The organism is Delftia sp. RIT313 (assembly GCF_000632165.1).
GTDB classification, from domain to species: Bacteria; Pseudomonadota; Gammaproteobacteria; order Burkholderiales; family Burkholderiaceae_C; genus Comamonas; species Comamonas acidovorans.
This window is the reverse complement of the sequence record NZ_JFYT01000054.1, coordinates 1-54,632: the sequence shown is the minus strand read 5'-3', so window position 1 is coordinate 54,632 and position 54,632 is coordinate 1. Positions and strand designations below refer to the sequence as shown.

Here is a 54,632-nt window from a genome sequence, read left to right as displayed (position 1 = left end):
GATCCAGATCAGGTTCACGTACAGCATGGGGTTGCCGCCCAGCTCGTTCGTGAAGAAGTTCGTGCCGACGTAGCGGTCCAGCGACATCAGCACCAGGGCTGCGGTCAGGATGGGGAACGAGGCCACGATCAGCGCGTTGGTGCACAGGGCGGTCCAGGTGAAGACGGGCATCTTCATCAGGTTCATGCCGGGTGCGCGCATCTTGATGATGGTCACGATCAGGTTGATGCCTGACAGCGTGGTGCCGACCCCGGCCACCTGCAATCCCCAGATGTAGTAGTCAAGCCCGACCCCGGGGTTCTGCGCCCCCAGGTTGGACAGTGCCAGCCAGCCGGAGGTGGAGAACTCGCCCAGGAACAGCGAGATCATCACCAGCACGGCGCCGCCCGTGGTCATCCAGAAGCTGAAGTTGTTCAGGAACGGGAAGGACACGTCGCGGGCGCCGATCTGCAGCGGCACCAGATAGTTCATCAGGCCGGTCACGAAGGGCATGGCCACGAAGAAGATCATGATCACGCCGTGTGCCGTGAAGATCTGGTCGTAGTGGTGCGGAGGCAGGTAGCCCAGGTTGTCGCCGAAGGCCATGGCCTGCTGCAGGCGCATCATCAGCGCGTCGGCAAAGCCGCGCAGCAGCATGACCAGACCGAGGATCATGTACATGATGCCGATCTTCTTGTGGTCGATGCTGCACAGCCAGTCGCGCCACAGCGGGCCCCACAGGCGGAACTTGGTGAGCAGGCCCAGCACGGCAAGGCCGCCGAGCACCACGGCGATGAAGGTCGCCAGCACGATGGGCTCATGCGCCATCGGGATGGAGTCCCAAGTGATGCGTCCCAGCAGCCAGTGGGCCTGTGCCGGGGAGGTATGTTCAGACATATCGAGTCTCTTAGGTCGTGATGGGAGCGGGCGGCGGTCTGGCCGTCGTCCGCGTCCGCTAACTGCTTATTGCTGCGCAGCGGCTGCGGAGCCGTCGCGCTGGTCCAGGAAGGCCACGACGCGGTCGGCGTTTTGCACCGTGCACACATCCTGGGGCAGGTTCATGCCCACGGCCTTGAGATAGGCTTCGCCGCCGGCAGCGTCGATGGCCATCATGTGATGCATGCACATCTTGCCTTCTTCGACACAGCGGTTGAGCACCTTGTCGTACAGGCCTTCGTCCACCGTGGCGAAGCGCTCGACCGGGTTACGCTCGCTGGGCTTGACCAGGTTCAGGTAGGTATCGCGCGTCAGGGCCTTGCCTTCGGACTTGGCCTTGGCAACCCACTGATCGAACTCTTCGTTGCTCAGGCCATGGAACTTGAACGTCATGCCCGAGAAGCCGGCGCCGCTGTAGTGCGATGCCAGGCCGTGGAACACGCCGGGCTTGTTGATCACGGCGTTCAGCTCGGTCTGCATGCCGGGCATGGCATAGATCATGCCGGCCAGGTCAGGCACGTAGAAGGAGTTCATCGTCGAGGTGGCGGTCAGCTTGAAGTGGATGGGACGATCCACGGGAGCGGCCAGCTCGTTGACGGTGGCGATGCCTTTTTCAGGGATGAAGAACAGCCACTTCCAGTCCATGGCCACGACCTGCACCTCCAGCGGCTTGACATCGGTGCTCAGCGGCTTGGTGGCCGAGACGCGGTCCAGCGGACGGTAGGGGTCCAGCTTGTGGGTGCTGATCCAAGTGATGGCGCCCAGCGCGATGATGATCATCAGCGGCACGGACCAGATCACCAGCTCCAGCGTGGTGGAGTGGTGCCATTCGGGGTCGTAGTGGGCCTCGGTGTTCGACTGGCGGTATTTCCAGGCGAAAAGCAGCGTGAGGATGATCACCGGGATGATGATGATCAGCATCAGCAAGGTGGCCGTGACCACCAGGTTGCCTTGCTGCGCGGCGATGTCGCCGGCGGGGTTGAGCACGACGGCTTTGCTGCAGCCAGTGAGACTGGCTGTCAAAGCGGCCGCGGTGAGCCACGCAGGCCCACGGAGTTCCTTGATTTTTAGCATGCTAGGGGCGCAACAAGAGCGCGTTTACATAGAAACGCGGATTACAAGATCCGGGCAAATGTATTACGAAGTATAAATTTGTCCATTGGACATTTTGTCCAACGTCAAGGAGAACCCGGGAACTTTCTGCTACCTGGGCGGGTGCACGGCAGGTGCCTGGCGGTCCGGAGGCCGCATTTTCGCGTCGCGCGCAGCAGGACAAACACCGAGGCCGGTCGAGGTGGAAACCGCCTTGCGCCAGATCAAGCGAGGGCGTAGAACAGAGCTGTCAGTGAGACGAGACAAGGAGCATCCATCTATGAGCGGCCTCGACACAACTGCAAGCTTCCCCGGCGGAAGCTATGAGAGCAAAGAATCTCTGTCCCGCGCCGACACCCACGAAGATGTCACGCCCAACGAAATCGCCGTCGGCGTGATCATCGGGCGATCCTCGGAGTACTTCGACTTCTTCGTGTTCGGCATCGCCTGCGTGCTGGTCTTCCCGGCACTGCTGTTTCCCTACCTTTCCAAGCTCGACGGCACGCTGATGTCGTTCGCCATCTTCTCGCTGGCTTTCGTAGCCCGGCCGCTGGGCACGGCGCTGTCCATGGCCGTGCAGCGGCGCTGGGGGCGGGCGACCAAGCTGACACTGGCGCTGTTTCTGCTGGGCGTGTGCACCGTGGGCATGGCCTTCCTGCCCAGCTACCAGCAGGCGGGGGTGAACGCCATCATCGTGCTGGCGCTGCTGCGCATAGGCCAGGGCATTGCGCTGGGCGGCTCGTGGGACGGCCTGCCGTCGCTGCTGGCCATGTCGGCGCCCAAGAACCGGCGGGGCTGGTATTCGATGATGGGCCAGTTGGGCGCGCCGCTGGGCTTCGTGCTCGCGGCAGGGCTGTTTGCCTTCATCTACGCCCATGTGGGAGCCGACGAGTTCCTCAGCTGGGGCTGGCGCTATCCCTTCTGCGTGGCCTTTGCCATCAACGTCGTGGCACTGTTTGCCCGGCTGCGCCTGGTCGTGGGCCAGTCCTACACCGAACTGCTGCAGCAGCGTGAGCTGGAGCCCATGGGTGTGCTGCCGCTGATGCGCGACGAGGGTCGCAACGTGGTGATCGGCGCGTTTGCCGCCCTGGCCAGCTTTGCGCTGTTCCACCTGGTGACCATCTTCCCGCTGTCCTGGATCTCGCTGTACTCGGACCAGTCGGTGACCCATGTGCTCGGGGTGCAGATCGTGGGCGCCTTCTGTGCGGCTGCCGCCATCATGGTCTCGGGCTGGCTGGCCGACCGTGTGGGCCGGCGCAACACGCTGGGCACCATGGCCTGCCTGATCGGCATCTTCAGCTTCCTGGCGCCCTGGCTGCTGGGCAGCGGAACGATGGGCAACAACGTGTTCATCATCGTCGGCTTCATCCTGCTGGGCCTGTCCTATGGCCAGGCGGCAGGCACGGTGACGTCCAACTTCCCCTCACGCTATCGCTACACGGGTGCTGCGCTGTCCTCGGACATGGCTTGGCTGGTGGGCGCGGCATTCGCTCCGCTGGTGGCCCTGGGCGTGTCCTCGCGCTTCGGACTGGTGGCGCTGGGGATCTATCTGCTGTCGGGTGCGCTGTGCACGCTGGCGGCGCTGGGCATCAACCGCGCCATCGAGACGCGCGACTGAACGGGCCCTTGTAAGCCAAAGGCCGGCTCTGCCGGCCTTTTTCGTTGTGACTTCGCCTCAGGGGTTTTCACCGTAGCGCTGCTTGAAGTCGAATTCGAGCCTGTCGCAGTCCTGCACCGATTCAAACTGCTGCGTCTTGCGCTCGGCCTCTGGCCGCGCGGTTTCCTTGCGGCAGATCTTGATGGTTTCGCGCTCCACCCAGCGCGCCTCGCCTTCGGGCGTGGACAGCAACTGGCCAGCCAGCATGAGCACAGCGAAGAAGGCCACGGGCAGGCCGATGAGCCAGGGCACGATGCGGCTTTTTGGCGGCTTGGGCGATTTCGGCGGTGTTGGCGGTTTGGCCGGATCGGATCCGTTGGCGCTGGCAGCGGTGGCCGGTTCGCTGGAATGGGGCTCGGGTGTCTGTGGTTGCGCCATGGTGTGCTTGCTGTGGTTCCGGCTGGCGATTATCCAGGGCGCCCATCGCGCGCAGTCTGAGCGGGATCAGGGAACGGCGAGATCGCCTGTGCTAGCCATCTCCCTCATCTCCTGCACCAGCCATTTATCCAGCGCAAGAATGTCGGCCCTGCGCCCCGGATGGTGCGCCATCCACAGCTGCAGGCGCCGCGGACCGGCCAGTCGCGCGCCGCTGTTGCGCGCGCATGTCAGCGATCCGGTCAGTGACGGGTTGGAGATCGTGCTCAAGGGCGGGCAGATGGGAGGAGAGGCCTTCTTTGGCCACGTGCGTGATAGAGGCCAGGCAGGGCTCGCTGCCGCAACCATGGGGCAAACCTATAATGCGCGTTGGTCCCGACGGGACACCCTCCCGCCAGGGACAGCGCCCCGCGTGCGCGCTCCGAACTCCTAGACACCATGAGCACACCCACTTTCACCGTTGCCGACATTCGCAAGAGCTTTCTGGACTTTTTCGCATCCAAGGGCCACACCATAGTGGAGTCGAGCCCCCTGGTGCCCGGCAACGATCCGACGCTGATGTTCACCAACTCGGGCATGGTCCAGTTCAAGGACGTGTTCCTGGGCACCGACAAGCGCCCCTACAAGCGCGCCACCTCGGTGCAGACCTGCCTGCGCGCAGGCGGCAAGCACAACGATCTGGAAAACGTGGGCTACACGGCCCGCCACCACACCTTCTTCGAGATGCTGGGCAACTGGTCCTTCGGCGACTACTTCAAGCGCGAGTCGCTCAAGTGGGCCTGGGAGCTGCTGACCGAGGTCTACAAGCTGCCCAAGGAACGCCTGCTGGCCACGGTCTACGCCGAGGACGACGAGGCCTATGACATCTGGACCAAGGAAATCGGCCTGCCGCCCGAGCGCGTGATCCGCATCGGCGACAACAAGGGCGGCCGCTACAAGAGCGACAACTTCTGGATGATGGCCGACACCGGCCCCTGCGGCCCCTGCTCGGAAATCTTCTACGACCACGGCGCGCACGTGGCCGGCGGCCCTCCGGGCAGCCCTGACGAAGACGGCGACCGCTTCATCGAGATCTGGAACAACGTGTTCATGCAGTTCGACATGGACGAGCAGGGCAACGTCAAGCCGCTGCCCGCGCCCTGCGTGGACACCGGCATGGGCCTGGAGCGCCTGGCCGCCATCCTGCAGCATGTGCACAGCAACTATGAGATCGACCTGTTCCAGGCCCTGATCAAGGCCGCTGCGCGCGAGACGCACATCGCCGACATCGAGACCCCCTCGCTCAAGGTGATCGCCGACCACATCCGCGCCACCGCCTTCCTGGTGGCCGACGGCGTGATCCCCTCCAACGAAGGCCGCGGCTACGTGCAGCGCCGCATCGTGCGCCGCGCCATCCGCCACGGCTACAAGCTGGGCCAGAAGACCCCGTTCTTCCACAAGCTGGTCAAGGACCTGGTGGCCGTGATGGGCGATGCCTATCCCAAGATCCGCGAGCAGGAAGCGCGCATCACCGAAGTGCTGCGGGTCGAGGAAGAGCGCTTCTTCGAGACCCTGGCCAACGGCATGGAAATCCTGGACGCGGCGCTGGCCGGTGGCGCCAAGGTGCTGCCCGGCGACGTGGCCTTCAAGCTGCACGACACCTACGGCTTCCCCCTGGACCTGACCAACGACGTCTGCCGCGAGCGCGGCCTGAGCGTGGACGAGGCGGGCTTCCAGACTGCCATGGAAGAGCAGAAGAACAAGGCCCGCGCAGCAGGCAAGTTCAAGATGGACCGCGCCCTGGAATACACGGGCGATGCCAATGCCTTCACGGGCTACCAGAAGCTGGCCGAGGCCGCCAAGGTGGTGGCACTGTATGCCGAAGGCAGCGCCGTGCAGGAACTCAAGGCCGGCCAGAGCGGCGTGGTCGTGCTCGACACCACGCCTTTCTACGCCGAGTCCGGCGGCCAGGTGGGCGACCAGGGTGTGATCAGCACCACGGGCGCACGCTTTGCGGTCGAGGACACGCTCAAGATCAAGGCCGATGTGTTCGGCCACCACGGCGTGCTGGAGTCCGGCAGCCTCAAGGTGGGCGATGCCGTGCAGGCCGAGGTGGATACGCAGCTGCGTGCCGCCACCATGCGCAACCACTCGGTCACGCACATCATGCACAAGGCCCTGCGCGAAGTGCTGGGCGATCACGTGCAGCAAAAGGGCTCGCTGGTCAACGCCGAGCGCACGCGCTTCGACTTTGCCCACAACCAGCCCGTGACCGCTGAAGAGATCCGCGAGATCGAACGCCGCGTGAACGCCGAGATCCTGGCCAACACGCCCACCGATGCGCGCGTGATGGACATCGAATCGGCCAAGGCCACGGGCGCCATGATGCTGTTTGGCGAGAAGTACGGCGACTCCGTGCGCGTGCTGGACATCGGCAGCAGCCGCGAACTGTGCGGCGGCACCCACGTGCAGCGCACGGGCGACATCGGCCTGTTCAAGGTGGTGGGCGAAGGCGGCGTGGCCGCTGGCGTGCGCCGCATCGAGGCGGTGACCGGCGAGAACGCGCTGGCCTACCTGCAATCGCTGGAATCCACGGTGGACCAGGCCGCCGCCGCGCTGAAGGCGCCGACTGCCGAGCTGAACACCCGCATCGGCGGTGCGCTGGAGCAGATCCGCGCGCTGGAGAAGGAAGTGGCTGCGCTCAAGGGCAAGCTCGCTTCCAGCCAGGGCGACGAGCTGGCCGGCCAGGCCGTGGACATCAAGGGCATCAAGGTGCTGGCCGCCAGGCTGGAAGGCGCCGACGCCAAGACCCTGCGCGACACCATGGACAAGCTCAAGGACAAGCTGGGCGCCGCAGCCATCGTGCTGGCCGCCGTCGATGGCGACAAGGTGCAACTGGCCGCAGGCGTGACCAAGGCCGAGACCTCGCGCATCAAGGCTGGCGATCTGGTGAACTTCGTGGCCAGCCAGGTTGGCGGCAAGGGCGGCGGCAAGCCCGACATGGCCATGGCCGGCGGCACGGACGCTTCGGGCCTGCCCGCGGCGCTGGCCGGTGTGCAGGCCTGGGTGGCAGAGCGCGTCTGACCCAGCTGCGCGGCAGATGATTCCTGCTGCCCCTTCTTCGGGACGCCCCGGTGGACTCCACCGGGGCGTCTTGCCGTGGGCGCTGCGTATGACCTACATGGCCTGGGTGATGGGCGTGCTGGCGCAATCGGCCGCTGCCGCCGCGCAAAGCGTGGTTTTCATCAACCCCGGCCGCTCCGACGAGCGCTACTGGACCACGGTCAGCGAGGCCATGCAGGACGCGGCCAATAGCCTGGGCATGCAGCTGCAGGTGCGCTATGCCCAGCGCGACCACCTGCGCCCCATCGAGATTGCGCGCCAGATTGCCGCCTTGCCCAAGGGGCAGCGGCCCCGCTACGTGATGTTTACCAACGACTACAGCGTGGCGCCTGAAATCCTGCGCACGCTGGAGGCCGCAGGCATCGACAGCTTCATGGCCTTCAGCGGCGTGCCCGAGACGTTGCGCGGCCAGACCGGCGTGGCGCGAGAGCGCTATCGCCACTGGCTGGGCAGTCTGGAGCCGGGCGCCGAAGAGGCCGGCTACCTGACCGCCAAGTCACTGTTCGCCGCTGCGCGGGCATCGGGCCAGGCGCGTGCGGCCGATGGCCGGCTGCACATGGTGGCCATTGCCGGGGACCGCTCCACGCCCTCCTCGGTGGAACGCAATGCCGGCATGCGCCGCGCGGCGGCCGAGGCCAGCGACGTGGTGCTGCAGCAGGAAGTCTTTGGCGAATGGCGCCGCGAACGCGCCGAGCAGCAGGCGGCCGTGCTGTTCCAGCGGTATCCCGAGGTTCGCCTAGTCTGGGCGGGCAACGACGAGATGGCCTTTGGCGCCATGCAGGCCTGGCGCGCGCGGGGCGGCTCGCCGGGGCGTGACGCCTTCTTCAGCGCTATCAATTCATCGGCCGCCGCCATGACGGCGCTGCGCACGGGCGAGCTGTCGGCACTGGCGGGCGGCCATTTCCTGACCGGCGCCTGGGCCCTGGTCATGCTCTACGACCATGCGCACGGCACCGATTTCGCCTCCGAAGGGCTGGAGCAGGTGCGGCCCATGTTCACGCTGCTGGACAAGTCCCAGATCGACCGCTACGAGCACAGGATCAGCGCGCCGCTGGCCCCTCTGGACTTTCGCAGCTACAGCAAGCACCTCAATCCCCGGCTGCGGCGCTACGGATTCGAGCTCAAGCACCTGCTGCGCTGAGCGCCTTCCATGCCCCGCTTCCGCTCGATTGCCTCTTTGCTGATCCTGCGCATCATGCTGCTGGCCGTGGCCTGCATGCTGGTGTTTGGCGGCGCCCACGCCTGGTGGGAGTACCGCAAGGGGCAGCAGGAGTTTCGCCGCTCCATGGAGACGCTGGTGGCCAACAGCATGATCTCGCTGTCCGCCGCGCTGTGGGACATCGAGCCGGCCCTGGTGCGCGAGCAGGTGCAGTGGCTGGGCAAGCTGCCCCTGGTGGGACATGTGCAGCTGCGCGTCACCTCCACGGGCGAGATGTACGAGGCGGGCGAGCCCAGGGATGGCCGCGCGCCCGCCGTGTCCATGCTCATTCCGGCACCGCGTCACAGCCAGTCCAGCCTGCCGCTGGGCGAACTGCAGGTCTGGGAGAACCGGGGCCACTACCTGGAGGTGCTGCGCGACTCCACGCTGCGCGTGCTGCTGGGCTATGCGCTGTTCACGGCCCTGGTCTGCCTGATGGTGGCCTGGGTGATGCGCAGGGAGCTGCGCCAGCCGCTGCAGCAGATTGCGGGCTTTGCGGCCAACCTCAAGCCCAATGAGTTGTCGAGGCCCTTGGTGCTGGAGCGGGCGCGGCGCGGGCAGCGCGACGAGATCGACATGGTGGTGCAGGGCTTTGGCCAGTTGCAGCATGACCTGCGCGGCCACATCGAGCATTTGGACCTGCTGGTGGCCCAGCGCACGGCCCAGCTGGAGGAGCTGGTGGAAGAGGTCAAGCGCATGTCGCTGACCGATGCGCTGACCGGATGCCTCAACCGCCGCGCCATGGACGAGCGCCTGGCCTCCGAGGTCGCCCAGGGCCAGCGCCTGGGTGCGGCCCTGAGCGTGATGTTCGTGGACGTGGACCGCTTCAAGCAGGTCAATGACAGGCACGGCCATGCCGCAGGCGATGCCGTGCTGCGCGAGGTGGCGCTGCGTTGCCGGCAGGCACTGGAGCGGGAGCCTTCGGCACAATGGATGGCGCGCTATGGCGGGGAGGAGTTCCTGATCGTGATGCCGGGTGTGGCTGCGGCCCAGGCCTGGGCGCTGGCCGGGCAGCTGCGCGAGGCCATACGCTCCACGCCCATACAGGTCCATGGCCTGGAACTGGCGGCGACGGCCAGCTTTGGCGTGGCGCAACTGCAGGGCGCCGAGAGCGCGCAGGAACTGCTGCAGCGCGCCGATGCCATGCTCTACGAGGCCAAGCACGCCGGGCGCGACTGCGTGCGCGTGGCCGGCCTCGCCTGACGGCACGGCGCCGGGCCGGCTCAGAACAGTTCGATGTCGTTGCTGTTCACCTGGGGTGCCAGCAGCCCCTGGGTGATCAGATCACCGTAGTACCAGGTCTGGTTGCGGCCGTGCTCCTTGGCGTGGTAGAGGGCCTGGTCGGCATGGCCCAGCACCTCCACGGGTGCGCCCGTGCCCATGGCGGCAAAGCCCGTGCTCACGGTGATGCGGCCGACCTGGGGGAACTCGTAGCTCTCCACGTCGTGGCGCAGGCGCTCCAGCGCCTTGCGGGCATTGACCAGGCTGACCGAGCGCAGCAGCACCACGAATTCCTCGCCGCCGAAGCGGAACACACGGTCCTTGGCGTCGAAGCAGCTGCGCAGGATGTTGGCCACCAGGATCAGCACCTCATCGCCATACAGGTGGCCAAAGCGGTCGTTGATGCGCTTGAAATGGTCGATGTCGATGGCGGCCAGCCACTGGCCGGGAACGTCTTCCGTGGCCACGCCGGGCATGGCCATCGGCGCCTCCTGCAGCGACAGGCGCAGGAACTGCTCGTCGAAGGTCTTGCGGTTGAGCAGGCCGGTCAGCGCATCGCGTTCGCTGTAGTCCAGCAGGCTCTGGTAGTTGTGATAGACGCCGAAGATGCCCTGGATCACATCGAGCCGGCTGGGCGAGAAGGCCGTGGACTGCGTGATCTCCAGGCAGTGGTAGGCCGTCTCCTGGCGCCACAGCGGCAGCCACAGCACGTGCTGGCCATCGGGCTGCACGGCCGAGGCGATGAGGGCGCGCTGCTGCAGCGCCTGCTGCAGCGCGGGCATGGAGGCCAGCTCCACGCTTTGCGGGTCATACAAGGCCTCGGCATCGGTGGACATGACCTGATCGCCCTGGCTCCAGGTGCGCGCACGCACGCAGTGCCTGCCGTCGGGCATGGCGAACAGCTCCAGCGCCCGCACCTGCACCACGCCATTGAGCTTGAACAGGGTGGACAGCACCGAGATTTCCAATCGCAGATGGTCCCTGTGGGCCGTCATCTCGACCAGATTCTGTAGCAATGGCTGCATGCGAGGCCTTGTATTGGAAGAGGGCGCGACCGGCTCAGCGGCGCTCAAACACCAGATCCCACACACCGTGGCCCAGGCGGATGCCACGGTTCTCGAACTTGGTCAGCGGCCGGTAGTCGGGCTTGGCGGCATAGCCCTCGGCCGTGTTGGCCAGCAGGGGTTCCGCGCCCAGCACCTCCAGCATCTGCACCGCATAGGGCTCCCAGTCGGTGGCGCAGTGGATGTAGCCACCGGGACGCAGCCGGCGTGCCAGCTTGGCCACCAGAGGCTCCTGGATCAAGCGGCGCTTGTTGTGCTTTTTCTTGTGCCAGGGATCGGGGAAGAAGATGTGGATGCCGTCCAGGCTGGCCTCGGGCAGCATGTTGTCGATGACTTCGACGGCGTCGTGCTGCAGGATTCGGATGTTGGAGATGTCCTGCTCGCCAATGCGCTTGAGCAGGGCGCCCACGCCGGGCTCGTGCACCTCGCAGCACAGGAAGTTGTCATCGGGGCGCACGCGCGCGATGTGGGCCGTGGCCTCGCCCATGCCGAAGCCGATCTCCAGGATCAGGGGGGCCTGGCGGCCATAGGTGGCCGAGGCGTCCAGCGGCGCGGCCTGGTAGTTCAGCACGAAGCGCGGACCCAGCTCCTCGAAGGCCTTGGCCTGGCCTGTCGTGGTGCGGCCGGCGCGGCGCACATAGCTCTTGATGGTCTTGGGATGGGCCACGCCCTCGGGCGGCTGGCCGGTACGGGCGGCCGCAGGTGTGGAGGGCGAAGAGGAATCGTGCGGCGCACCGGGGGCAGCGGACATGGTGTTCGGGGTATCGCCGTCCATGGACTGCTCGGCTTGGGGGGAAGAAATTGGGTTCACGGGCTCAATTGTATGTATGGCGCCAGCCCCTGACCCAGAACTGCAGCGCTTCGCCCAATGCGGCCTGGGGTGATGGCTGGGGCAGTCCCAGGTGGGCGGCTGCGGTACGCAGCGCGGCCACGGGGGCGCTCAGGTCCAGTGCGGGGGCGCCGTGCTGCTTGGAAAGCTTTTCGCCGTCGGGCATGAGTACCAGCGGCGTGTGCAGGTACTGCGGGTGACCTATGCCCAGGGCGCGCTGCAGCAGCATCTGGCGGGGCGTATTGTCGGCGAGGTCGGCGCCGCGCACCACATGGGTGATGCCCTGCAGGCCGTCATCGACGACCACGGCGAGCTGGTAGGCCCACAGGCCGTCGGCCCGGCGCAGGACAAAGTCGCCCACGCCGTGGATCACATCCTGCTGCTGGGCGCCCAAGCGGCGGTCCTGCCAGTGCAGCACGGGGTCGTGGCGGGTGAAGCTGTCCAGCGCAAAGCGCCAGGCCCGGGCGCTTTTGCCGTGCAGGCCGTCGCGGCAGGTGCCGGGGTAGGGCCGTTCCACATGGCGCTCATGGGCCCAGCCCAGGTTTTCCCAGGCTGCCTCGATGTCCTTGCGCGTGCAGCCGCAGGGATAGGCCAGGCCGCCGGCCTTGAGCCGCTCCAGTGCGCTTTCGTAGAAGGTGTGGCGGCGGGACTGCCAGACAGGCTCTTCATCCGGCAGCAGGCCGCAGGTGGCAAGCTGGTTCAGGATGGCGGTGTCGGCACCGGGCTGGCAGCGCGGAGGGTCTATGTCCTCGATGCGCACGAGCCAGCGGCCGCCATGGGCGCGTGCATCCAGCCAGCTGGCCAGCGCCGCCACCAGGGAGCCTGCATGCAGCAGGCCCGTGGGTGAGGGCGCAAAGCGGCCGACATACGGGGATGGGGCGGGTGCGGAGCCGGTTTCGGCGGATTCAGGGGCGGCGGGAATCATCGGGGCCGGATGTTAAGGCCTTGCGCCGCCCCCTGCCAGGACCTGGTGGCCTGGTTCAGTCCGCAACCAACGCCAGGGCCATTTCCAGTCCCGAGACAAAGGCATCCTCCACGCGGCGGCCAATGCACCAGTCGCCGCACAGGCCAAGGCCCGCATCCTTGTTGCGCAAATGGCTGCGGCCCAGCGGCGACAGGGTCTGCGCATGGGGCCAGAGGTAGACGCTGGCATGGCGGGGAGGGATGCGGATGCGCGTGATCTCGCCAAAGGCCTTCTGCATCTTGGCCAGCACGCGCGGGGCGTCGTCGGCGCGGTGCTCCTGCGACCATTGGGGGCTGGCCAGCACGGTCCAGCGTTCGCTTTGGGAGCGGCCCGGCTTGGAGGATTCTCGTGCCACCCAGACCGCGCGCTCATGCGTGGTGCGGGCCGCATTCCACTGCGGCCCCAGGGTGGACAGGCCGGCCTCGGTGGCCATGGGGTAGGACAGCGTCAGCGCCCAGCAGGGCGCCATTTCCACGGCCGCCATGCCCTGCACCAGCGACAGGGCCAGGGGCGTGGTCTGCAGCAGCTGGCGCGCCTGTGGAGCGGGCAGGGCGAGTATTACTTCATCGAAGCCTGCGCGGATCTGCGTGGTCGGCTCGGTCGTCTCCACATGCAGGCTCCAGCCGCGCGAGCCGGGCTGGCGTTCGAGCTTGGTCACGCGCTGGCCCAGGTGCAGGCGGTCGGCATCCCACAGCGGCGCGGCCCAGGCCAGCGGCAGGGCCTGCATGTCGGGCGTGGCCACCCAATGGGCTTCGGTGGGTGCGGGGGCAGCGCTGGACTGGCGGCCCTGCGCATCCAGCACGCGCAGCGTGCTCACGCTCCAGGGGCGGCACAGGCCGGGCACGGTCTGCAGGGCCAGCTCGAAGCGCTTGTCGCGCACGGTGAAATACTGCGCGCCGATGTCGAAGGCGCCATGCGCGGCGTTGACAGAGCGCATGCGCCCGCCCACCTGGGGCAGCCGCTCGTAGACATGGACATCGTGGCCGGCCTGCATCAGCGTGCGTGCGCAGGCCAGGCCCGCCATGCCGGCGCCAATCACGGCAATGCGGCGTGCGCCGGCCTTGGGGCGCGCCTTGGAGGCTTCGGGGGGCTTGGTGGCCTTTTTCTTGACCGTGGACTTGGAGGCAGCGCGGGAAGCGTTCATGGAGCAGACCTTTGCGGGCAGTGGCAGATTCCGGGAAGCATGTCCTTTCCGGCCTGCTCCACCGCAGCGGCGTGGCAGGCCGGGACCTGTAACCACTCTACACCCGCGAAGACCGCCCGGCGGCGTGCGCCAGCTCAATGTCGGTGATGATTTTCCATGAGAGCGCGGCGCGTGGCGGGGCTCTCCAACTGCTGCAGCCACCACTGCAGCGCGCGCGGCGGAACCTGCTGCGGCGCGCCGGACCATGCGTAGTGCACGCGCACATTGCGCGAGGGCCGGGCGACCTGGCGCGTCACCAGCAGGCCGGCCTGCACATACACATCGGCCATGAAATGGGGCAGGAAGCCGCAGCCTATCCCGCGCACCTGGGCCTCGATCTTGGCCTGCATGGAGTCCACGGTGAAGATGTCCTGGCCGCTGAGCAGGCCCATGCTGGCGCTGTCGCGCAGGCCTGAATCGGCCACGGCGATGATGCGGTGCTGCAGCAAGGTGGCGTCGGTGATGGGCTCGGGCGCCGTGGCCAGCGGATGGTGGGGCGCCACGGCAAAGACAAAGTCCAGCTCGCCCAGCTCGCAGGCCTGCAGGCCTGCCACGTTGCTGGAGTTGACCGCCACCCCGATGGCCAGGTCGGCGCGGCCCGAGGTCAGCGTCTCCAGCGTGCCGGTGAGGATGCCGTCGCGCAGCTTCAGCCGCGTGGGTGGCTGCATGGCGTAGAAGGCCTCGACCAGCTCCAGCATCGGCGTGCGCGCCACGGCACCATCGACCACGATGGTCAGGTGCGGCTCCCAGCCCGTGGCCACGCGGCGTACGCGATGCGCCACGGTGTCGATCTCATGCAGCAGGCGCACCCCCTCGCGCAGCAGTTCCCGGCCGGCCTCAGTGGGCTGGGCGTGGCGCGAGCGGCGGTCGAACAGCAGCACGTCCAGCGCATCTTCGATCTGGCGCACACGGTAGGTCAGGGCACTGGGCACCAGGCCCAGCTGGCGTGCAGCGGCGGCAAAGCTGCCGGCCTCGGCAATGGCCTGGAGCATGGCCAGGCTGTCGGGGGTGAGCACGTCACGGGGGCTGGGCATGGGGCGTTATGGCTTCAAAAGCTTTGAATGATGCCATCAATCCTGCTGCGCCTTGCCTGCGGCAGCGGCTTCTACAGTGGAGCCATCGACGCAAGAGTTTCGAAGATCTGACACGTTGGAAAGGGACAAAAACATGATCGCCCTGCGCAAATCCCGGGAACGCGGCCATGCCGACCATGGCTGGCTGCGCTCGCACCACAGCTTCTCGTTTGCGGGCTACCACGATCCGCGCCACATGGGCTTTGGCAACCTGCGCGTGATCAACGAGGACCACATCGCCCCGGGCACGGGCTTCGGCTCCCATGGCCACAAGGACATGGAGATCATCAGCTACGTGCTCGAAGGCCGGCTCTCGCACAAGGACAGCATGGGCAACGAGCAGACCATCTCGCCCGGCGAGGTGCAACGCATGAGCGCCGGCTCGGGCGTGGTGCACAGCGAGCACAACCACGCACCGGGCCAGACCACGCATTTCCTGCAGATCTGGCTGCTGCCCAGCGAGACGGGCATTGCGCCCGGCTATGCGCAAAAAGCCTTTGCCGACGAGGAAAAGCGCGGCCGGCTGCGCCTGGTGGCCTCGCCCGATGGCGCGAATGGCTCGGTCAGCGTCCATGCCGATGCCCGCCTCTATGCAGGCCTGTTCGACGGCGATGAGCAGGCCGAACTGGAACTGCCCGCCGGCCGCAAGACCTATGTGCACCTGGTGCGCGGCACGCTGAGCGTCAATGGGCAACGGCTGACAACGGGCGATGCGGCCCTTGTGGAGAATGAACCGCGACTGCGCCTGCACGACGGGGAACAGTCCGAGGTCCTGGTCTTCGATCTGCAAGCCTGAGAGCGTGCGCAGCACGCTCTGAAGATTCACGAGGAGTACCCATCATGTTGAACCGTCTGAGCAACCCGCTGGCGCTGGCCGGCCGCATCCTGATCGCGCTGATGTTCGTGCCTGCGGGCTTTCAGAAAATCGGAGGCTTCGCCGGGACCGTGGGCTATGCCGCATCGGTAGGCATGCCCATGCCGCAGATCGGCGTGGCGATTGCCCTGGTGGTGGAGATCGTCGGCGGCCTGGCCTTGCTGCTGGGCTGGTGCACGCGCTGGGCGGCCCTGGTGCTGGCGTTCTTCACGCTGGTGGCCAGCTTCTTCTTTCACACCTACTGGAGCGTGCCGGCCGACGCCGCCATGATGCAGCAGCTGCTGTTCTGGAAGAACATCGCCGTGACTGGCGGCCTGCTGGGCTTTGCCGCCCACGGTGCCGGCGGCTGGAGCGTGGATGCGCGCCGCCATTGAGTGGGTGGGGCAGCGTTGGCCATGCCCTGATTTTTGTTAGGCTACTGTCTTGAGTGGGCCCCGCAGCAGCGCTGCGGGGCCCTTTGGCGTGGATGGATTGATGAATGCGGCGCTGGCTGGCCTGTGGCTGCGCAGGGCGTTCGAGGATTGGATTTCTTGTATGGCAGATATCGTGGTGGTCTACCACTCGGGTTACGGACACACCCAGCGCATGGCCCAGGCCGTGGCCGACGGCGCAGGCGCGCGCATGCTGTCGATCGACAGCGACGGCCAGCTGCCTGCGGGTGGCTGGGAGTTGCTGGCGGCGGCAGACGCCATCATCTTTGGTTCGCCCACCTACATGGGCGGGCCGAGCTGGCAGTTCAAGCGCTTTGCCGATGCCTCTTCCAAGCCGTGGTTCGTGCAGGCCTGGAAGGACAAGCTGTTCGCCGGCTTCACCAACAGTGCCAGCGTCAACGGCAACAAGCAGACCACGCTGGACTACCTGTTCCAGCTGGCCATGCAGCATGGCGGCCTGTGGGTGGGCAGCGGCATGCTGCCGTCCAACGCGCGCGCCGCGCAGCGCAATGACCTCAACTGGATAGGCGCCTTCAGCGGTGCCATGGCGCAATCGGCCTCGGATGCCTCGGCCGCCGAGATGCTGCCGGGCGACCTGGAGACGGCGCGCGTGTTCGGCGAGCGCGTGGCGCAGCAGGCGCTGCGGCTGAAGGCCTAAGCCTTGCCTGGCGGGCTTGTCGGCTGTATCGGCTCCAGCGGCTCTGCCGGAGCCAAGGGCGTGATGGCCAGGTCTGCACCCACGGCCCGGCGCTCGTCAAAGACGAAGCAGCCGCCGTCATAGAAGGCGCCGTCGGTTTCCTCGAAGTACTTGAGGATGCCGCCTTCCAGCTGGTAGACATGCTCCAGGCCCTCGTCCCGCATCAGGATGGCGGCCTTCTCGCAGCGTATGCCGCCCGTGCAGTAGCTGACCACGGTCTTGTCGGTCAGATCGGCCTTGTGGGCGCGCAGCGCGGGCGGGAACTCGGTGAACTTGGTGATGCGCCAGTCGATGGTGTCCTTGAAGGCGCCGGCATCGACCTCGAAGTCGTTGCGCGTGTCCAGCGTCACCACCTCGCGGCCCTCGTCATCGTGGCCCTGTTCCAGCCAGCGGCGCAGCGTGGCGGGGCTGACCGATGGCGCGCGGCCCTCTGCCGGGCGGATGGTGGGGTGGTCCATGCGGATGATCTCGCGCTTGACCTTGACCAGCATCTTGCGAAACGGCACGGTGTCGGACCAGCTTTCCTTGGGCGCCAGGTCGGCAAAGCGCTCATCGGCGCGCAACTGGTCAACGAAGCTGTGCACCGCCTGTGCGGGGCCGGCCAGGAAGAAGTTGATGCCTTCCTCGGCCAGGAGGATGGTGCCCTTGAGCGCCAGGACCTGGGCGCGTTCGGCCAGGGTGTCGCGCAGCGCCGCTGCATCGGGCAGCGGCGTGAACTTGTAGCAGGAAATATTGAGGATGTCGGACACGGGCAGGCAGGCGGGTGCGGCACAGGCCGCGGGTTGTATCGGGGCGCCGGCGAGAGGCGGCCCGATCAGCCGCCCGACACCAGCAGGGCCTTGATTTTATTGGCCAGCTGGGCCACTGCCAGCGAAGCCGGTGCGCCGGGCATGGACTGCAGCAGCAACTGGCGGCGCATCACTGCCTCGCGCACGGCCGGGTCGGACGGAATATCGCCCAGGTGCGTGAGCCGCAATGGCTCGCCGGAGGCCGTGTTGACAAAGCGGTTGAGCACCTGCTGCAGCTGGCCCGTGATGGCGCGGCCATCTCCAGGGCGTGCTGCCTGGTTGATGGCCAGGCGGATCTGCTGGCGCTTTTGCTGGATGGCCAGCACCTTGATGGCCGCATAGGCATCGGTCAGCGAGGTGGGCTCGGGCGTGGCGATGACCAGCACCTCGGTGGCCATGGACACGGAGAACAGCACCACGTCCGAGATGCCTGCGCCGGTGTCCAGCAGCACGATGTCGTAGCGCGGGGCCAGTGTCTCGATGGTGTGCGTGAACTGCTGGCGGATCTCGGGCGTGAGCCGCGAGTACTCGATCATCCCGGAGCCGGCCAGCAGCACCGAGTAGCCACCGGGCGCGGGCAGGATGGCTTCCTCCAGCGAGGAACGGCCGGTGAATACGTCGTGCAGCGTGACCTTGGGGTAGAGGTTGAGCACCACATCCAGGTTGGCCAGACCCAGGTCGGCGTCAAGCACCAGGACCTTGAGGCCATGGCGTGTCAGCGCTGCGGCCAGATTGGCCGAAACGAAGGTCTTGCCCACGCCGCCCTTGCCGCTGGTCACGGCGATGATGTGTCCGCGCGGCTTGGCGCGCACGGCATCGCTCATCGGAACGGCAGCGGGCAGGGAGGGGTGGGGAATGGCGTTGTCGCTTACCACCTGGCTATCAGCGGAGTCCATCTTCGGGGTCCACATCGGTTGCAATATCTGGATTCAGCCCATTGTCAAACGGGGACGGGGCATACAAAGGTCCGAAAAGCAGGCTTTTTTCCTCCGCGCTTACCGTACTGTCAGGTTGTTCTTCAATGTGCACGCGGTTGCGGCCGGCGGATTTGGCCAGGTACAACTGTTTGTCGGCACGCTCGGTCCACAAGGTTGTGGTGCTGCGTATCCACTGCAGCGCATAGGCGCCGCCGATGCTGATGGTGATCTGCAGTGTCAGCGTGGGTGAGATAACGACCGGCATGCGCTCGATGGCGCTGCGTATGCGTTCGGCCACGGAGACACCGAAGGTCGCAGGGCAGGCGGGCAGCACGATGGCGAATTCCTCTCCTCCGTAGCGGGCCAGCGTGTCCATGGGGCGCACGCAATTGGTCAGGGTACGGGCCACCGACTGCAGAACCCGGTCGCCCACGATATGGCCGTGCTGGTCGTTGATCTGCTTGAAATGGTCGATGTCCAGCATCAGCATCAGGGCCGCTTCGCCAGACCGCGCCACGCGGTCGATCTCGCGCTCGGCAATGGTGCGGAAATGGCGGCGGTTGGCCAGCCCCGTGAGCGGGTCGCGCAGCGACAGCGAGCACAGTTCATCGATCAGCGCCTGCAGATATCGCGTCGGCGAATCCGTGGGCAGATGGACCGCCCCACCAGCGTGGGTAACCAGCGCGTGGGCTGTGGCCAGGCGCAGGTCGCGCAGGTATACGGATTGGTGGGATGCGGGGGCAGTCACGGAGGGCTGAATGAAAAGCCAGTGAAGTGTATCAGTGTGTAGGCTCAATTGTCGCCGCGCCGGCATCGACTTTTGCACCATCGGTGGTAACAGATGTTGATCCTGGTGCAGGCACGAACGGCGGCAGGGCAAGGGCGGCGAGGAATTCCGCATCGGTGCGGTACAGCCGCAGGTGCGGTCCGCGGTGCAGGGCGCCTGCCCGCAGCAGCACCTGTTCGGCCGGCAGCTTCAGGCCCACCACATGCAGCACGCCGCTGCGCTTGGCCGCCAGCAGTTGCAGGCGCACGAAAGTCTCCACGCCCGTCACGTCGATGCGGTTGATGGGCTGGGCCAGCAGGCACAGATGGTGTGTCTCCGGGCGCAGCGCCCATTCGTCACCGATACGACGCTCCAGGGCCGAGGCCGAGCCGAAGTCCAGCTCGGCATCCATGCGCAGGGCCAGCAGGCCCGGCGCCAGCGGCGGCAGTTGCCAGAGGTTGCGGTCGCGCAGGCTGCCGTCGGGATGCTGGCCCACCTCGATGATGCGCGGATGCAGGCGCTGGTAGAGGAAGTAGCCCAGGCTCAGCACAATGCCCGCGAACACGCCCCAGTACATGCGCGGCGCCGTGACGATGGTCAGCAGCAGCGTGGCCAGCGCAATGCTGCCCTCCACGCGCGACACCTTGAGCAGCTGCAGCAGCACGCGCGGCTTGACCAGGTTGACCACGGCCGTGATCACGATGGCCGCCAGCGCCGCCTTGGGCACGTGGTACAGCGCCGGGATGAACCACAGCACCACGATGACCACCAGCAGGATGGAGAACACGTTGGACCAGCCCGTCTTGGCCCCGGCCAGCAGGTTCACGGCCGAGCGCGAGAACGAGGCGCTGGTGGCAAAGCTGCCGAACAGGCCCGCACTGATCTTGGACAGCCCCTGGGCGACCAGGTCCTGGTTCTCGTTCCAGCGCGTGCCGGCCTGCTGGTGCTCCACCTGGGCGCTGGAGGCCGTCTCCAGAAAGCTCACCAGCGAGATCACCAGCACGGGCATCACCAGGGCGCCGAACTCGTCCCAGCTCAGCAATCCCGGCAATTGGAAGCTGGGCAGGCCTGCCGGCAGATGGCCGACCACGGCGCCCCCGTCATCGGCAAAGTCCGTGGCCCAGCTGATCACGCCGGTCAGCGCAATGATGAAGATGGCCGAGGGAAAGGCCGCGCGCCAGCGCTTGGCCAGCACCAGCAGCGCAATGCTGGCAATGCCGTAGAGGATGGACTGCCAGTCGAAAAGCTGCAGCGAAGGCGTGTTCCAGACCGCGCTCCAGGTCGAACGCAGTCCCAGCAGGGTGGGCAACTGCGAGGCCAGGATCAGCAGCGCTGCCGCCTGCGTGAAACCCGTGAGCACGGGCGAGGTCACCAGGTTGAGCAGCCAGCCGGCGCGCATCAGGCCCAGCGACCACTGCACCAGCCCCGAAAGAATCGCCATCCAGGCGGCCAGGGCCACCCAGTGCGCGGAGCCGGGTTCGGCCAGGCCCGTGAGGGAGGCGCCGATCAGCAGTGCACTCAAGGCCGTGGGCCCCACACCCAGGCGCGGCGAGCCGCTGAACATCACGGCCACCAGGGCAGGGACGATGGAGGCGTAAATGCCGGTGATCAGCGGCATGCCGGCAAGCGCTGCATAGGCCACGCCCTGGGGCAGAAGCATCAGACCAACGGTGAGACCTGCCCAGAACTCCCCGCGCAGCACGGCTGCCGAGGGTTTGGGCCATGCCAGGAAGGGAAACCAGCGCGCCAGGGAATGCATGGCCGCTATTGTCATGCTAACTGGATGGTGCCGGGATGTTCGGGCTTGTCCTACAGGCGCTTGCGTCGGCGTCGTATGGGTTTGTCCCAGGGCCATAAATAAAGTCGAGGCCTGTGTTGACCGCCTCACAACTATTCAAGGAGTAACCGCATGACTTTCATCACCCAACGCTGCTGCCACATCCTCGCCGTGTCCGCCCTGGCCTTCGGCCTCGCCGCATGCGGCAAGACCGAAGACACTGCCGGCCAGAAGCTCGACTCCGCCGTCCAGCAGTCCCAGCAGGCCGCGCAAAGCGCAGGCCAGAAGATCGACAACGCCATGAGCAGCGCCGGCACCAAGATCGAGGAAGGCGCGATGAAGGCCGAAACGGCCACCAACAACGCCATGAGCCAGGCAGGCGCCGCGCTCGACGATGCAGGCATCACCGCCCAGATCAAGGCCGACCTGATCAAGGAACCCGATATCTCCGCCCTCAAGATCGACGTGGACACCAAGGCCGGCGCCGTCACGCTGACCGGCTCGGTGCCCAGCGATGCGCTCAAGATGCGCGCCGGCGACATTGCCAAGGCCGTCAAGGGCGTGAACAACGTCAGCAACATGCTGGAGATCAAGGCCAGCTGATCGCAGCCACCGGCTTTGCTCCCCCAATGAAAACCAGGCGCTATGTCCGCCTGGTTTTTTTATGCCTGAACGCCGTGGCCCAGCGCATAAGATGCGCTGCATGAGCACACCCGACCTGCAGATCAGCACCCATCTCATCCACCATCCCTACCAGCCGCCCGAAGGCTTTGTCGCACCGCAGCCGCCGGTGCACAAGGCCTCGACGGTGATCTTCGAGAACGTGGCGGCCATGCGCCGCCGCCAGTGGCTGGACAAGAGCAGCTACACCTACGGCCTGCACGGCACGCCCACCACGTTCTTGCTGGAAGAGCGCCTGAGCGCGCTGGAAGGCGGCCTGCAATGCCTGCTGGTGCCCAGCGGCCTGGCGGCCATCGCCACCACCTCTCTGGCCCTGCTGCGCACCGGCGACGAGATGCTGCTGCCCGACAACGCCTACGGTCCCAACAAGACCCTGAGCGAGGGCGAGCTGGCCCATTTCGGCGTGCGCCACCAGTGCTACGACGCCATGGATGTTGCCGACCTCGAAGCCAAAATCACGCCCAAGACGCGTTTGGTCTGGCTGGAGGCGCCGGGCTCGGTGACCATGGAGTTCCCTGACCTCATCGCCATGGTGCGCCTGTGCCGCGCACGCGGCATCACCACCGTGCTGGACAACACCTGGGGTGCGGGCCTGGCCTTCAATCCCTTCGACCTGCTGGGCGACGGCTCGCACAGCCTGGGCGTGGACGCCACCGTCCATGCGCTCACCAAGTACCCCAGCGGCGGTGGCGATGTGCTCATGGGCAGCATCATCACGCGCGACCAGGCGCTGCACATGCGCATCAAGCTGGCCCATATGCGCCTGGGCCTGGGCGTGGGCGGCAACGACACCGAGGCCGTGCTGCGCTCCCTGCCCAGCATCGCGCTGCGCTACCACGCCCAGGACCGCGCCGCGCGCGAGCTGGCGCGCTGGCTGCAGCAGCAGCCGACCGTGGTCCAGGTGCTGCATCCCGCGCTGGAAGGCGCTCCAGGCCACGAGAACTGGAAGGCCCTGTGCGGCGCAGTCGCAGGCGGCGAGGGCGTGGCGGCCGGCCTGTTCAGCGTGGTCATCGACCCGCGCCACGGCCAGCAGGCCGTGGACCGCTTCTGCGACAGCCTGCGCCTGTTCAAGATCGGCTACAGCTGGGGCGGCCCCATCAGCCTGGTCGTGCCCTATGAGCTGCCGTCCATGCGCAGCTGCCCCACGCCCCAGCTGCGCAGCGGCACCGTGGTGCGCTTTGCCATCGGCCTGGAGGCTGTGCAGGACCTGCGTGCCGACCTGGAGCAGGCCCTGGCCGCCGCGTTCGCATAGTTGAGCGCCAGGCGCCGGTGACATGCGCCTGTCACCGGCAACACCGATGCTCGTTGGCTTCATACCATCCCACGGGGGCCTCCAGGCCCTGGTCCAGCATGAAGCACAAAGAGAGCATCACCAATATCCTGCAGCACGCGAAGACCGCGCCCAATGGGCCCGGCATCGTGGCCAGCCGCCGCCATTTCGTGCGCGGCATGGGCGCATCGGCCCTGGCGCTGCCACTGGCCGGCTGCGGCGGCTCCGATGGCGACAGCAGCATTCCCGTCGAGTTCCGCCACGGCGTGGCCAGCGGCGACCCGTTGAGTGACCGCGTCATCCTCTGGACCCGCGTGACGCCACCCCAGGGCCATTCCAGCGACATCGAGGTGGAGTGGGAGCTGGCCTCGGACGCCGACTTCAAGACCATCGTGGTGTCGGGCAAGGCCATGGCGCGCGCCACCCAGGACTTCACCTTCAAGGCCGACGCCACGGGCCTCAAGCCGGCCACGCGCTACCACTACCGCTTTCGCTGCCAGGGCATGACCAGCGCCACGGGCCGCACGCGCACCCTGCCCGTGGGCGCCGTGCAGCAGGTCAAGCTGGCCGTGTTCTCCTGCGCCAACTACCCGGCGGGCTACTTCAATGTCTACGCGCATGCCGCGCGCCAGGGCGACCTGGATGCCACCGTGCACCTGGGCGACTACATCTATGAATACGCACGCGGAGGCTATGCCAATGGCAAGGCCGAAGCCATGCAGCGCCAGAGCCTGCCGTCCAACGAAATCGTCAGCCTGGCCGACTACCGCCAGCGCCATGCCCAGTACAAGAGCGATGCCGACCTGCAGGCCCTGCATGCGGCGGCGCCCATGATCGCCGTCTGGGACGATCACGAAGTCTCCAACGACACCTGGATGCACGGCGCCGAAAACCACCAGCCGGCCACCGAGGGCGATTTCGAATTGCGCAAGGTGGCCGCGCTCAAGGCCTATCACGAGTGGATGCCCACGCGCAACGCGCAGCCCGAGATCATCTACCGCAGCTTCGCCTTCGGCGACCTGCTGGCGCTGCACATGCTGGACACGCGCGTCATCGGCCGCGACAAACAACTGGACTACGCCGACTACTTCACCGCCCAGGGCCTGGACGCGGCACGCTTCACCTCCGACATGGCCAATCCTGCGCGCCAGCTCATGGGCGCCACCCAGACCCAGTGGCTGGGCCAGCAGCTGGCAGCCTCTCAGGCTACCTGGCAGGTGCTGGGCCAGCAGGTCCTGATGGGGCGCATGGAGCTGCCGGCGCCCTTGCTGATGGACATCCTCAGCCCCGGCAGCGGTGTCTCGCTGCCGGCCTACGCGGCGCTGCTGGCCAAGGCGCAGGCGAACCCGGCCAGCCTGACGGCGGCGGAAAAGGCCATCCTGGCCCAGCCCAGCATTCCCTACAACCTCGATGCCTGGGACGGCTATGCCGTGGCACGCGAGACCGTGCTGGCCACGGCGCGCAGCCTGGGCAAGAACCTGGTCGTGCTGGCGGGCGACACCCACAATGCCTGGGCCAGCGAACTGCGTGACCGCAGCGGGCAGGGCGTGGGCGTGGAGTTCGCGACCTCGTCCGTCAGCTCGCCGGGTTTCGAGGAATACCTGTCTGGCCAGGACCCGGCCCAGCTGCGTGGCGCGCTGCTGCAATTCATCTCCACGCTCAAGTACTGCGATACCTCGCGCCGTGGCTACATGATCGTCACGGCCACGCCGCAGGCCTGCCAGGCCGAGTGGATCTACGTGGACACCGTGTTCAGCCGCCAATACCAGGCTGTGCGCGATGCGGCCTGGAAGGTGCTGCCCGGCCAGCCGGGCAAGCTGGTCCGGGCCTGAGTGCTGACTTGGGCACAGACCTGGGGGTCTGGGTGGGCCTCGGTAGTTTCCGCCATGGCAGCAGTGCCATGGCTGCGATAACTTTGGACTCGCTGATCCAGGAGGTCCAGGCATGCAGGCATCCCCCGCTCCCGAGAAAGCTTCCGACAACCCGGCCGGCATGCTGCAGGTGCAACTGCTGCGCATGGCCGATCCCTGGCGCTGGCTGGCCCTGGGCTGGCGCGATCTGCGGCGTGTGCCCGGCGTGGCGCTGTTCTACGGCCTGTGCTTCTGGGCCATGGCCCTGCTGATCGGCTGGGTGTTCCGCGCCAGCCCGGAATACAGCATGGCCATGGCCAGCGGCTGCCTGCTCATCGGCCCCTTCCTGGCCATGGGCCTGTACGACACCAGCCGCCGGCTGGAGCGGGGCTTGCCGCCCCAACTGAGCAGCTCGCTGACCTGCTGGGACACGCAGATGGGCAGCATGGGCATGCTGGTCATGGTGCTGCTGGTTCTGGAGATGCTCTGGGCGCGCGCCTCCATGGTGGTCTTTGCCGTGTTCTTCGATACCGGCATGCCGACCACGGCCGGCATGCTGCAGGCCGTGGCGCGGCCCGAGAACTGGGAATTCCTGGCCATTTACCTGCTGGTCGGCGGCGCCTTCGCGGCCCTGGTATTCGCCAGCATGGTGGTGGCGCTGCCGGCCATGCTGGACCGGGGCAGCGATGCGCTCACGGCCTGCATCACCAGCATGCGCGTGGTCGGCCTGAACCTGGCCGTCATGCTGCAGTGGGCCGCGATCATCACCGTGCTGGTGGCGGTTGCCCTGTGGTGGTATGGCGCGGGCCTGCTGCTGGTGGGGCCTTTGCTGGGCTGTGCCAGTTGGCATGCATACCGTTGCAGCGTGGGCGATTCCGCCGTGCCTGCGTCCACCATATCCTGAGGTTTTCCTGGCAGGCCCCGTCTTGCGGCTACAGTGGGGCTTGCAACAACAGAGGAGTCCACCTGTGGCGACACCCAATTACGCCTATGAAAAACGCCAGCGCGAACTGGCCAAGAAGCAGAAGAAGCTAGAGAAGGAGAAGGCCAAGGCTGAAAAAAGACCCGACGACCATGAGGGCGGCGGCTCAGAAGGTAATGCGCAGGCATCTCCTGCAGCAGCCCGTCCCGGCGAGGAAGGCCGCGGCAGCTGACACCCTGCCTGCCCTGAGCTCAGGGCAGCAGCTTGCTGAGCTGGGGCCAGACGTTGTCCAGCATGCGCGGCTGGGCCTTGGCCGTGGGGTGGATGCGGTCGGCCTGGAACCACTGGGCCGAATCGGCCGCATCACCGATGCCGGCCAGCAGGAAGGGCACCAGCGGCACCTTCTGCTCCTGCGCCACCTTGGCAAACAACTGCTCGAACTGGCGCGTATAGCCGCTGCCATAGTTGGGCGGCACCTGCATGCCCACCAGCAGCACCTTGGCTCCGGCATCCCGGGCCGCGCGCACCATGGCGTCCAGATTGCCCTGCGTGCTTTGCAGCGGCAGACCCCGCAGCGCATCGTTGCCACCCAATTCGATCACCACCACCGATGGCTTGTGCTGCTTGAGCAAGGCAGGCAGGCGAGAGCGGCCGCCCGAGGTGGTCTCTCCACTCACGCTGGCGTTGACCAGCGGCACATTCTTTGGGCTCTCCTGCAGGCGCTTTTGCAGCAGTGCCACCCAGCCCGTGCCACGGGCCAGTCCGTATTCGGCACTCAGCGAGTCGCCCAGCACCAGCAGCGGGCCCGGCTCGGCTGCCCACGTGGACGTGGCCGTCCAAGTACCCAGCAGGCCGAAGGCCAAGCCGGCCGATATAAAGTGGCGGCGTCGGCGCATTGCGCGCAGCTTGTCTTGCATCGTCTTCCCATCCTCCATGTCACAAAGCACTGCCCAGCCCCTGATCGAAGTCGAGCATGTCTTCAAGTCGGTCAGCGATTCGACCGGAACACTGGATATTCTGCGGGATATCGATCTGCGTTTTGCCGCAAGGGAAACCGTGGCCATCGTCGGTGCCTCGGGCTCGGGCAAAAGCACGCTGCTGTCCATTCTTGCCGGCCTGGATACGCCTACGCGCGGCACGGTGCGGCTGCAGGGCCAGGACATGTTCGCGCTGGATGAGGATGCACGCGCCGCCGTGCGCGCGCAAAAGCTGGGCTTTGTGTTCCAGAGCTTCCAGCTGCTGGGCAATCTGACGGCGCTGGAGAACGTGATGCTGCCGCTGGAGCTGGCGGGCAGCCGCGAGGCCCGCCGCCGCGCCACCGAGATGCTGGAGCGCGTCGGCCTGGGGCAGCGCCTGGGCCACTATCCCAAGCTGCTGTCGGGTGGCGAGCAGCAGCGCGTGGCGCTGGCCCGCGCCTTCGTGGTCGAGCCCGCCGTGCTGCTGGCCGACGAGCCCACGGGCAGCCTGGACTTTGCGACCGGCGAAACCATCATGGAGTTGATGTTCGCGCTCAACCGCGAGCGCGGCACGACGCTGGTCATGGTCACGCACGACCGAGCCATCGCCGCGCGCTGCGAGCGCCGCGTGACCATCGAGGCCGGCCGCGTCGCCAGCATCGAAGAGGGGCAGGCGCTGGCGGCCTGATCGGACGCCAGCAAGGGGTGGCGCTCAGGCCGCCACGGCCTCACGGCGCCCGGCTGCCTCGCAGGCAGCTGCCGTGAAGATCACGTCGGTCGAGGAGTTCAGCGCGGTTTCGGCCGAGTCCTGGATCACGCCGATCACAAAGCCCACGCCCACCACCTGCATGGCCAGATCGTTGGAGATGCCGAACAGGCTGCAGGCCAGCGGAATCAGCAGCAACGAGCCGCCGGCCACGCCCGAGGCGCCGCAGGCGCACACTGCGGACACCACGCACAGCAAGATGGCGGTCAGCAGGTCCACCTCGATGCCCAGCGTATGGGCCGCAGCCAGCGAGAGCACGCTGATGGTGACGGCGGCGCCGGCCATGTTGATGGTCGCGCCCAGGGGGATGGAGACGCTGTAGGTGTCCTCATCCAGGCCCAGGCGCTTGGCCAGCGCCAGGTTCACCGGAATGTTGGCGGCCGAGCTGCGCGTGAAGAAGGCCGTCACCGCGCTCTCGCGCAGGCAGGTCAGCACCAGCGGATAGGGGTTGCGGCGCGTCTGTGTCCAGACGATGAGCGGGTTCACCACCAGGGCCACGAAGAGCATACAGCCCAGCAGCACGGCCAGCAGGTGCGCGTAGTCCAGCAGCTTTTCCAGGCCCGACTGGGCAAAGGTGCCTGCCACCAGGCCAAAGATGCCCAGCGGCGCCAGCCGGATCACGCCCTGGATCACGCGGGTGATGGCCTGGCCCAGGTCCTGCATCACGGTGCGCGTGGACTCCGAGGCATGGCGCAGGGCCATGCCCATGGCCAGTGCCCAGGCGAGGATGCCGATGTAGTTGGCATTCATCAGCGCACGCACGGGGTTGTCGAAGGCGCTTTGCACCAGGGCCATCAGCACTTCGCCGATGCGCCCGGGCGCGCCCTGGGCCGGGGCGGCATCCTTGAACTGGATGGTGGAAGGGAAGGCCATGCTGGCCGCCACGGCGACCACGGCCGCCGCAAAGGTGCCCAGCACATACAGCCACAGGATGGGGCGGATCTGCGTGGCCTGGCCAGGCCGGTGGTTGCTGGTGGCCGAGACCACCAGCAGCAGCACCAGCACGGGCGCCACGGCCTTGAGGGCGGAGATGAACAGCGTGCCCAGCAGGGACACGGACTGGGCGGCCTCGGGCCAGAGCCAGGCCAGCAGGCCGCCAGCGACCAGGCTGATGGCGATCTGGCCGACCAGGCTGGTGCGGGCAAGCCGGGCGAAGAGGGCTTTGAGCATGATGGTTGGCAAAGAAAAGGAAAAAACTCAAGCGATGGAAAAATGCAAAGCGGCATGCCCGTGGCTACGGTGCATGCCGCAATGTGCAGGGCTGCTGGAAGGCGGCCAAGCCGCGCAGTGTAGCGGCTACGTAAAAACCACAGGAGCCGTTGCGCGCAGACGGGCTTCGCAAGGCGGGGCCCGGGGCACCGCTCAATTGGCGGGATAATTGCGTCCCATGTCGTCCCCCAAAGTTCTCTTCGGCTTCCACGCCGTCGGCGTGCGCATGAAGACCGCGCCCCAATCCATCATCGAGGTCTACTACGAGGCCACGCGCCGCGATGCGCGCATGCGCCAGTTCCTCGACCGCGCCAAGTCGGCCGGCGTCCGGCTGATCGAGGCCGACGGCGAACGCCTTGCCAAGCTGGCTGGCAGCCATGGCCACCAGGGCGTGGCCGCGCGCGTGGAGGCGGTAGCCCAGGTGCATTCGCTGGACGAATTGCTGGAGCAGCTGGAGGCAGACGGCATCAGCAAGCCGCTGCTGCTGGTGCTGGACGGCGTGACCGATCCGCACAACCTGGGGGCCTGCCTGCGCGTGGCCGATGGCGCCGGCGCCCATGCGGTGATTGCGCCCAAGGACCATGCGGTGGGCGTGAACGCCACCGTGGCCAAGGTGGCCAGCGGCGCGGCCGAGACCGTGCCCTATTTCATGGTCACCAACCTGGCGCGCACGCTCAATGAGCTCAAGGAGCGCGACATCTGGATCATCGGCACCAGCGACGATGCGCCCAAGACCCTGTACGAGGTGGACCTCACGGGCCCCACGGCCCTGGTGCTGGGCGCCGAAGGCGACGGCATGCGCCAGCTCACGCGCAAGACCTGCGACGAGCTGATCGGCATCCCCATGATGGGCGCCGTCTCCAGTCTCAACGTGTCCGTGGCCAGCGGCGTGTGCCTGTACGAAGCGCTGCGCCAGCGCGGCCAGGGCAACACGCCTGCCGTGTCTGCCGCCCCGGCTGACCAGATCTAGGCCGGCGCGCGGCTGGCGCCCGCACTTGCACCCTCGCCCGTGCCCAGTTCCACCACGCTCTCGAAGCCGCCCCAGAACATGCGCTTGGCGTCGAAGGGCATGGTGGCCGGGTCCATGGAGGCGATGCGCGGGTCCTTCATGACGGCGGCATTGATGCGATCACGCTCCGCGCGCGACGCATAGATGATCCATGAGAAGAACACGATCTCGCCTTCCTTGAGCTGCACGGCCTGGGGAAACGAGGTCAGCGTGCCCATGGGCACGTCATCGCCCGCGCATTCCCAGTACTGCAGCGCGCCGTATTCCATCCAGACCTTGCCTGCGGCCTCGGCCACCTCGCGGTAGGCCTGCAGGTTGGCCCGGGGAACGGGCAGCACGAATCCGTCGATGTAGTGCATGGCTCTCTCCTGGTGAAATCCGGCTTCAGAGCCGGGCTGCGAGTTCGGCCAGCTGGTCAGTGCACTGGCCCCAGCCGGTGTGAAAACCCATGGCTTCGTGCTGGGCGCGGTCGGCAGCACTCCAGTGCCGCACCCGGGCGGTATAGCGGGTCTGGCTGCCTTCGGGGTCAAAGCTGACGATGCCCGTCATGAAGGGCTTGTCGGCTGGCACCCAGCCTTGGGTGAATGCGTCGGTGAAGACCAGGCGGCGGTTGGGAATGACTTCCAGGTAGACGCCGCGCCCGGGCATCTCCTGCCCCTCGGGGCTGCGCATGACGATGAGGCTGTGGCCGCCGGGCCGCACATCGTTGTCCACGCGGGACACGCTCCAGGGGCTGGGCGCAAACCATTGCTGGATCAGCGCGGGTTCGGTCCAGCAGCGGTAGAGCCTGTCGGCGGGAATGTCCAGCAGGCGCGTGAGCACCAGGTCGTTGGCGTGTTCGGGAAGGTCTTGTGCTGTCATGGCGCTTCTCATTGCATGGAATGCAGGCCGATTCGGTTGCCCTCGGTGTCCACCACGACGGCGCAGTGCCCGTGGGGGCCTATGGAGAATTTGGCCTGCTCGATGCGCCCGCCTGCGGCCTCGACGCGGCCCTGTTCGATGGCGCAGTCCTCGCAGCCGAAATAGACCAGGGTGCCGCCGCCGCCGGAAGGTGCGCCGTCCATCCGCACCAGCATTCCGCCCGCGCCGGGGCCTGTCATGTCCATCGGAAAGGACAGCATCTCCTGGCTGTCGGAGCCATCTGGCGCCGGCAGATGCTCCAGCTTGCCGTGGAAGACGGTTTCATAGAACCGGCGCGCACGCGCCATGTCCTGCACATGGATCTCGAACCAGACGACTGGGTTGGCGTTCATGAAGACTCCTTCTTGGGTGACAGAGGCAATGTGTCGGCCGGCCTTGTTCAGGCCTCGCTCTTGACGTTGACCATCCAGGGTGTGTTGAAGCGGTCCGTCACCATGCCAAAGCCCGGCGACCAGAACGTGGCCTGGAAGGGCATGGTCACCTTGCCGCCTTCGGCCAGCGCGTTGAAGATGCGGCCGCCTTCGGTGGCGTCGTCCACGCCGATCGAGATCCACATGCCCTGGGCCTGCTGGTAGCCGCCGCCACCGCAGTTGTCGGTGGCGTCCGAGGCCATCAGCGCCTGGTCCTTGATCTGCAGGTGGGCATGCATGATGAGCCCCTTGGCGGAATCGGGCATCTGCTCCATGCCCGGTGTCTCGCCAAAGGTGCTCTGGTGCACGATGGTGCCGCCGAACAGCCTGGCGTAGAAGGCAAAGGCCTCGGCGCAGTTGCCGTTGAAGTTCAGATAGGGGATGAATTGCATGGAATGCTCCTGAAGTGGATGGTGGCGAGGGGAGGGGGAGAGGAGTGGGAGGATGGGCGCCGGAGGCCTCAGCGGCCGTCATGCGCGCGCTCAAGGGCGGCGATGTCCAGCTTTTGCATGCCCAGCAGGGCCTGCATCACGCGCTGGGCGGCGGCCATGTCGGGGCCCCCCATCCAGCCCGCCATCTGGGCCGGAACGATTTGCCAAGACAGGCCATGGCGGTCCTTGAGCCAGCCGCATTGACGCGCCGCCGGGTCGCCGCCCTCGGACAGGGCGCCCCAGTAGTGGTCTATCTCGTCCTGCGTATCGCAACTGACCATCAGCGAGACGGCCTCGTTGAAGCGGAACATCGGGCCGCCGTTGAGCGCCAGAAAGGGCTGGCCGTCCAGCTCGAATTGCACCGTCATCACGCTGCCCGCCGGCCTGCCGTGGATGTCGTGGCCGGCTTCGCCATAGCGGGCAATGGCCGTGATGCGGGAATCGGGAAAGACTTCCGTATAGAAGCGCGCCGCCTGCTCGCCCTGGTTGTCAAACCAGAGGCAGGGCTGGATGCGGCCGGTGTGCAAAGCCATGCTTGTCTCCTTGGTGACGGTGAAAACCGTTTTTGCCGTTCGATGTCGGCTTTTTATCGATTTCTGCCCGGCGTGTGTACGCCGTTCACATATGCTAGGGACTAAAATGGACGCTGTCCACATCAGGCGCTGTCAGCTTCGGTGTCAAGCTGTAAATCGGCGGGGCAGGGCTGTCGTCCCTTGCGTGTGACGTGGTCATGCAGAAAAAAAAGGAATCAAAACAGTGACGCAGCGACGTGTCAGGCGTGAGTCATACCACCATGGCGACCTGCGCCAGGCCCTGGTCGAGGCTGGCCTGGCACTGGCGCGCGAAGGCGGTCCCCAGGCCATCGTGCTGCGCGAGGCCACGCGGCGGGCGGGCGTGGCGCCGAATGCGGCCTATCGTCACTTTGCCAACCGCCAGGCACTGTTTGATGCCGTGCGCGCTGCGGCCCTGGGCGCACTGGCCGCGGCCATCGAGGCCGAAATGGTCCAGGCCCGTGCCCTGCCCGATGCGCTGCAGCGCTCACGCGCCTTGCTGGCTGCCGTGGGCCGGGGCTACCTGGGCTTTGCCCAGACGGAGACCGGCTGGTTCCGCACGGCCTTTGCCTCTGTCGAGTACGACGTGGACCTGCCGCCCGACACCACGCGTGCGGCGGCCATGGGCCTGAACCCGTTCGAGCTGCTGGGCTACGCGTTGGACAGCATGGCCGAGGCCGGCGTGCTGCCGCCCGAGCGCCGTCCCCAGGCCGAGTTCCTGGCCTGGTCGGCCGTGCACGGCATGGCCTTGCTGGTGATCGACGGCCCGCTGCGCCGTGCCACACCCGAGCAGCGTCGGGCGCTGGCGCTGCGCCTGTTGGAGATGGTGGAAAAAGGCATTTGATGCGCCCTGGGGCGGCGCTGCCGCACAATGGCCTGCTTTTTTTCCTTCGCCCTCCGATGCCCGACGAACCTTCCCCCACTTCGCTGCCTGCGGCTGCCGCCGAACTGCCCGGCCAGGGTGAGCTGCACGAGCTGCGCGAGCGCATCGCGCATGCAGCGCACATCGCCGTGCTCACGGGCGCAGGCGTCAGTGCCGAGTCCGGCGTGCCCACGTTCCGCGATGACAAGAACAGCTACTGGGCACAGTTCAACCCACAGGACATGGCCAGCGAGGCGGGCTTTCGCGCCCATCCGCAGCGCGTGTGGCAGTGGTATGCGCACCGGCGCGAGGCCGTGGCGGCAGTGCAGCCCAATGCAGGCCACCATGCGCTGGCGCAGTGGGCCTTGCAGCACCCGGGCCGCATGACCCTGGTCACGCAGAACGTGGATGGCCTGCACCAGCGTGCGGGCAGCCCCGGCGTGCTGTGCCTGCATGGCGAGTTGATGCGCGACCGTTGGCTCGAGCGGCCCCGCGCCTGCTGCGACCTGGCCGGGCTGAACCCTGGCGAGCCTCCGCAGTGCCCTGTTTGCGGCAACCTGGTGCGCCCGGGCGTGGTCTGGTTCGGCGAGTCCCTGCCCATGGGCGTATGGCAGGCCGCCGAGGCTGCCGTGCAGCGCTGCGAGGTGCTGCTGGTGGTTGGCACCTCGGGCGCCGTGTATCCGGCAGCGGGGCTGGCCCGAATCGCGCGCCGGGCAGGCGCGCACGTGGCCGTCATCAATCCGGCGCCTTCCGAGCTGGATGACGCAGCGCACCAGTGCCTGCGCGGCCCATCGGCCCAGATCCTGCCCGCGCTGCTGGCGGGCTGAGAGGCCCCGGCCAGGGCGGGCAGGCTGCCCTGGCCTGCGCAGGTCAGTCCCTTGCGCCTTCTTCCTGACTGGCCTGGTTGAGCTCGGCCACGTCCTGAGCCGACAGCTGCAGGCGCGTGGCCTGCACCAGTTGCTGCAACTGGGCCAGCGAGGTCGCGCTTGCGATGGGCGAGGTCACAAACGGGCGCTGCATCTGCCAGGCCAGGGCCACGCACGCGGGCTGGCTGTTCAGGCGCGCAGCCACGGCGTCCAGGGCCTGCACAATGCGCAGGCCGCGCGGGTTCAGGTATGTGGCCACGGTCTTGCCGCCGCGCGCACTCTTGGCTGCGTCTTCGCTGCTGCGGTACTTGCCCGTCAGAAAACCTGCTGCCAGCGCATAGAAGTTGATGATGCCCACCTGCTCGGCCGCGCACAGCGGAGCCAGATCGCGCTCCAGCACGGCGCGGTCGTACAGGTTGTACAGCGGCTGCAGGCTCTCGTAGCGCGGCAGGCCCAGCTCGGCGCTGGTGCGCAAGGCCTCGGCCAGGCGCGGTGCGCTGTGGTTGGAGGCGCCAATGGCCCGCACCTTGCCTGCGGCGATCAGTTCGGCAAAGGCGCCCAGGGTATCGGCCAGCGGCACGCTGGCGTCGTCGTCATGCGACTGGTACAGGTCGATGTAGTCCGTCTGCAGGCGCTGCAGCGAGGCATCCACGGCCTGGCGGATGTACTCGGGGCGCAGGCCCACCCGGCCTTCGCCCATGTCCTTGCCGACCTTGGTGGCCAGCACGATGTCGGCGCGCCGTCCGCTGCGCCTGAGCCATTTGCCGATCACGGTCTCCGACTCGCCACCCGCATGGCCCGGCGCCCAGCGCGAGTACACGTCGGCCGTGTCGATGAAGTTCATGCCGGCATCCAGCCAGGCGTCGAGCAGCGAGAACGACGTGGCCTCGTCCACGGTCCAGCCGAAGACATTGCCGCCAAAGCACAGCGGCGAGACCTGCAGGCCGCTGCGGCCCAGGGAACGGAGAGAAGGGGCTTGCGCCATGTACGGCTCCTTTTGACGAAAAAACCAGGGTAGTCCTCAGGACCTCTCAGATCCAGCCCAGCGCACCCAGCAGCGCGCCCGCGCCCAGCAGCCACAGCAGGTGGATGCGCGTGCGCCACACCAGCAGGGCGCAGGCCAGGGTCAGCAGCCACAGGCGCCAGTCCTGGGCCGGGCGGCCGCCGGCGCTGCCCAGCAGCCAGCCCGTGGCCAGCAGCAGCCCGATGACCAGCGGCCCCATGCCCTGCTTGAAGGCACGCACGCCGCGCCGGTTCCTGTTGCGCTGGCCCCAGCGCGAGGCCTGCCAGGCCAGCAGGGAGCTGGGCAGCAGGATGCCGACCATGCAGATGGTCACGCCCAGCGCACCAAAGGTCCATGCCAGCGGCCCGGTGCCCCCGCCCGCGTTCAGGCCCAGGTTCCAGCCCAGCAGGGCGATGAACAGCACATTGGGCCCGGGCGCCGCCTGGGCGATGGCGATGGAGCTGCTGAACTGCGCCTCGCTGAGCCAGCCGTGGCCATCGACCAGAAAGCGGTGCATGTCGGGCGCCGTGGCAATGGCGCCGCCCACGGCCATCAGCGACAGCGTCAGGAAATACAGCAGCAACTGAAGCCAGTCGGCGGGCTGCAGGTTCAGGGCGATCTGGTGGGCGGCGTTCATGGGGCGAGCTTTCTCCAGGTCAGCACGCAGCCGGCACCGCCGACCACCAGCAGCACCCAGGCCAGCGGCACGCGCAGCACGGCCATGGCAATGAACGAGGCCAGCGCCAGGGCCGCGCTGCACCAGCGCCCCAGCGGGTGGCGGCTCAGCGTGCTGGTCAGCTTCAGCCCCATGCCCGCCACCAGGCCGGCCGCGACGGCGCCCATGCCGCGCAGCGCCCCGGCCATGGCGGGGTGGTCGGCCAGCTGCGAATAGATCACGGTCAGCGTCAGCACCAGCAGCATGGGAAAGCACAGCATCCCGCACACGGCCACCACGGCACCACGCCAGCCGAAGTAGCGCTCGCCAATGGTGATGGACAGGTTGACCACATTGGGCCCGGGCATGATCTGGGCCACGGCCCAGTCCTCCACGAACTCGTCGTTGGTCAGCCAGCGCTTTTTCTCGACCAGCTCGCGCTGCACCACGGCCAGCACGCCGCCAAAGCCCTGCAGGGCCAGCCAGGTGAAGGACCAGAACAGGTCGCGCAGGTTGGCGGGGGCGGGGCGCTGGGCAGGCGCATCGGCGGTGTCGTGTGGCGGGGAAGCCTGGGGCGGCGATGCGGGCATGTTCTGGCTTGTGTCTGGGCCGCCCGGGCAGGGCCCGGGGACGGCATCGCTGTTGTCATGGGGTGGAACCGTGCGGGCCGATCCTGTCTCCGTGCCTGCCTCGGGGTGGCATGCACGGAATATTAATCCTGCGCAGCGGCCTCGTCGGCAGCGGCCCCATCGGCAACGGCGATGGGGGCATTGCAAGCGCAGATGGCTTGCTGCCGGCATGCACCCAGGCCTGCCCGCCGGCCTGCCTGAACAGGAGTAGATTCTCTCCACCCACACAACCCGAGGATCTCCGGCATGGACATGGATTGGAGCAAGGCGCTGCAGGAAAGCCTGGTCTGGCTGGCGGCGGCCTCAGTGATCACCGTCGTGGCTTTCGCGGCCGTGGCGCTGCTGCTGGTTCGATTCACCCGCTGGGGCCGGCAGTTCTGGCAGCTGGCCGGCCCGTTCCTGCACCCCAGAAACAGCTGGTGGCCGCTGCTGGTGTTCATGCTGCTGCTGGTGCTGGCCCTGGTCTCGGTGCGCATGAACGTGCTGTTCTCCTTTTGGTACAACGGCTTCTACAGCGCGCTGCAGGAACTGGACCAGAAGGGCTTCTGGCGATTCCTGGGCATCTTCGCGGTGCTGGCCACCATCCATGTGATGCGCGAGCTGTTCAACTACTACGTGAACCAGGCGTTCCGCATCCGCTGGCGGGTCTGGCTCAACGAGCGCGTGACCACCGACTGGATGCGCGGCGATGCCTACTATCGCAGCCACTTTCTGGACGAGCCGGTGGACAACCCCGACCAGCGCATCGAGCTGGACGTGAACACCTTTGTCTCGAACTCGCTGACCCTGGCGTTGGGCGCCGTCAGCGCCGTGGTCTCGCTGGTGGCGTTCACGGGCATTCTCTGGGGGCTGTCCGCGCCCATTGCCGTGGCGGGCGTGGAGGTTCCGCGGGCCATGGTCTTTGCGGTCTACGTCTACGTGATCATCGCCACGCTGATCGCCTTTCGCCTGGGCCAGCCGCTGATCCGGCTGAACTTCCTGAACGAGAGGCTCACCGCCAACTTCCGCTACGCCCTGGTGCGCGTGCGCGAATACGCGGAGAACATCGCCTTCTACCAGGGCGCCGCCATCGAACGCAACACGCTTTTGACGCGCTTCTCGGCATTGATCGCCAATGTCTGGGCCCTGGTCTACCGCAGCCTGAAGTTCGACGGCTTCAACCTCACCGTCAACCAGGTGGCCGTGGTCTTTCCCTTTCTGCTGCAGGCGCCGCGCTTTTTCAGCGGTGCCATCAAGCTCGGTGATGTGATGCAGACCTCGCAGGCCTTTGGGCAGGTGCAGGATGCGCTGTCCTTCTTCCGAACCTCCTACGACACCTTCGCCCAGTACCGCGCTGCGCTGGACCGCCTGTGCGGCTTTCTGGATGCCAATGCCCAGACCCGCGAACTGCCCCAGGTCGTCCACAGAGAGCAACCCGGCGCCCTGGACATCGAGGGCCTGCAGGTCAGCCGCCCTGATGGCCACCACCTGCTCAGCGGCCTGCAACTGAAGCTCATTCCCGGCCAGGCGCTGCTGATCAAGGGGCCTTCGGGCAGCGGCAAGACCACCTTGCTGCGGTCCATTGCCGGCCTGTGGCCGCACGCCGAAGGCACGGTGGGCCGCCCGGGCGGCCACCAGGCGCTGTTCCTGTCTCAGCGTCCGTATCTGCCGCTGGGTGACCTGCGCACAGCCATTGCCTATCCCGCCGATGCATCGCCGCAGGACGACGAGCGGCTGCAGCAGGCGCTGCGCCAGGTCAGCCTGGCCCATCTGGCCGACAAGCTGGATGTGAACCAGGATTGGTCCCGCATCCTGTCGATTGGCGAGCAGCAGCGCCTGGCCTTTGCCCGCGTGCTGTTCAACCGGCCCGCCATCGTCTTTCTCGATGAATCCACCTCGGCCATGGACGAGGGCCTGGAGCATGCGCTGTACACCCTGCTGCGCGAGCAGATGCGCTCGACCATGCTGGTGAGCGTGGGCCACCGCAGCACGCTGGCGGGTTTCCATACCCACGCGCTGGCGGTCGATGGCAATGGCGGGTGGACGCTGTCGGAAGGAAGCGCACCGCAGAGCGCGCCCCAGGCTTGATCCGCGTGCGGCCCTGGGCCGCGCGAGATCAATCGTCCATGGGCAAGGGAGCACAGTTGCCCAGGTCGGAGGGCGGCGGCTCGCGCAACTGGCGTACCGCGTCGCGCAGGGCGGTGCGCAGGCCCTCTTCCAGCACGGGGTGGTAGAAGGGCGCACGCAGCAGCTCGTGCACGGTCAGTTGCTGCTGCACGGCCAGGGCCAGCAGATGGGCCAGATGCTCGCCGCCCGGTGCGCACATTTCCGCGCCCAGCAGCAGGCCGCTGGCCGGGTCCGCATAGACGTGAAGCAGGCCCGCGTTGCGCTGCGCAGCACGGGCGCGTCCCTGGTGCGCAAAGTCCACACGGCCCACCACAAAGTCCTGACCCAGCAGCGCCTTCATGGGCTGGCCCACGACGGCTGCCTGGGGCGAGCTGAAGACAATGGACAGCGGCGTGCGCCGCTCGAAGCAGGCCACGTTCTCTGCCATGGCGTTGGTGCCCGCGATATGGCCTTCGTCCACGGCCTCATGCAACAAAGGGCGGTCGCCATTGGCATCGCCCGCGAGGAACAGCGGCAGCTCGCCGACCTGCAGTGTCTCGCGGCTCACGGGCGGCTGCCCATGCTCGTCCAGCTCAAGCCCCAGCGTCTCCAGCCCCAGGCCTTCGAGCTGCGGGCGCCGACCCATGGCGGCCACCACGTGGTCCACGACGATGCGGGTGTCGCCTGCACGCACGACGATGCTGCTGTCCGGGCCCTTGCCCAACTGCACTTCATGGTCGGTGATCACCACCATCTCTTTCTCAAGCAGATGCCGCAATGCGTCGGTGACATTCGGGTCGGACAGGCCGGCAAGCTTCGGGCCGCGTCCCAGTGCGGTGACCTCCAGTCCCAGCCGTGCCAGCGCCTGCGCAATCTCCACGCCCAGCGGACCCAGGCCGACGACGGCCACGCGCGGGCCCAGCGTCTTGCGTTCGAACAAGGTGTCCGTGGTCAGGATGCGCTTGCCAAAGCGCTTCCATTCCTCCGGCACCACGGGGCTGGAGCCCGGAGCGAGGATGAGCTTGCGCGCAGCCAGCACCTTGCCGTTGACCTCGATCCGATTGGCTGCCAGCAGCCTGGCACGCCCGTCGATGGCCCGCCAGCCCAGGCCCTCCGTGGCCTTAATCGTGCTTGCCACGAACTCGTCGCGCAGCTTGCGCACGCGGCGCAAAACGGCGGGCAGGTCCAGCTGCAGCCCGCTCGCGCCGCGTATGCCGAAGGCATCGAAGTGGTTGCGTGCATGGAAGGCGTTGGCCGCCTCGATCAGCAACTTGGACGGCATGCATCCCACCCGCGCACAGGTCGTTCCCCAGGGCCCGTCGTTGACGATGGCGAAATGCTCCGTGTGCTTGCGCACCTCGCGCAGCGCCGACAGTCCGGCCGAGCCGGCACCGACGATGATCACGTCGAGGGCGGTGGTGGGTGGGTTTTTCATGCTGTCTGATTCCTTTGACTGTGGCACCAAGTCCCGTGGAGGTCTCCGCTGCCGGTGGATGTGCCGAAAGGTGTGCCGACGGGAGTGCCGACGGAAGTGCCGACAGATGGTCGAGATGCCTGCCTCGCCTGCCATGGGACATGCGTGCCAGTCTGCATGCTGGCGCTCGCGGCAGTCGTAGGCGAAGGGCCGAAACCGCTGCTGGACATTCAGGCCCGGCCCGTGCCGCGCAGGGGCTAGCCGGATGCCCAGTGTTGCCATGCCGCGTCCGTGCGGCTGCCTGATGCGCCGAAATCCGCTTCCCGCGCAAAGCGCCTGAGAGATGTCTCGGTAACCCTCAAATGGCTGACACGGCACAAGTGGCTTTGCGCCGTCTGCAGCCAGCGGCGCAGGGACCAATCAAGCTGCGCCACCACCCCACCATGCACCTGTGCGCTGTGCAGGCGCAGGCGGCCATCGAGGATGAAGGCCTTCACCGTCCGTGCGGACAACTGCAGATCCTCGCAGACCTGCCGCAGCCCGACGCCCTCGCGGACCCGGGTGCTCAGGCCGCGCCTGTGCATCTGGCAGCGAACGGAGCGCTCGCTGCGGTTCAGCCGGCGGCAGATCATCTGCACGGGCAGGACGCCGGCCCAGCGTTCGAGTGCAAGCAGTTCTGCGGGACTCCAGCGGCGGCGAATTGCGCCATTCGGCCATGCGCTGTCGGATGTCAGGCAGTGTGTGATTGCCATGGAAAGCTCCCATTCATATGGCGCTGCGCTGTGGCATGGCCTGAATCCCGGATGCCGATGAGACAATTATTGATGGGAGATTCTTTTGCAAGCTTTTGATTTTGTTGATTGTTTTTGTTGTTTTGATTGCTGCTCGAATGGACGGCTCCATACCGCGATGCCTATCGTGGGGCCGGGATGCGGATCACGGAAATAGCGTCTGCACCGGCGCGCATATGCCAAGCCCCATGCGGATTTCCTGTTCGGCACCCGATTTCCATGAACGACTTCTTTGCTTTTTCAGGAGAACCCTTCATGCGCCTTCAGCCAAAGCATTTGAATTTTTCCGTTGCGTGCCTTGCGTTGCTGGCACTGCCGGCCGCGCAGGCCCTGCCCATGCAGGACGTGGGCACGTCGGCAGGCCCGCAATGCGTGGGCCTGGACATCAACAACAGCGGCCATGTCGTGGGCGCCTGTGCAGAGAGCGACGGCTCGTCCGCAGGCTTCGTGTCGCTGGCGCCGGGCAGTGCGGCAGACCTTGCACGCCTGTCGCCGGGGCGCAACTGCAACGCGGCGGCCATCACCAACAGCGGCCAGGTGGTGGGCAGCTGCCTGGACGGCAATTCGGTGTCCGTGGGCGTGTTCTGGAATGCGGCCACGCCCGCCACGGTGCAGACACTGCAGCCGCTGACGCTCGATGTGCGCAGCATGCCCACGGCATACAACCAGGGCGGCTATGTGGCAGGCGTCAGCCTGAGCGGCAGCAACACGGCCCGCCCTGTCATGTGGCGCAACAATGAAACCACGGCACGCGCGCTGCCGGCGGGCCTGCTGGGCCTGAACAGCACCAACTGCGTGCCGTCCGATGTGGACAATTTCGTGGTGGGCGGCAACATGCCGGGCATCGTGGGCAACTGTCCCGACAACAGCGGGCATCCGCGTCCTGTCTATTGGTCTGCCGCAGTCCTGGGCGGCTATATGGCCACGGCCCTGAACCTGCCTCTCAATGCCGTCTTCTGCCGCGCAAAGACCGTCGTCAATACCCGCATCATGGGCTATTGCGATTTTGGTGCCCAAGGTGGACGCACCGTCGTCTGGCTCAACTCGTCCTCCAGTCCGCAGGTGCTGTCCATATCGTCCCCGCCCGCGCGAAACAGCGGCGTCGATCTCAACATCCTCGGCGAGGTGATTGGGCACTACCAGTTGGCAGACGGGCGCAGCATGCCCTATTACTGGAACAGCCAGACCGGTGTCATCCGCGATATTCCTCCGCTGCCTGGCGGCATGAATGCACGTGTGGTGGATATCGGTGACAACGGAACGGTGGCAGGCCACAGCGAACTGGCCGACGGAAGTTCGCACGCCATCACCTGGACCCCCTTGGGCGGCACCGTGGACCAGGGAACCCTCGCAGGCGGCGAGAACAGTGCGGCCTCGGCACTGAGCCAGGATGGCTGCTACATGACAGGAAGGAGCGAAGTCGCGCAATTGGCATCGCATGCCTTCGTGCAGAACCTGTGCGCGCCATGAAGGCGCAGCCTCGTCTCACACCGTGCATAAAGGAAATACCATGAAGATGCGATATCCAAGACTTGCAACCCCACTGGCAATCGCTGTGTGCGGGCTCTGGGCCCCTGCAGTGCAAGCGAACGGCATTTCATTCGAGAATTTTTCCTCCTCCAATGCGGCACAGGCTTTTGGCAGCTCATATAGTATGCCGCCCCTGATGATGATGGCGCAAACGAGCGAGTCGTCGAAATTGATGGAAATGATGGCTGCGAATATAGGTGAAACCAGACTAATGCCACTTCAGATGATTGCGAAAGGGATATGAGCATGTTTGCGGTATGAATGCGCCTGTGGTGAATATAGGCGATACCGCAATGGTGGCTTGCCACAGCGAAATGAGCGATGAAAGCTTTCGCGCCATCATGCGGGCGTCCACAGACAACGCGTGCTGTGTGCAGAATCTGTGGACTACTGCTCGTCAGTATCAATTCGAAAACGATGAGATAAAGGGGTTGAAATGAGAGTTCGATATGAAAAATCATTTTCCACTATGGCGGTATTTATTGTTTTAATGTCCTCCTCCGCGCTGCATGCGAATAATATTTATTTTTCGGAAGATGGTCTAATAAATTTGGAAAATAGCAGCCTGCATGCGGATGATGGTTTAGTTGAATATGTCATTTGTGAAGCTGTTTTGCTATTGAAAAGTGAGGGGCTGGCAGTTGCTCATTGCCTGGGGCGTTCCTTTGGGAAATTTCATTAATCGGACCTTGAGAACAGGCTGTGCTAACTATTTAATTTCACGTGACTCGTTGTCCCGGCTTGCGATTTTGCATTGAGGGTATTCGATGGGTGATCACCGGTATCAAATCAGTCTGGCAATGCCATGCGGCCCAGCCTTCCGCCATGGCTGGGCGCCCGTTCCGGCGCAGGGGCATCGTCGGCCATCAACTTCCCCATCAGCCCTCGCAGGATTGCCAGCGTCGGCGCCTCGCTGCGCTGACGCAGCGTGACCAGCCCGAAGCGGGCGGTGCTGCGCATGGGCGGGTCCATTGGCAATTCGGCCAGGTCCGGGGCGACGGCGCGAACGGCCAGCAGCACGGTGTCGCTGTTGCGCGCAACATCCACGAGGCTGGGCAGCTCCTCGCACTGCAGTGTGACGAACCGCGCCGGGTGGGCCATGGCGCCATAGGTCTCCACCAGCAGCCAGGCCACCTGGTCGCTCAGCGGGGTGGAGGCGACGGGGTAGCGCTGCACATCCTCGAAGCGCAGATCCCGCTGCAGGCGGGCCAGTGGATGGTCGGTGCGGCACATGAAGGCGGCGCGCATTTCGTGCACGACGTCCAGCGCAAGGTCGGGTGCGGGCCGCAGCGCGCGCAGGTCCACGACCAGGGCATCGAGCAGGCGCTCGCGTAGCGAGTGCACCAGCAGATCGGTGCTGCCGCGCGCCACCTCGGTTCGCACGCCGGGATGGTGCACGGTCATGTGCTGCAGGAACGGCGTCATCAATATTGCGCCGGGGCCCGATCCCAGGCCCACACGCACGGTGCCGGCCGCACCCTCGCGCAATTGGCGCCCCCTGTCACGCAGCTCGTCGGCCTCGGCCACCAGGGCGCGCGCCCGTCCCAGCATCTCGCGGCCGAAGGCTGTGAGTTCGCTGTGGCGGCCGATGCGGTCGAACAAGGGTATGCCCAGCTCCTGCTCCAGCGCGCGCACGCTGCGGCTGAGGGCCGGCTGTGTCAGATGCATGGCCTCGGCCGAGCGGCTGAAGGAGCCGGTCTGCGCCACCGATATGAGATGCCTGAGCTGCACCAGCGTCATGATTTTTCGCGCCCTGAAGTCTGCATGAAACTCATGCTAATGCAGCCAACAATGCATTGGACGTTCGATGACCCGGCTCCTAGGATGCCGCGTATCCGGCCGACCGAGCCGGAGCCATCCACCAAGGAGACATGATGAGATTTTTGTTCCAGCGCGTTTGGCTGACGGGCGCCGGCCTGCTGCTGAGCGCGGGCCTGGCCTGTGCGCAGAGCCCGTCCTCCAGGCCCGTAAGCCTGATGGTTCCCTATCCGGCCGGCGGCCCTTCGGACGCCATTGCCCGCATCTTCAGCGTGCCGCTGTCCAAGGCACTGGGCCAGCAGGTCATTGTGGAGAACCTGGGCGGCGTGAGCGGTGCCATGGCCGCGCAGAAAGTGCTGGCCGCTCCGCCTGACGGGCACTTTGTCTTCCAGGGCTCGCCCAACGAGGTGATCCTGTCGCCCCTGGCCAATGCGGCCGTGCGGCTCAAGGCGGAGGATTTCCGACTGGTCCATCCCGTGGCCGAGGCCGTGATGGTGTTTGTCGCCCGCAAGGACCTGGAGGCCGGCAACGTGGATGAGCTGATCGCACTGGCCCGCAAAAGCGCCAGCCGGCCGCTGTCCTACGGCAGTGTCGGCATTGGCTCGCTCTATCACCTGATCCTGGAGAAGGTGCAGCAGGACGCTGGCATACAACTCATGCATGCGCCCTACAAGGGCAACGCGCCGCTGCTGCAGGACATCGGCAGCGGGCAGGTCGATTTCGCTGTGCTCGTCTACAGCGCAGCCATGGGCGCGCTGGCCGAGCAGGGCCGGCTCAAGATCCTGGGCCAGCTGGGTGAGCAGCGATCGGAGTTGCTCAAGAATGTGCCCACGGTGCGTGAGGGCCGGGAGCTGAAAAACTTCGCCTACAAGACCTGGACCAGTTTCCTGGTGCGCAAGGACACGCCGCAGGAGGTGGTGCAAAGGCTGCACCAGGCGATAGGCGCCATGCTCAAGGACCCGGGCGTGCGCGAGCAACTGGCCCTGCAGACGCAGCTGGCCGCGGCGCCCATGTCGCTGGCTGAGGCCGCGCAGTTCTATGAGGCCGAGACCGCCCGCTATCGCAGCATTGCCCGCTCCATCCGCCTGCAACCCCAGTGAGATGCCGCACATGAACACCCTTCTGGACACTTTGCGCGGCTCGGCCGCAGCCTTCGTCGATGTGCGCCGCGACATCCACAGGCACCCCGAGCTCGGCTTCGAGGAACACCGCACCAGCGCCCTGGTCGCGCAGCAACTGGAGCAATGGGGCTACGAGGTGGAACGCGGCCTGGGCGGCACGGGCGTGGTGGGGCGGCTGGTGCGCGGCAGCGGCAGCCGGCGCCTGGGCCTGCGCGCCGACATGGACGCGCTGCCCATCGCCGAGGCCAATGAATTCGCCCATGCCAGCACGCATGACGGCGTGATGCATGCCTGCGGCCATGACGGCCATACCGCCATGCTGCTGGCAGCGGCCCGGCATCTGGCCGAGCACGGCGGCTTCGACGGAACGCTCACGCTGATCTTTCAGCCTGCGGAGGAGGGCGGCGGCGGGGCCTTGCGCATGATGGAAGACGGGCTGTTCGAGCGCCACCCCTGTGACGCCATCTTCGCCATGCACAACATGCCGGGCCTGCCCCAGGGGCGGCTGGCGCTGCGCGAGGGCGCAGCCATGGCGTCCTCCGACTACGCCACGCTCACCCTCACCGGCGTGGGAGGGCACGGTGCCATGCCGCACCGCACGGCCGACCCCATCGTTGCGGCCGCCAGCATCATCATGGCCTTGCAGACCATCGTCTCGCGCAACATCGATCCGCTGCAGATGGCGGTGGTGACCGTGGGAGCTATCCACGCAGGCAAGGCCAACAACGTGATTGCCCACAGCGCTGCGCTGGAGTTGAGCGTGCGTGCGCTGGATGCCGATGTGCGCAGGCTGCTGGAGCAGCGCATTCGCGACCTGGTGAGTGCGCAAGCCGAGAGCTTCGGCGTGCAGGCGCAACTCGACTGGCGACCCGGCTATGCCGTGCTGGTCAACACGCCCAAGGAGACGGACTTCGCGCGCCAGATCGCGCTGGAGCTGCTGGGCCCGGAACATGTCACGCTGCAGGCGCCACCCTTGCCGGGCAGCGAAGACTTCGCCTTCATGCTGCAGCGCGTGCCAGGCAGCTATCTGCTGATTGGCAATGGCGAGGGAAGCGAGCAAGGCGCCTGCATGGTGCACAACCCGGGCTATGACTTCAACGACGACAACATCGCCGTGGGCGCCGCCTACTGGGTGCTGCTGGCGCAGCGGTTTCTGGTGGCCGGTTGAACTGCTTGAGCCCGGCGCATCTCATTCGCCGGGGTGGACTTCCATCCAGCCCACGCGCCCCTGACCGCTCTCGTTGAGGCGGCTCACAAAGCCTTCAGCCTGCGACTGCGGCAGGCGCAGATCGAACTGCACCAGCGATCCATGCTCGACCTGGAGCAGCTCGGCGCCTGCTGCATCGATCTCGCGGCGCACCAGGCCTTCCAGCGCATAGGGCACGGCGCAGCGCAGCGATTGCATGCGCTGCAGTGTCACTTTCTCGGCGGTCAGCAGGGCCTGGGCCACGGCATCGGTGTAGGCGCGCACCAGGCCGCCTGCGCCCAGCTTGACGCCGCCGAAGTAGCGCACCACGGTGGCCAGCACGCCTTCCAGGTCCTGGTGGCGCAGCACGTCCAGCATGGGGCGGCCTGCCGTGCCGCTGGGCTCGCCGTCATCGACGGCTGCCGACTGGCCGCCTGCCAGCAGCGCCCAGCAGACATGGGCGGCGCCGGGGTGCTCTCGCCATAGCGCATCGACCACCGCCTGGGCGCTGGCGCGGTCGGCCATGGGCTGCACGCAACCGATGAAGCGGCTTTTCTTGATGATGAGTTCGCTGTGCGCGGGCGCGCGGAGTGTCTGTGGCATGGAGGGCGGCAAGCTTACCCGATCGTCCCTGGTCCGGTGTTTGGCGCATGGATTCATTACGCCTTTATTACGAAGCGCTACACATTTGTGAGCATGCGTACCTTGTGTCATTTCAGCTTCAGAGGGTTGCATCCAGGTTTGTCCTACAGAAATCGTGAAAGATTCGCAGTAAGCTTTCTGTCAAGGAGGCGCAACCATGAACACCCCACCTTCCCGCGATCCCGTTCTCACCGAACACACCTTTGGCCGCGATCATTTCAGTCCCCCGCCCATGGCGCTGGAGCAAGCTGGTCAGGACCATGAAGCCGCTGGCGGCGGCATTCCTCTGGATCTGGACCAGCGCATTCGCAACGTCGGCGAATGGTGATGGCAGGTGCCGCCTGGCCAAGGGCCTGCAGCGGCATCAGTACTATCAGGTCCGGCTGGACCGTGCAGCGGCCCGCCGACAGGCGGTGACCCTCAAGCGAACAGGCCGCGAACCAGGCGCAGCAGGCTCTTGCCTCGCTGCGCTGGATTTATCATTTCCAATTTCCACGTACCCACCCACGCCGGCTGCGCGAAGCGCCGGCCTTTTTGCATTCCTGCAGGAACCATGAGCACTGACACAGGCCGCAGCCATTGGCTGCTGGCGCCTGCCTCCGCCAGCGACGCCAGCCTGCCCGTGCCCCTGGGCGATGTGACGGCGCTGCTGGAGCAGGTGGGCCGCTCCAGCGCCAGCAGCGACGAGGTGGCCGGGCAGTTGCTGCATTTGCTGGGCCGGCACGTGCTGCTGGCGCAGTGCACCATCTTCTCGTTCCAGGGCCGATCGCGGCCGCGCATCTTGGGTTTTGGCGACCGGGCACGCACGGGAGCGCTGCCCATGATTTCGCAGGACTACAGCGAGCGCTTCTATCCCCTCGACGGCGCACAGCGCGTGATGCAGGCGGAACTTGCGCGGCAGCAGCGCGACCCCCAGGCTCCCGCGCGCGTCTGGCTGCACCGCCAGCGCCCCTGCGATGTCAGCCATCCCGAGTACCGCCATGTCTGCTATGGGTTGCCGCGCCTGGTGGAGCGGCTCTCGCTGCTGACCCTGCAGCCTGGCGCACGGTGGCTGGCGGTGAACCTGTACCGGGGCGAGGAGCACGGCTGCCTTGATGCGCAGTCCATCGCACGCATCGAAGCCTTTGCGCCCCTGGTCATGCAGGCCATGCGCCTGCACTATGCGGGCCAGGCGCTGCAGGACGATCTGGCGGGGCTGGTGCTGGCGCGCCTGGCCGGGCGCTTTGCCCACCTCACGCAGCGCGATCTGGACGTGGTGCGCTGCGTGATCGAGGGGCTTGATGCCGAGCGGCTGGCGCAGCGCCTGGGCATCACCGTGTCCAGCGCGCGCACCTATCTCAAGCGGGTCTGCGCCAAACTGGGCGTGCAGGGGCAGCGTGAGCTGTTTGCCTTGTTGATGGCGCCCGAGGCGCTGTCCTGAGCCCCGGAGGCGGGCGCCGCAGTCTGTCCCCATCTGGGGACATCGCCATGGCCGGTGCTGCCTACACTGCGCCCTGAACAAGACGCACGACGGAGACCCCCATGCACCAGCCCCATGCCCAGCCCAGGCAGTCCATCTACTACCGCTACCAGGTGCATCGGCCCTGGCTGCCATCGGAGCATCCGGGGGTGCAGCGGCACCCCGTCGTCATCGTCGGAACGGGGCCGGTAGGCCTGACCACAGCACTGGAGCTGGCGCGCCACGGGCAGCGATGCGTGCTGCTGGAGTCCGAGCTGCAGGTATCCGAAGGCAGCCGTGCCATCGTCTTCACGCGCCGCTCCATGGAGATCCTCCAGCAGGTGGGCGTGGCTGGGCGGGTCAGCGAGAGCGGGCTGCCATGGCGCTTTGGCAACTCCTTCTACCGGGGCCAGCGCGTGTTTCGCATGGAAGCACCGCACAGCGAGGACGACCGCTTCTTCCCCATGACCAACCTGCAGCAGCAGTACTTGGAGGAGTACCTGGTCGATGCCGTGTTGGCCCATCCACTGATCGAGTTGCGTTGGGGCAACCGCGTGGAGCGGGTGGAGCAGGCTGGCGAAGGCGCCGCTGCAAAAGCGCGGCTGCAGGTGGACACGCCCGAGGGGCCGTATGCGCTGGAAGCCGACTGGCTGGTCGCAGCCGATGGCGCACGCTCGGGCATACGCACGGCCATGGGCCTGGTCATGGAAGGGGCGTCATACGAAGGCCGCTTCGTGATTGCCGACATCCGCATCGACCTGCCGCTGCCCACCGAGCGCCTGGCCTTCTTCGATCCGGTGTGGAACCCCGGCAACACCATCCTCATGCACCGCGAGCCGCACGGCATCTGGCGCGTGGACTACCAGTTGCCTGCGGGCGAAGATCCGCAGCAGGCACTGCAGCCCGAATCGCTCAAGGCGCGCATCGACGCGCAACTGGAGATGATCGGCTTTGGCGGCACGCCCTGGGAGATGGACTGGAGCTCGGTCTACTCGGCGCGCGCGCTGACCTTGCCGGACTACGTGCACGGCCGCGTGATCTTCACGGGCGATGCGGCCCACCTGCTGCCCATCTTCGGGGTGCGCGGCGCCAACACCGGTTTCCAGGACGCCCAGGCCCTGGCCTGGCGACTGGCACTGGTGGCGCGCGGCGTGGCGCCGGCCCGGTTGCTGGGCAGCTACAGCAGCGAGCGCGTGGGCGCGGCGCGCGAGATTGTCGAAGAGGCCGGCAAGAGCACGCGCTTCATGGCGCCGCCTTCGCGCGGCTTCCGGCTGCTGCGCGATGCGGTGCTGTCGCTGTCGCTCACCCAGGCCTTCGTGCGCCCGCTGTACCACTGGCGCACATCACGCCCCCATGAGTACGCCCGCTCGCCCCTCAACAGCAGGGACGACGACAACCATTTGTTCAAGGGCGGCCCCGCCCATGGCGCGCCGCCGCAGAACGTGTGCCTGGCGCCGGACGACTATCTGCTGGACCACCTGGGCGGCGGATTCGACCTGCTGTATTTCACCGATGGCTCGGCCGTGCCGCCCGCGTTGAGCGAGGTTGCCCGCGTGGTGCGCGGCCGCGGCGTGGGCCTGCGCATCGTGGCCATCTCCAGCCAGGCGCAGCCGCAGCCAGTTCAGGGCGCTGACCTGACCCTTTCCGATAGTCAGGGCCGCTGCCGCGAACGCCATGGCGTGCCTGCCGATCCACCTTCTGGCGCCGCCTACCTGCTGCGGCCTGACCAGCATGTCTGCGCACGCTGGCTGGCGTTGGATGCGCGGCGCCTGCAATCCGCACTCGACAACGCCACCTGCACGCAAGGAGCCCAGGCATGAGCCAAGCACACACATCGCCCGACACGCTTGAATCGCCCGGCACCCTGGATATCGCCGGTCTGGAAGCCGTCTACGACCAACTGGCCACGGCCATTGACGCGGCAGGCCCGCAGCAGTCCGAGCTGTTTCTGGTCAAGCTGGCGCTGCTGGCGGCCAAGCGGCTGGGCAGCGCCCGGCAGTTCTCCGAGCTGGTGCAGGCGGCGCAGCAGGATCTCCAGCCTAGGGTAAACAGCTAGTCCTGCCGGGTGGTCGCGTGGCCGGCGCTGGCTAACATCGGCCCGGAATCAAGGATGCCACGACCCCATGGATGTGCTGAGCGAAGTTCTCGATATTTGCCGGTCAGAGCGCGCCGTGACGGCGCGTTTTGCGCTGACCGCGCCGTGGAGCCTGAAGTCCACGGGCGTCACGGGCGCCATGATCCGCATGGCGCGCGGCGCGCCTTACTGGATACAGGTGGAGGGCATGCAGCCGCTGCGGGTCGAGCCGGGCGATCTGGTCATGCTGCCCATGGGGGCGGCACATGTGGTGGCCTCTGACCTGGGCATGGCCTGCGAGCTGTTCTCGCGGCTGATCTCCCGCCATGCCGAAGGCCCGCAGGACGAAAATCCGCTGGTCTTCAGCCATGGCGGCGGGGGCGAGGCGACCGACATGTTTTCGGCCCTGCTGTGGTTTTCAGCCTATTGCCGGCATTCGGTGTTCCGCATCCTGCCGCCGCTGATCCATATCCGCGCAAGCGATCTGCCGCTGGCCGATTGCCTGGCCGCCACCATGCAGTCGCTCACGCTGGAGACGCTGGCGCGGCGTCCGGGCTGGCGCCTGTCGGCCGCGCGCATGGGAGAGTTGCTGCTGGTCAACATCCTGCGCGAGCACCTGGCGCGCGAGGCCGCCGTGGGTGAAGGCTGGCTGCGGGGCCTGGGCGATGCCTGCATTGCCCGCGCCATCGTCTGCATGCACCGGGAGCCGCAGCGCAGCTGGAGCGTGGAGACGCTGGCGGCCGAGGCCGGCATGTCGCGCACCCGCTTCAGCATGCGTTTCAAGCAGCTGGTGGGCGCCACCCCCATCGGCTACCTGACGGCGCACCGCATGGCGCTGGCCGCCCAGCAGATGGAGGCCGGCGGGCTGTCATCGGCCCGCATCGCAGAGAACGCGGGCTACGACTCTCCCAAGGTGTTTGCGCGGGCGTTCCGCCGCTGGTCCGGGCATACGCCCAAGGCCTATCTGGCGCAGGAGGCCGCAAAGAGGTCGGGCTGGCAGCAGCAGGAAGGCCGTATCAGGGGGCTGGAGCAAGACCCTTAGCCAGCAGGGTTGAGTGCCGAAACGTACACTGGCCGGTTCCTTCCGCACAGGCTCCCAGAAGCCGAACCGCCCATCATGAACGCCCCCGTTGACGTTTCCTTTTTCCATCGCGCTGCCAAGCCGCTGACCAGCTACCGACCGTACTGGGCCAAGCGCTTCGGCACGGCCCCGTTCCTGCCGATGAGCCGGGCCGAGATGGACCAGCTTGGCTGGGACAGCTGCGACGTGATCCTGGTGACGGGCGATGCCTATGTGGATCACCCCAGCTTCGGCATGTCGGTGATCGGCCGGGTGCTGGAGGCGCAGGGCTTTCGCGTGGGCATCATCGCCCAGCCCGACTGGCAGAGCGCCGAGGCCTTCAAGGCCCTGGGCCGTCCCAACCTGTTCTGGGGCGTGACGGCGGGCAACATGGATTCGATGATCAACCGCTACACGGCCGATCGCAAGATCCGCTCCGACGATGCCTACACGCCGGGCGACGTGGGCGGCAAGCGCCCCGACCGCGCGGCCATTGTCTACAGCCAGCGCTGCCGTGAGGCGTACAAGGACGTGCCCATCGTGCTCGGCGGCATCGAGGGCAGCCTGCGCCGCATCGCCCACTACGACTACTGGAGCGACAAGGTGCGCCGCTCCATCGTGGTGGACAGCAAGTGCGACATCCTGCTGTACGGCAATGCCGAACGCGCCCTGGTCGAGGTGGCCCACCGCCTGGCCGCGCGCGAGCCCGTGGAAAGCATTACCGATGTGCGCGGCACGGCCTTCTTCCGCCGCGAGTCGGAAGCGGGCTGGTTCGAGCTGGATTCCTCCGTGGTGGACGAGCCCGGTGTGGTCGAGCCCCACATCAACCCCTACATGACCACCAGCGAGCAGGCCGAGGCCCAGGGCCAGACCTGCTCCAAGGAAGAGGGTGATGCCGCCGCGAAGCCGGACGGTGCCTCGGTCGCCGCCGTTCAGACCATCCAGTTCGTACCCAACCCGTCGCTGCGCGGCAAGGGCAAGCAGCCGCCGCGCGACAAGACCGTGCTGCGCCTGCCCAGCTACGAGCAGGTCAAGGCCGACCCCATCCTCTACGCACACGCCAATCGCGTGCTGCACCTGGAGACCAACCCCGGCAATGCCCGCGCCCTGGTCCAGGCCCACGGCGAGGGCGTGACCGCGCGCGATGTGTGGCTGAACCCGCCCCCCATTCCGCTGACCACGGCCGAGATGGACTGGGTCTTCGGCCTGCCCTATGCGCGCAGCCCCCATCCCAGCTATGCCGACGCCAGCGGCAGCCATGAAGGCGAGACCAAGATCCCGGCCTGGGAGATGATCCGCACCTCGGTCAACATCATGCGCGGCTGCTTCGGCGGCTGCACCTTCTGCTCCATCACCGAGCATGAGGGCCGCATCATCCAGAGCCGTTCCGAGGAGTCCATCATCCAGGAGGTCGAGGACATCCGCGACAAGGTCAAGGGCTTCACCGGCACCATCTCCGACCTGGGCGGCCCCACGGCCAACATGTACCGCCTGGGCTGCAAGAGCCCCGAGATCGAGGCCGCCTGCCGCAAGCCCAGCTGCGTGTTCCCCGGCATCTGCCAGAACCTGCACACCGACCACGCTCCGCTGGTCAAGATCTACCGCCGCGCGCGCAATCTGCCGGGCATCAAGAAGATCCTGATCGGCTCGGGCCTGCGCTACGACCTGGCCGTGAAGTCGCCCGAGTACGTTAAGGAGCTGGTGCAGCACCATGTGGGCGGCTATCTGAAGATCGCGCCTGAGCACACCGAGTCCGGGCCGCTGACCAAGATGATGAAGCCCGGCATCGGCAGCTATGACCGCTTCAAGCAGATGTTCGAGCAGTTCAGCGAGGAAGCGGGCAAGAAGCAGTACCTGATTCCGTACTTCATCGCGGCCCACCCGGGCACCAGCGACGAGGACATGATGAACCTCGCCATCTGGCTGAAGAAGAACGGATTCCGCGCCGACCAGGTGCAGACCTTCTATCCCAGCCCCATGGCCACGGCCACGGCCATGTACCACTCGGGCCGCAACACGCTGACCAAGGTGCGCCGCGAGATGCGCGACGTGAACGAGGAGTCGGTGGACATCGTGCGCGGTGAAAAGCGCCGGCGCCTGCACAAGGCCTTTCTGCGCTACCACGACCCGAACAACTGGCCGCTGCTGCGCGAGGCCCTCAAGGCCATGGGCCGTGCCGACCTCATCGGCAACGGCAAGCAGCACCTGATCCCCACCTTCCAGCCCCTGGTCGATGGCGGCTACCAGAGCGCGCGCCGCAAGAACAGCACGCAGGGCACGGGTGTGGCCGCACGTGCCGTGGTGTCCCAGCAGGGCAAGGCCTACGCCCTCAACAAGGCCGGTGGCAAGAATGCCGGGCCGGGCAAGGTGCTGGCAGAGTCGCGCGAGCCTGCGGGCGATGTGCGTTTCCGTTCCAGCCAGCCCCAGCCGGGCCGAATGCTGACCCAGCACACGGGCCTGCCGCCGCGCCCCGGTGTGGGTGGTCCTTCCCGTTCTGCGGGCGCTGCCGGTTCGGGCCGCAAGGCGGCGCCGGGCGGTCGCAAGCCGCGCTGACGCGCCTTTGCCTCTAGCTGGCGGCCGGCGCCAGCGTGCCCTGCCATTCGCGGCGGGCGGCCTGGGCGCCGCTTTCAAAGTAATGCGTGTCCAGCGGCACGGGCCGTGCCAGGGCAAAGCCCTGTGCATAGTCCACGCCCACGGCCTGAAGGGCCTGGGCGATCTCGCGGGTTTCCACATACTCGGCCACGGTGCGCTTGCCCAGAATGTGGCCTATGCGGTTGATCATCTCCACCATGGCGTGGTTGCTGGGATCCTGGAGCATGTCGCGCACAAAGCCGCCATCGATCTTCAGATAGTCCACGGGCAGCTGCTTCAGATAGGTCAGCGAGGACATGCCCACGCCAAAGTCGTCCAGCGCAAAGCGGCAGCCCAGGGTGCGCAGGGCCTGGATCAGCCTGGTGGCACTGGACAGGCTGGCGATGGCGCTGGTCTCCGTGATCTCGAAGCACAGCAGTTGCGGCGCAATGCCATGTGTGCTCAGCTGTTTCTGCACGAAGTCCAGCAGCCCGTCGTCATCCAGGCTGGGGCCTGACAGGTTGATGGCGCAGGTGTCGATGTGGCGCAGTGCGGCCGGATGCTGGGCCAGCGTGGCCAGCGTTCTGGCGATCACCCAGCGGTCCACCGTGGGCATGATGCCGTAGCGCTCGGCCGCGGGAATGAAGGTGGCCGGCGAGATGATCTGGCCCTGCTCGTCGCGCAGCCGCAGCAGCACCTCGAAATGCAGGCCCCGCTGGCCGTCGGGCTGCAGCGGTGCAATGCTTTGGGCGTACAGGCAAAAGCGCTCCTGCTCCAGCGCCATGCGTATGCGTGTCACCCATTCCATCTCGCTGACGTGGCGGGTGTACTCGCCATCGTCGCTGCGGTAGACGTAGATGCGGTTGCGGCCGCGCTCCTTGGCGCGGTAGCAGGCCATGTCGGCCATGCGCAGCAGGTCCTGGGCCGACTGGACCTCGCCGCCGATGTGCACCAGGCCGATGCTCAGCCCCGTGCGCAGCACCTGCTTGCCCCAGTGCACGTGCAAGGCCTCGGTCGCCTGGCGCAGCTTCTCGGCAATGCGCAGGGC

General features: G+C 66.8%; 56 protein-coding genes (1 of these 56 running past the window's edge). 28 read left to right on the top strand and 28 right to left on the bottom strand.

The features are described 5' to 3' along the window. Positions 1-876, bottom strand: the start of a protein-coding gene (gene cyoB / locus BW39_RS16195) for a cytochrome o ubiquinol oxidase subunit I (RefSeq protein WP_013802159.1). 1,131 nt of this gene lie to the left of the window's left edge; the window shows 876 of its 2,007 coding nt (coding positions 1-876); the start codon lies at positions 874-876; its stop codon lies beyond the left edge, outside the window. A 66-nt stretch (positions 877-942) separates the two neighbouring features. Next, entirely contained in the window at positions 943-1,989 is a 1,047-nt protein-coding gene (gene cyoA, locus BW39_RS16190; RefSeq protein ID WP_012205882.1) for a ubiquinol oxidase subunit II, read from the bottom strand. Between the two features lie 298 nt (positions 1,990-2,287). On the opposite strand from cyoA, the gene BW39_RS16185 reads away from it, so the two are divergent. Continuing rightward, entirely contained in the window at positions 2,288-3,625 is a 1,338-nt protein-coding gene (locus tag BW39_RS16185; protein ID WP_013802160.1) for an MFS transporter, read from the top strand. Between the two features lie 57 nt (positions 3,626-3,682). On the opposite strand, the gene BW39_RS16180 is transcribed toward BW39_RS16185, so the two are convergent. After that, complete coding sequence (locus BW39_RS16180) at positions 3,683-4,042, bottom strand: hypothetical protein (RefSeq protein ID WP_081816225.1); 360 nt, start codon at positions 4,040-4,042, stop codon at positions 3,683-3,685. Between the two features lie 66 nt (positions 4,043-4,108). Then, positions 4,109-4,309, bottom strand: a complete 201-nt coding sequence (locus tag BW39_RS31705) for a hypothetical protein (RefSeq protein WP_152547252.1) — start codon at positions 4,307-4,309, stop codon at positions 4,109-4,111. A 168-nt stretch (positions 4,310-4,477) separates the two neighbouring features. Between BW39_RS31705 and alaS the strand changes: the two genes are divergently transcribed. From alaS to BW39_RS16165, 3 genes are all read left to right on the top strand, one after another. Next, entirely contained in the window at positions 4,478-7,102 is a 2,625-nt protein-coding gene (gene alaS / locus BW39_RS16175; protein ID WP_043822985.1) for an alanine--tRNA ligase, read from the top strand. A gap of 88 nt (positions 7,103-7,190) precedes the next feature. Beyond that, positions 7,191-8,282 (top strand): ABC transporter substrate-binding protein, encoded by a 1,092-nt coding sequence (locus BW39_RS16170; protein ID WP_043822983.1) that lies wholly within the window; start codon positions 7,191-7,193, stop codon positions 8,280-8,282. Between the two features lie 9 nt (positions 8,283-8,291). Beyond that, the gene (locus BW39_RS16165) at positions 8,292-9,542 is read left to right on the top strand and encodes a GGDEF domain-containing protein (RefSeq protein ID WP_043822981.1); all 1,251 of its coding nucleotides are present in this window, start codon (positions 8,292-8,294) and stop codon (positions 9,540-9,542) included. 20 nt (positions 9,543-9,562) lie between these two features. Here the strand turns inward: BW39_RS16165 and BW39_RS16160 are convergent, their stop codons facing one another. The 5 genes from BW39_RS16160 to BW39_RS16140 all read right to left on the bottom strand — a co-directional run bounded on the left by BW39_RS16160 (position 9,563) and on the right by BW39_RS16140 (position 14,634). Then, positions 9,563-10,585 carry a GGDEF domain-containing protein gene (locus BW39_RS16160; RefSeq protein ID WP_013802165.1) on the bottom strand — a complete coding sequence of 341 codons (1,023 nt, stop codon included), beginning with the start codon at positions 10,583-10,585 and terminating at the stop codon, positions 9,563-9,565. A 34-nt stretch (positions 10,586-10,619) separates the two neighbouring features. Further along, positions 10,620-11,375 carry a tRNA (guanosine(46)-N7)-methyltransferase TrmB gene (gene trmB / locus BW39_RS16155; RefSeq protein WP_373765413.1) on the bottom strand — a complete coding sequence of 252 codons (756 nt, stop codon included), beginning with the start codon at positions 11,373-11,375 and terminating at the stop codon, positions 10,620-10,622. A 64-nt stretch (positions 11,376-11,439) separates the two neighbouring features. Beyond that, positions 11,440-12,378, bottom strand: a complete 939-nt coding sequence (gene gluQRS / locus BW39_RS16150; protein WP_043822980.1) for a tRNA glutamyl-Q(34) synthetase GluQRS — start codon at positions 12,376-12,378, stop codon at positions 11,440-11,442. A 55-nt stretch (positions 12,379-12,433) separates the two neighbouring features. Beyond that, positions 12,434-13,561: an NAD(P)/FAD-dependent oxidoreductase gene (locus BW39_RS16145; protein ID WP_034394361.1), complete on the bottom strand. Its 1,128-nt coding sequence runs from the start codon at positions 13,559-13,561 to the stop codon at positions 12,434-12,436. A 134-nt stretch (positions 13,562-13,695) separates the two neighbouring features. After that, positions 13,696-14,634 carry a LysR family transcriptional regulator gene (locus BW39_RS16140; RefSeq protein ID WP_013802168.1) on the bottom strand — a complete coding sequence of 313 codons (939 nt, stop codon included), beginning with the start codon at positions 14,632-14,634 and terminating at the stop codon, positions 13,696-13,698. Between the two features lie 133 nt (positions 14,635-14,767). On the opposite strand from BW39_RS16140, the gene BW39_RS16135 reads away from it, so the two are divergent. From BW39_RS16135 to BW39_RS16125, 3 genes are all read left to right on the top strand, one after another. Continuing rightward, on the top strand, positions 14,768-15,469 hold the full coding sequence (locus BW39_RS16135) for a pirin family protein (RefSeq protein WP_043822978.1): 702 nt from the start codon (positions 14,768-14,770) through the stop codon (positions 15,467-15,469). Positions 15,470-15,513: 44 nt separating this feature from the next. After that, positions 15,514-15,921 (top strand): DoxX family protein, encoded by a 408-nt coding sequence (locus tag BW39_RS16130; RefSeq protein WP_012205870.1) that lies wholly within the window; start codon positions 15,514-15,516, stop codon positions 15,919-15,921. Between the two features lie 160 nt (positions 15,922-16,081). After that, positions 16,082-16,636 (top strand): flavodoxin family protein, encoded by a 555-nt coding sequence (locus tag BW39_RS16125; RefSeq protein WP_043822976.1) that lies wholly within the window; start codon positions 16,082-16,084, stop codon positions 16,634-16,636. Here the strand turns inward: BW39_RS16125 and BW39_RS16120 are convergent. From BW39_RS16120 to BW39_RS16105, 4 genes are all read right to left on the bottom strand, one after another. After that, positions 16,633-17,424, bottom strand: a complete 792-nt coding sequence (locus BW39_RS16120) for a sulfurtransferase (protein ID WP_043822974.1) — start codon at positions 17,422-17,424, stop codon at positions 16,633-16,635. The genes BW39_RS16125 and BW39_RS16120 overlap by 4 nt on opposite strands. A gap of 65 nt (positions 17,425-17,489) precedes the next feature. Then, on the bottom strand, positions 17,490-18,359 hold the full coding sequence (locus tag BW39_RS16115; protein WP_013802173.1) for a MinD/ParA family protein: 870 nt from the start codon (positions 18,357-18,359) through the stop codon (positions 17,490-17,492). Next, the gene (locus tag BW39_RS16110; protein WP_081816226.1) at positions 18,346-19,209 is read right to left on the bottom strand and encodes a GGDEF domain-containing protein; all 864 of its coding nucleotides are present in this window, start codon (positions 19,207-19,209) and stop codon (positions 18,346-18,348) included. Before BW39_RS16110 ends, BW39_RS16115 begins: the two co-directional genes overlap by 14 nt. Continuing rightward, positions 19,160-20,905 (bottom strand): SulP family inorganic anion transporter, encoded by a 1,746-nt coding sequence (locus BW39_RS16105; protein WP_043822972.1) that lies wholly within the window; start codon positions 20,903-20,905, stop codon positions 19,160-19,162. The genes BW39_RS16110 and BW39_RS16105 overlap by 50 nt, the downstream gene beginning before the upstream one ends. A gap of 150 nt (positions 20,906-21,055) precedes the next feature. Between BW39_RS16105 and BW39_RS16100 the strand changes: the two genes are divergently transcribed. The 5 genes from BW39_RS16100 to BW39_RS30410 all read left to right on the top strand — a co-directional run bounded on the left by BW39_RS16100 (position 21,056) and on the right by BW39_RS30410 (position 25,878). Next, entirely contained in the window at positions 21,056-21,526 is a 471-nt protein-coding gene (locus BW39_RS16100; RefSeq protein WP_013802176.1) for a BON domain-containing protein, read from the top strand. Between the two features lie 100 nt (positions 21,527-21,626). Further along, positions 21,627-22,856 carry a PLP-dependent transferase gene (locus BW39_RS16095; RefSeq protein WP_043822993.1) on the top strand — a complete coding sequence of 410 codons (1,230 nt, stop codon included), beginning with the start codon at positions 21,627-21,629 and terminating at the stop codon, positions 22,854-22,856. 98 nt (positions 22,857-22,954) lie between these two features. Beyond that, positions 22,955-24,706 (top strand): alkaline phosphatase D family protein, encoded by a 1,752-nt coding sequence (locus BW39_RS16090; protein ID WP_043822970.1) that lies wholly within the window; start codon positions 22,955-22,957, stop codon positions 24,704-24,706. Between the two features lie 112 nt (positions 24,707-24,818). Next, on the top strand, positions 24,819-25,628 hold the full coding sequence (locus BW39_RS16085) for a DUF2189 domain-containing protein (RefSeq protein WP_043822969.1): 810 nt from the start codon (positions 24,819-24,821) through the stop codon (positions 25,626-25,628). Positions 25,629-25,692: 64 nt separating this feature from the next. After that, positions 25,693-25,878 (top strand): hypothetical protein, encoded by a 186-nt coding sequence (locus tag BW39_RS30410; protein WP_016451670.1) that lies wholly within the window; start codon positions 25,693-25,695, stop codon positions 25,876-25,878. 19 nt (positions 25,879-25,897) lie between these two features. Here the strand turns inward: BW39_RS30410 and BW39_RS16080 are convergent, their stop codons facing one another. Next, positions 25,898-26,563 (bottom strand): arylesterase, encoded by a 666-nt coding sequence (locus tag BW39_RS16080; RefSeq protein WP_013802181.1) that lies wholly within the window; start codon positions 26,561-26,563, stop codon positions 25,898-25,900. Between the two features lie 16 nt (positions 26,564-26,579). Between BW39_RS16080 and BW39_RS16075 the strand changes: the two genes are divergently transcribed. Further along, positions 26,580-27,290, top strand: a complete 711-nt coding sequence (locus tag BW39_RS16075; RefSeq protein WP_013802182.1) for an ABC transporter ATP-binding protein — start codon at positions 26,580-26,582, stop codon at positions 27,288-27,290. A gap of 24 nt (positions 27,291-27,314) precedes the next feature. On the opposite strand, the gene sstT is transcribed toward BW39_RS16075, so the two are convergent. Beyond that, on the bottom strand, positions 27,315-28,538 hold the full coding sequence (gene sstT / locus BW39_RS16070; protein WP_013802183.1) for a serine/threonine transporter SstT: 1,224 nt from the start codon (positions 28,536-28,538) through the stop codon (positions 27,315-27,317). A gap of 217 nt (positions 28,539-28,755) precedes the next feature. On the opposite strand from sstT, the gene rlmB reads away from it, so the two are divergent. Further along, positions 28,756-29,547 (top strand): 23S rRNA (guanosine(2251)-2'-O)-methyltransferase RlmB, encoded by a 792-nt coding sequence (rlmB, locus tag BW39_RS16065; RefSeq protein WP_043822967.1) that lies wholly within the window; start codon positions 28,756-28,758, stop codon positions 29,545-29,547. On the opposite strand, the gene BW39_RS16060 is transcribed toward rlmB, so the two are convergent. From BW39_RS16060 to BW39_RS16040, 5 genes are all read right to left on the bottom strand, one after another. Next, positions 29,544-29,945 carry a DUF1428 domain-containing protein gene (locus tag BW39_RS16060; RefSeq protein WP_043822965.1) on the bottom strand — a complete coding sequence of 134 codons (402 nt, stop codon included), beginning with the start codon at positions 29,943-29,945 and terminating at the stop codon, positions 29,544-29,546. The genes rlmB and BW39_RS16060 overlap by 4 nt on opposite strands. 25 nt (positions 29,946-29,970) lie before the next feature. Then, positions 29,971-30,447, bottom strand: coding sequence for an SRPBCC family protein (locus BW39_RS16055; protein ID WP_043822963.1), 477 nt, complete (start codon positions 30,445-30,447; stop codon positions 29,971-29,973). An 8-nt stretch (positions 30,448-30,455) separates the two neighbouring features. Next, the gene (locus tag BW39_RS16050) at positions 30,456-30,839 is read right to left on the bottom strand and encodes a VOC family protein (protein WP_043822960.1); all 384 of its coding nucleotides are present in this window, start codon (positions 30,837-30,839) and stop codon (positions 30,456-30,458) included. Positions 30,840-30,886: 47 nt separating this feature from the next. Then, a complete protein-coding gene (locus BW39_RS16045; RefSeq protein ID WP_043822959.1) occupies positions 30,887-31,309 on the bottom strand; it encodes a VOC family protein in 423 nt (140 codons plus the stop codon). A gap of 68 nt (positions 31,310-31,377) precedes the next feature. Then, entirely contained in the window at positions 31,378-31,881 is a 504-nt protein-coding gene (locus BW39_RS16040) for a VOC family protein (RefSeq protein ID WP_013802188.1), read from the bottom strand. Positions 31,882-32,104: 223 nt separating this feature from the next. On the opposite strand from BW39_RS16040, the gene BW39_RS16035 reads away from it, so the two are divergent. Next, positions 32,105-32,743, top strand: a complete 639-nt coding sequence (locus tag BW39_RS16035; RefSeq protein ID WP_013802189.1) for a TetR/AcrR family transcriptional regulator — start codon at positions 32,105-32,107, stop codon at positions 32,741-32,743. Continuing rightward, positions 32,743-33,588 (top strand): SIR2 family NAD-dependent protein deacylase, encoded by an 846-nt coding sequence (locus BW39_RS16030; protein ID WP_043822957.1) that lies wholly within the window; start codon positions 32,743-32,745, stop codon positions 33,586-33,588. Before BW39_RS16035 ends, BW39_RS16030 begins: the two co-directional genes overlap by 1 nt. A 43-nt stretch (positions 33,589-33,631) precedes the next feature. On the opposite strand, the gene BW39_RS16025 is transcribed toward BW39_RS16030, so the two are convergent. The 3 genes from BW39_RS16025 to BW39_RS16015 are packed head-to-tail and all read right to left on the bottom strand — an operon-like array spanning position 33,632 to position 35,875. Further along, positions 33,632-34,612, bottom strand: a complete 981-nt coding sequence (locus BW39_RS16025; RefSeq protein WP_043822955.1) for an aldo/keto reductase — start codon at positions 34,610-34,612, stop codon at positions 33,632-33,634. A gap of 46 nt (positions 34,613-34,658) precedes the next feature. Further along, a complete protein-coding gene (locus BW39_RS16020) occupies positions 34,659-35,267 on the bottom strand; it encodes a chromate transporter (RefSeq protein ID WP_043822953.1) in 609 nt (202 codons plus the stop codon). Continuing rightward, on the bottom strand, positions 35,264-35,875 hold the full coding sequence (locus tag BW39_RS16015) for a chromate transporter (protein ID WP_013802193.1): 612 nt from the start codon (positions 35,873-35,875) through the stop codon (positions 35,264-35,266). Before BW39_RS16015 ends, BW39_RS16020 begins: the two co-directional genes overlap by 4 nt. A 285-nt stretch (positions 35,876-36,160) precedes the next feature. On the opposite strand from BW39_RS16015, the gene BW39_RS16010 reads away from it, so the two are divergent. Further along, positions 36,161-37,981, top strand: coding sequence for an ABC transporter ATP-binding protein/permease (locus tag BW39_RS16010; RefSeq protein ID WP_043822951.1), 1,821 nt, complete (start codon positions 36,161-36,163; stop codon positions 37,979-37,981). A gap of 28 nt (positions 37,982-38,009) precedes the next feature. Here BW39_RS16010 and BW39_RS16005 read toward each other — a convergent pair whose 3' ends face one another. Together BW39_RS16005 and BW39_RS16000 are read right to left on the bottom strand one after the other, a co-directional pair. Then, positions 38,010-39,434, bottom strand: coding sequence for a dihydrolipoyl dehydrogenase (locus BW39_RS16005; protein ID WP_043822950.1), 1,425 nt, complete (start codon positions 39,432-39,434; stop codon positions 38,010-38,012). A gap of 236 nt (positions 39,435-39,670) precedes the next feature. After that, positions 39,671-40,165: a hypothetical protein gene (locus tag BW39_RS16000; protein ID WP_043822948.1), complete on the bottom strand. Its 495-nt coding sequence runs from the start codon at positions 40,163-40,165 to the stop codon at positions 39,671-39,673. Between the two features lie 294 nt (positions 40,166-40,459). On the opposite strand from BW39_RS16000, the gene BW39_RS15995 reads away from it, so the two are divergent. From BW39_RS15995 to BW39_RS31085, 3 genes are all read left to right on the top strand, one after another. Next, positions 40,460-41,674: an HAF family protein gene (locus BW39_RS15995; RefSeq protein ID WP_043822992.1), complete on the top strand. Its 1,215-nt coding sequence runs from the start codon at positions 40,460-40,462 to the stop codon at positions 41,672-41,674. Between the two features lie 40 nt (positions 41,675-41,714). Beyond that, positions 41,715-41,978 carry a hypothetical protein gene (locus BW39_RS31090; protein ID WP_152547251.1) on the top strand — a complete coding sequence of 88 codons (264 nt, stop codon included), beginning with the start codon at positions 41,715-41,717 and terminating at the stop codon, positions 41,976-41,978. A 192-nt stretch (positions 41,979-42,170) separates the two neighbouring features. Beyond that, positions 42,171-42,416, top strand: a complete 246-nt coding sequence (locus BW39_RS31085; RefSeq protein WP_152547250.1) for a hypothetical protein — start codon at positions 42,171-42,173, stop codon at positions 42,414-42,416. Positions 42,417-42,523: 107 nt separating this feature from the next. Here the strand turns inward: BW39_RS31085 and BW39_RS15990 are convergent, their stop codons facing one another. Then, on the bottom strand, positions 42,524-43,474 hold the full coding sequence (locus BW39_RS15990; RefSeq protein WP_043822945.1) for a LysR family transcriptional regulator: 951 nt from the start codon (positions 43,472-43,474) through the stop codon (positions 42,524-42,526). 134 nt (positions 43,475-43,608) lie between these two features. Here BW39_RS15990 and BW39_RS15985 point away from each other — a divergent pair, with 134 nt between their 5' ends. Further along, positions 43,609-44,592, top strand: a complete 984-nt coding sequence (locus BW39_RS15985; protein ID WP_043822942.1) for a tripartite tricarboxylate transporter substrate binding protein — start codon at positions 43,609-43,611, stop codon at positions 44,590-44,592. Positions 44,593-44,602: 10 nt separating this feature from the next. Next, positions 44,603-45,781, top strand: coding sequence for a M20 aminoacylase family protein (locus BW39_RS15980; RefSeq protein WP_043822990.1), 1,179 nt, complete (start codon positions 44,603-44,605; stop codon positions 45,779-45,781). A gap of 21 nt (positions 45,782-45,802) precedes the next feature. Here BW39_RS15980 and BW39_RS15975 read toward each other — a convergent pair whose 3' ends face one another. Then, positions 45,803-46,402, bottom strand: coding sequence for an IMPACT family protein (locus BW39_RS15975; protein ID WP_013802201.1), 600 nt, complete (start codon positions 46,400-46,402; stop codon positions 45,803-45,805). A gap of 196 nt (positions 46,403-46,598) precedes the next feature. On the opposite strand from BW39_RS15975, the gene BW39_RS31700 reads away from it, so the two are divergent. From BW39_RS31700 to BW39_RS15950, 6 genes are all read left to right on the top strand, one after another. After that, entirely contained in the window at positions 46,599-46,769 is a 171-nt protein-coding gene (locus tag BW39_RS31700) for a hypothetical protein (RefSeq protein WP_012205835.1), read from the top strand. Positions 46,770-46,994: 225 nt separating this feature from the next. Continuing rightward, positions 46,995-47,861 (top strand): helix-turn-helix transcriptional regulator, encoded by an 867-nt coding sequence (locus BW39_RS15970; RefSeq protein WP_043822939.1) that lies wholly within the window; start codon positions 46,995-46,997, stop codon positions 47,859-47,861. Between the two features lie 101 nt (positions 47,862-47,962). After that, the gene (locus tag BW39_RS15965; protein WP_043822936.1) at positions 47,963-49,699 is read left to right on the top strand and encodes an FAD-dependent monooxygenase; all 1,737 of its coding nucleotides are present in this window, start codon (positions 47,963-47,965) and stop codon (positions 49,697-49,699) included. Then, a complete protein-coding gene (locus tag BW39_RS15960; RefSeq protein ID WP_043822935.1) occupies positions 49,696-49,935 on the top strand; it encodes a hypothetical protein in 240 nt (79 codons plus the stop codon). The genes BW39_RS15965 and BW39_RS15960 overlap by 4 nt, the downstream gene beginning before the upstream one ends. 67 nt (positions 49,936-50,002) lie before the next feature. Further along, on the top strand, positions 50,003-50,995 hold the full coding sequence (locus tag BW39_RS15955) for an AraC family transcriptional regulator (RefSeq protein ID WP_043822934.1): 993 nt from the start codon (positions 50,003-50,005) through the stop codon (positions 50,993-50,995). Positions 50,996-51,070: 75 nt separating this feature from the next. Next, complete coding sequence (locus tag BW39_RS15950; protein WP_034394236.1) at positions 51,071-53,566, top strand: YgiQ family radical SAM protein; 2,496 nt, start codon at positions 51,071-51,073, stop codon at positions 53,564-53,566. Between the two features lie 13 nt (positions 53,567-53,579). Here the strand turns inward: BW39_RS15950 and BW39_RS15945 are convergent. Next, positions 53,580-54,632, bottom strand: a 1,053-nt coding sequence (locus BW39_RS15945) for a GGDEF domain-containing phosphodiesterase (RefSeq protein ID WP_043822932.1), incomplete at its 5' end; no start/stop codon positions are given.

What these genes read in the sequence shown, in the direction of transcription:
- BW39_RS15975 (WP_013802201.1), bottom strand. Translation starts at nt 46,402, where the DNA reads ATGCCACAGACACTCCGCGCGCCCGCGCACAGCGAACTCATCATCAAG.
- BW39_RS16180 (WP_081816225.1), bottom strand. Translation starts at nt 4,042, where the DNA reads ATGGCGCAACCACAGACACCCGAGCCCCATTCCAGCGAACCGGCCACC.
- BW39_RS31700 (WP_012205835.1), top strand. Translation starts at nt 46,599, where the DNA reads ATGAACACCCCACCTTCCCGCGATCCCGTTCTCACCGAACACACCTTT.
- BW39_RS15955 (WP_043822934.1), top strand. Translation starts at nt 50,003, where the DNA reads ATGGATGTGCTGAGCGAAGTTCTCGATATTTGCCGGTCAGAGCGCGCC.
- rlmB (WP_043822967.1), top strand. Translation starts at nt 28,756, where the DNA reads ATGTCGTCCCCCAAAGTTCTCTTCGGCTTCCACGCCGTCGGCGTGCGC.
- BW39_RS15995 (WP_043822992.1), top strand. Translation starts at nt 40,460, where the DNA reads ATGCGCCTTCAGCCAAAGCATTTGAATTTTTCCGTTGCGTGCCTTGCG.
- gluQRS (WP_043822980.1), bottom strand. Translation starts at nt 12,378, where the DNA reads ATGATTCCCGCCGCCCCTGAATCCGCCGAAACCGGCTCCGCACCCGCC.
- BW39_RS16170 (WP_043822983.1), top strand. Translation starts at nt 7,191, where the DNA reads ATGACCTACATGGCCTGGGTGATGGGCGTGCTGGCGCAATCGGCCGCT.
- BW39_RS16030 (WP_043822957.1), top strand. Translation starts at nt 32,743, where the DNA reads ATGCGCCCTGGGGCGGCGCTGCCGCACAATGGCCTGCTTTTTTTCCTT.
- trmB (WP_373765413.1), bottom strand. Translation starts at nt 11,375, where the DNA reads ATGTCCGCTGCCCCCGGTGCGCCGCACGATTCCTCTTCGCCCTCCACA.
- BW39_RS16130 (WP_012205870.1), top strand. Translation starts at nt 15,514, where the DNA reads ATGTTGAACCGTCTGAGCAACCCGCTGGCGCTGGCCGGCCGCATCCTG.
- BW39_RS16025 (WP_043822955.1), bottom strand. Translation starts at nt 34,612, where the DNA reads ATGGCGCAAGCCCCTTCTCTCCGTTCCCTGGGCCGCAGCGGCCTGCAG.
- BW39_RS16055 (WP_043822963.1), bottom strand. Translation starts at nt 30,447, where the DNA reads ATGACAGCACAAGACCTTCCCGAACACGCCAACGACCTGGTGCTCACG.
- BW39_RS16160 (WP_013802165.1), bottom strand. Translation starts at nt 10,585, where the DNA reads ATGCAGCCATTGCTACAGAATCTGGTCGAGATGACGGCCCACAGGGAC.
- BW39_RS16115 (WP_013802173.1), bottom strand. Translation starts at nt 18,359, where the DNA reads ATGGACTCCGCTGATAGCCAGGTGGTAAGCGACAACGCCATTCCCCAC.
- BW39_RS15970 (WP_043822939.1), top strand. Translation starts at nt 46,995, where the DNA reads ATGAGCACTGACACAGGCCGCAGCCATTGGCTGCTGGCGCCTGCCTCC.
- BW39_RS16135 (WP_043822978.1), top strand. Translation starts at nt 14,768, where the DNA reads ATGATCGCCCTGCGCAAATCCCGGGAACGCGGCCATGCCGACCATGGC.
- alaS (WP_043822985.1), top strand. Translation starts at nt 4,478, where the DNA reads ATGAGCACACCCACTTTCACCGTTGCCGACATTCGCAAGAGCTTTCTG.
- BW39_RS16145 (WP_034394361.1), bottom strand. Translation starts at nt 13,561, where the DNA reads ATGAACGCTTCCCGCGCTGCCTCCAAGTCCACGGTCAAGAAAAAGGCC.
- BW39_RS16075 (WP_013802182.1), top strand. Translation starts at nt 26,580, where the DNA reads ATGTCACAAAGCACTGCCCAGCCCCTGATCGAAGTCGAGCATGTCTTC.
- BW39_RS16110 (WP_081816226.1), bottom strand. Translation starts at nt 19,209, where the DNA reads ATGGTGCAAAAGTCGATGCCGGCGCGGCGACAATTGAGCCTACACACT.
- BW39_RS31090 (WP_152547251.1), top strand. Translation starts at nt 41,715, where the DNA reads ATGAAGATGCGATATCCAAGACTTGCAACCCCACTGGCAATCGCTGTG.
- BW39_RS16165 (WP_043822981.1), top strand. Translation starts at nt 8,292, where the DNA reads ATGCCCCGCTTCCGCTCGATTGCCTCTTTGCTGATCCTGCGCATCATG.
- BW39_RS15985 (WP_043822942.1), top strand. Translation starts at nt 43,609, where the DNA reads ATGAGATTTTTGTTCCAGCGCGTTTGGCTGACGGGCGCCGGCCTGCTG.
- BW39_RS16005 (WP_043822950.1), bottom strand. Translation starts at nt 39,434, where the DNA reads ATGAAAAACCCACCCACCACCGCCCTCGACGTGATCATCGTCGGTGCC.
- BW39_RS16040 (WP_013802188.1), bottom strand. Translation starts at nt 31,881, where the DNA reads ATGGCTTTGCACACCGGCCGCATCCAGCCCTGCCTCTGGTTTGACAAC.
- BW39_RS16100 (WP_013802176.1), top strand. Translation starts at nt 21,056, where the DNA reads ATGACTTTCATCACCCAACGCTGCTGCCACATCCTCGCCGTGTCCGCC.
- BW39_RS16085 (WP_043822969.1), top strand. Translation starts at nt 24,819, where the DNA reads ATGCAGGCATCCCCCGCTCCCGAGAAAGCTTCCGACAACCCGGCCGGC.
- BW39_RS16105 (WP_043822972.1), bottom strand. Translation starts at nt 20,905, where the DNA reads ATGCATTCCCTGGCGCGCTGGTTTCCCTTCCTGGCATGGCCCAAACCC.
- BW39_RS15950 (WP_034394236.1), top strand. Translation starts at nt 51,071, where the DNA reads ATGAACGCCCCCGTTGACGTTTCCTTTTTCCATCGCGCTGCCAAGCCG.
- BW39_RS16010 (WP_043822951.1), top strand. Translation starts at nt 36,161, where the DNA reads ATGGACATGGATTGGAGCAAGGCGCTGCAGGAAAGCCTGGTCTGGCTG.
- BW39_RS16080 (WP_013802181.1), bottom strand. Translation starts at nt 26,563, where the DNA reads ATGCAAGACAAGCTGCGCGCAATGCGCCGACGCCGCCACTTTATATCG.
- BW39_RS16090 (WP_043822970.1), top strand. Translation starts at nt 22,955, where the DNA reads ATGAAGCACAAAGAGAGCATCACCAATATCCTGCAGCACGCGAAGACC.
- BW39_RS16125 (WP_043822976.1), top strand. Translation starts at nt 16,082, where the DNA reads ATGGCAGATATCGTGGTGGTCTACCACTCGGGTTACGGACACACCCAG.
- BW39_RS15980 (WP_043822990.1), top strand. Translation starts at nt 44,603, where the DNA reads ATGAACACCCTTCTGGACACTTTGCGCGGCTCGGCCGCAGCCTTCGTC.
- BW39_RS16000 (WP_043822948.1), bottom strand. Translation starts at nt 40,165, where the DNA reads ATGGCAATCACACACTGCCTGACATCCGACAGCGCATGGCCGAATGGC.
- BW39_RS16045 (WP_043822959.1), bottom strand. Translation starts at nt 31,309, where the DNA reads ATGCAATTCATCCCCTATCTGAACTTCAACGGCAACTGCGCCGAGGCC.
- BW39_RS15960 (WP_043822935.1), top strand. Translation starts at nt 49,696, where the DNA reads ATGAGCCAAGCACACACATCGCCCGACACGCTTGAATCGCCCGGCACC.
- BW39_RS16015 (WP_013802193.1), bottom strand. Translation starts at nt 35,875, where the DNA reads ATGCCCGCATCGCCGCCCCAGGCTTCCCCGCCACACGACACCGCCGAT.
- cyoA (WP_012205882.1), bottom strand. Translation starts at nt 1,989, where the DNA reads ATGCTAAAAATCAAGGAACTCCGTGGGCCTGCGTGGCTCACCGCGGCC.
- BW39_RS16185 (WP_013802160.1), top strand. Translation starts at nt 2,288, where the DNA reads ATGAGCGGCCTCGACACAACTGCAAGCTTCCCCGGCGGAAGCTATGAG.
- BW39_RS16095 (WP_043822993.1), top strand. Translation starts at nt 21,627, where the DNA reads ATGAGCACACCCGACCTGCAGATCAGCACCCATCTCATCCACCATCCC.
- BW39_RS31085 (WP_152547250.1), top strand. Translation starts at nt 42,171, where the DNA reads ATGAGAGTTCGATATGAAAAATCATTTTCCACTATGGCGGTATTTATT.
- BW39_RS16060 (WP_043822965.1), bottom strand. Translation starts at nt 29,945, where the DNA reads ATGCACTACATCGACGGATTCGTGCTGCCCGTTCCCCGGGCCAACCTG.
- BW39_RS16020 (WP_043822953.1), bottom strand. Translation starts at nt 35,267, where the DNA reads ATGAACGCCGCCCACCAGATCGCCCTGAACCTGCAGCCCGCCGACTGG.
- BW39_RS15990 (WP_043822945.1), bottom strand. Translation starts at nt 43,474, where the DNA reads ATGACGCTGGTGCAGCTCAGGCATCTCATATCGGTGGCGCAGACCGGC.
- BW39_RS16140 (WP_013802168.1), bottom strand. Translation starts at nt 14,634, where the DNA reads ATGCCCAGCCCCCGTGACGTGCTCACCCCCGACAGCCTGGCCATGCTC.
- BW39_RS15965 (WP_043822936.1), top strand. Translation starts at nt 47,963, where the DNA reads ATGCACCAGCCCCATGCCCAGCCCAGGCAGTCCATCTACTACCGCTAC.
- sstT (WP_013802183.1), bottom strand. Translation starts at nt 28,538, where the DNA reads ATGCTCAAAGCCCTCTTCGCCCGGCTTGCCCGCACCAGCCTGGTCGGC.
- BW39_RS16050 (WP_043822960.1), bottom strand. Translation starts at nt 30,839, where the DNA reads ATGAACGCCAACCCAGTCGTCTGGTTCGAGATCCATGTGCAGGACATG.